44 protein-coding genes, 1 tRNA gene and 1 pseudogene (1 of these 46 cut by a window edge) are annotated in these 57,671 nt (G+C 68.0%); 21 read left to right on the top strand and 25 right to left on the bottom strand.

Annotation, left to right across the window (positions count from 1 at the left end; genetic code table 11):
• The 5 genes and pseudogenes from AB0M88_RS06180 to AB0M88_RS06160 all read left to right on the top strand — a co-directional run.
• Positions 1–582, top strand: partial view of a protein kinase gene (locus tag AB0M88_RS06180; protein WP_364096139.1) — the 3' portion only. The gene continues 708 nt to the left of window position 1, outside the view; 582 of the gene's 1,290 nt are visible here — the last part of the coding sequence; its start codon lies beyond the left edge, outside the window; it ends in the stop codon at positions 580–582.
• Positions 579–1,196, top strand: a pseudogene (locus AB0M88_RS06175) (4Fe-4S single cluster domain-containing protein). Before AB0M88_RS06180 ends, AB0M88_RS06175 begins: the two are co-directional and overlap by 4 nt.
• Complete coding sequence (locus tag AB0M88_RS06170) at positions 1,193–2,398, top strand: hypothetical protein (RefSeq protein WP_364096136.1); 1,206 nt, start codon at positions 1,193–1,195, stop codon at positions 2,396–2,398. Before AB0M88_RS06175 ends, AB0M88_RS06170 begins: the two are co-directional and overlap by 4 nt.
• Positions 2,392–4,323 (top strand): AAA family ATPase, encoded by a 1,932-nt coding sequence (locus AB0M88_RS06165; RefSeq protein ID WP_364096133.1) that lies wholly within the window; start codon positions 2,392–2,394, stop codon positions 4,321–4,323. Before AB0M88_RS06170 ends, AB0M88_RS06165 begins: the two co-directional genes overlap by 7 nt.
• Positions 4,320–5,867, top strand: a complete 1,548-nt coding sequence (locus tag AB0M88_RS06160) for a hypothetical protein (RefSeq protein ID WP_364096130.1) — start codon at positions 4,320–4,322, stop codon at positions 5,865–5,867. Before AB0M88_RS06165 ends, AB0M88_RS06160 begins: the two co-directional genes overlap by 4 nt.
• Positions 5,868–5,871: 4 nt before the next feature.
• On the opposite strand, the gene AB0M88_RS06155 is transcribed toward AB0M88_RS06160, so the two are convergent.
• Both AB0M88_RS06155 and AB0M88_RS06150 read right to left on the bottom strand, forming a co-directional pair.
• Positions 5,872–6,012, bottom strand: a complete 141-nt coding sequence (locus AB0M88_RS06155; protein WP_364096166.1) for a diguanylate cyclase — start codon at positions 6,010–6,012, stop codon at positions 5,872–5,874.
• 360 nt (positions 6,013–6,372) lie between these two features.
• Positions 6,373–8,268: a fibronectin type III domain-containing protein gene (locus AB0M88_RS06150; RefSeq protein ID WP_364096127.1), complete on the bottom strand. Its 1,896-nt coding sequence runs from the start codon at positions 8,266–8,268 to the stop codon at positions 6,373–6,375.
• Between the two features lie 94 nt (positions 8,269–8,362).
• Between AB0M88_RS06150 and AB0M88_RS06145 the strand changes: the two genes are divergently transcribed.
• On the top strand, positions 8,363–9,256 hold the full coding sequence (locus tag AB0M88_RS06145; RefSeq protein WP_364096124.1) for a hypothetical protein: 894 nt from the start codon (positions 8,363–8,365) through the stop codon (positions 9,254–9,256).
• A 28-nt stretch (positions 9,257–9,284) separates the two neighbouring features.
• Here the strand turns inward: AB0M88_RS06145 and AB0M88_RS06140 are convergent, their stop codons facing one another.
• From AB0M88_RS06140 to AB0M88_RS06125, 4 genes are all read right to left on the bottom strand, one after another.
• Positions 9,285–9,470: a DUF4236 domain-containing protein gene (locus tag AB0M88_RS06140; RefSeq protein ID WP_364096121.1), complete on the bottom strand. Its 186-nt coding sequence runs from the start codon at positions 9,468–9,470 to the stop codon at positions 9,285–9,287.
• 73 nt (positions 9,471–9,543) lie between these two features.
• Entirely contained in the window at positions 9,544–9,999 is a 456-nt protein-coding gene (locus AB0M88_RS06135; protein ID WP_203727839.1) for an Rrf2 family transcriptional regulator, read from the bottom strand.
• Positions 10,000–10,064: 65 nt separating this feature from the next.
• A complete protein-coding gene (locus tag AB0M88_RS06130; protein ID WP_364096117.1) occupies positions 10,065–10,928 on the bottom strand; it encodes an AraC family transcriptional regulator in 864 nt (287 codons plus the stop codon).
• 209 nt (positions 10,929–11,137) lie between these two features.
• Entirely contained in the window at positions 11,138–11,569 is a 432-nt protein-coding gene (locus AB0M88_RS06125) for an SsgA family sporulation/cell division regulator (protein ID WP_020514863.1), read from the bottom strand.
• Between the two features lie 276 nt (positions 11,570–11,845).
• On the opposite strand from AB0M88_RS06125, the gene AB0M88_RS06120 reads away from it, so the two are divergent.
• The 3 genes from AB0M88_RS06120 (at position 11,846) to AB0M88_RS06110 (ending at position 13,350) form a co-directional block, all read left to right on the top strand.
• Positions 11,846–12,253: a TIGR02611 family protein gene (locus AB0M88_RS06120; protein WP_364096114.1), complete on the top strand. Its 408-nt coding sequence runs from the start codon at positions 11,846–11,848 to the stop codon at positions 12,251–12,253.
• A gap of 51 nt (positions 12,254–12,304) precedes the next feature.
• Positions 12,305–12,376, top strand: a tRNA-Val gene (locus AB0M88_RS06115).
• Between the two features lie 482 nt (positions 12,377–12,858).
• Positions 12,859–13,350 (top strand): transposase, encoded by a 492-nt coding sequence (locus AB0M88_RS06110; protein ID WP_364096111.1) that lies wholly within the window; start codon positions 12,859–12,861, stop codon positions 13,348–13,350.
• 204 nt (positions 13,351–13,554) lie between these two features.
• On the opposite strand, the gene AB0M88_RS06105 is transcribed toward AB0M88_RS06110, so the two are convergent.
• From AB0M88_RS06105 to AB0M88_RS06090, 4 genes are all read right to left on the bottom strand, one after another.
• Entirely contained in the window at positions 13,555–14,037 is a 483-nt protein-coding gene (locus AB0M88_RS06105) for a hypothetical protein (RefSeq protein WP_364096107.1), read from the bottom strand.
• Between the two features lie 276 nt (positions 14,038–14,313).
• Positions 14,314–14,721, bottom strand: coding sequence for a hypothetical protein (locus AB0M88_RS06100; protein ID WP_364096104.1), 408 nt, complete (start codon positions 14,719–14,721; stop codon positions 14,314–14,316).
• A 47-nt stretch (positions 14,722–14,768) separates the two neighbouring features.
• On the bottom strand, positions 14,769–21,071 hold the full coding sequence (locus AB0M88_RS06095; protein ID WP_364096101.1) for an RHS repeat-associated core domain-containing protein: 6,303 nt from the start codon (positions 21,069–21,071) through the stop codon (positions 14,769–14,771).
• A gap of 79 nt (positions 21,072–21,150) precedes the next feature.
• On the bottom strand, positions 21,151–24,348 hold the full coding sequence (locus AB0M88_RS06090) for a LamG-like jellyroll fold domain-containing protein (RefSeq protein ID WP_364096098.1): 3,198 nt from the start codon (positions 24,346–24,348) through the stop codon (positions 21,151–21,153).
• A gap of 1,444 nt (positions 24,349–25,792) precedes the next feature.
• Here AB0M88_RS06090 and AB0M88_RS06085 point away from each other — a divergent pair.
• The 4 genes from AB0M88_RS06085 to AB0M88_RS06070 all read left to right on the top strand — a co-directional run bounded on the left by AB0M88_RS06085 (position 25,793) and on the right by AB0M88_RS06070 (position 29,058).
• Positions 25,793–26,509 carry a hypothetical protein gene (locus tag AB0M88_RS06085; protein WP_364096095.1) on the top strand — a complete coding sequence of 239 codons (717 nt, stop codon included), beginning with the start codon at positions 25,793–25,795 and terminating at the stop codon, positions 26,507–26,509.
• Between the two features lie 742 nt (positions 26,510–27,251).
• A complete protein-coding gene (locus AB0M88_RS06080) occupies positions 27,252–27,443 on the top strand; it encodes a hypothetical protein (protein WP_364096093.1) in 192 nt (63 codons plus the stop codon).
• A 718-nt stretch (positions 27,444–28,161) separates the two neighbouring features.
• Positions 28,162–28,443: a hypothetical protein gene (locus AB0M88_RS06075; RefSeq protein WP_364096090.1), complete on the top strand. Its 282-nt coding sequence runs from the start codon at positions 28,162–28,164 to the stop codon at positions 28,441–28,443.
• A gap of 234 nt (positions 28,444–28,677) precedes the next feature.
• A complete protein-coding gene (locus AB0M88_RS06070; RefSeq protein ID WP_364096088.1) occupies positions 28,678–29,058 on the top strand; it encodes an ester cyclase in 381 nt (126 codons plus the stop codon).
• A 362-nt stretch (positions 29,059–29,420) separates the two neighbouring features.
• On the opposite strand, the gene AB0M88_RS06065 is transcribed toward AB0M88_RS06070, so the two are convergent.
• From AB0M88_RS06065 to AB0M88_RS06055, 3 genes are all read right to left on the bottom strand, one after another.
• The gene (locus tag AB0M88_RS06065; protein ID WP_364096085.1) at positions 29,421–30,839 is read right to left on the bottom strand and encodes an aldehyde dehydrogenase family protein; all 1,419 of its coding nucleotides are present in this window, start codon (positions 30,837–30,839) and stop codon (positions 29,421–29,423) included.
• Complete coding sequence (locus AB0M88_RS06060; protein WP_364096083.1) at positions 30,817–31,350, bottom strand: nitroreductase family deazaflavin-dependent oxidoreductase; 534 nt, start codon at positions 31,348–31,350, stop codon at positions 30,817–30,819. The genes AB0M88_RS06065 and AB0M88_RS06060 overlap by 23 nt, the downstream gene beginning before the upstream one ends.
• 135 nt (positions 31,351–31,485) lie before the next feature.
• A complete protein-coding gene (locus tag AB0M88_RS06055; RefSeq protein ID WP_364096080.1) occupies positions 31,486–32,391 on the bottom strand; it encodes an AraC family transcriptional regulator in 906 nt (301 codons plus the stop codon).
• Positions 32,392–32,594: 203 nt separating this feature from the next.
• On the opposite strand from AB0M88_RS06055, the gene AB0M88_RS06050 reads away from it, so the two are divergent.
• On the top strand, positions 32,595–34,061 hold the full coding sequence (locus AB0M88_RS06050; RefSeq protein ID WP_364096163.1) for an aldehyde dehydrogenase family protein: 1,467 nt from the start codon (positions 32,595–32,597) through the stop codon (positions 34,059–34,061).
• Between the two features lie 576 nt (positions 34,062–34,637).
• Here the strand turns inward: AB0M88_RS06050 and AB0M88_RS06045 are convergent.
• The 7 genes from AB0M88_RS06045 to AB0M88_RS06015 form a co-directional block, all read right to left on the bottom strand.
• Positions 34,638–36,167: a hypothetical protein gene (locus AB0M88_RS06045; protein ID WP_364096077.1), complete on the bottom strand. Its 1,530-nt coding sequence runs from the start codon at positions 36,165–36,167 to the stop codon at positions 34,638–34,640.
• A 537-nt stretch (positions 36,168–36,704) separates the two neighbouring features.
• Positions 36,705–37,298, bottom strand: coding sequence for a class I SAM-dependent methyltransferase (locus AB0M88_RS06040; protein WP_364096074.1), 594 nt, complete (start codon positions 37,296–37,298; stop codon positions 36,705–36,707).
• 237 nt (positions 37,299–37,535) lie between these two features.
• Positions 37,536–38,495 carry a formate/nitrite transporter family protein gene (locus AB0M88_RS06035; RefSeq protein WP_364096070.1) on the bottom strand — a complete coding sequence of 320 codons (960 nt, stop codon included), beginning with the start codon at positions 38,493–38,495 and terminating at the stop codon, positions 37,536–37,538.
• 36 nt (positions 38,496–38,531) lie between these two features.
• Complete coding sequence (locus AB0M88_RS06030; protein ID WP_364096067.1) at positions 38,532–39,170, bottom strand: response regulator transcription factor; 639 nt, start codon at positions 39,168–39,170, stop codon at positions 38,532–38,534.
• Positions 39,167–41,128 carry a GAF domain-containing sensor histidine kinase gene (locus tag AB0M88_RS06025; protein ID WP_364096064.1) on the bottom strand — a complete coding sequence of 654 codons (1,962 nt, stop codon included), beginning with the start codon at positions 41,126–41,128 and terminating at the stop codon, positions 39,167–39,169. The genes AB0M88_RS06030 and AB0M88_RS06025 overlap by 4 nt, the downstream gene beginning before the upstream one ends.
• Before the next feature lie 18 nt (positions 41,129–41,146).
• On the bottom strand, positions 41,147–41,806 hold the full coding sequence (locus AB0M88_RS06020; protein WP_364096061.1) for a hypothetical protein: 660 nt from the start codon (positions 41,804–41,806) through the stop codon (positions 41,147–41,149).
• Between the two features lie 413 nt (positions 41,807–42,219).
• Entirely contained in the window at positions 42,220–43,083 is an 864-nt protein-coding gene (locus AB0M88_RS06015; RefSeq protein ID WP_364096058.1) for a DUF1996 domain-containing protein, read from the bottom strand.
• 267 nt (positions 43,084–43,350) lie between these two features.
• On the opposite strand from AB0M88_RS06015, the gene AB0M88_RS06010 reads away from it, so the two are divergent.
• Entirely contained in the window at positions 43,351–45,519 is a 2,169-nt protein-coding gene (locus AB0M88_RS06010) for a discoidin domain-containing protein (RefSeq protein ID WP_364096055.1), read from the top strand.
• Positions 45,520–46,028: 509 nt separating this feature from the next.
• Positions 46,029–46,265: a zinc ribbon domain-containing protein gene (locus AB0M88_RS06005; protein ID WP_364096053.1), complete on the top strand. Its 237-nt coding sequence runs from the start codon at positions 46,029–46,031 to the stop codon at positions 46,263–46,265.
• A 357-nt stretch (positions 46,266–46,622) separates the two neighbouring features.
• Here AB0M88_RS06005 and AB0M88_RS06000 read toward each other — a convergent pair whose 3' ends face one another.
• Positions 46,623–46,817, bottom strand: a complete 195-nt coding sequence (locus tag AB0M88_RS06000) for a hypothetical protein (protein ID WP_364096050.1) — start codon at positions 46,815–46,817, stop codon at positions 46,623–46,625.
• Positions 46,818–47,197: 380 nt separating this feature from the next.
• Between AB0M88_RS06000 and AB0M88_RS05995 the strand changes: the two genes are divergently transcribed.
• Entirely contained in the window at positions 47,198–47,503 is a 306-nt protein-coding gene (locus AB0M88_RS05995) for a hypothetical protein (RefSeq protein WP_364096047.1), read from the top strand.
• Positions 47,504–48,343: 840 nt separating this feature from the next.
• Positions 48,344–48,874 carry a hypothetical protein gene (locus AB0M88_RS05990; RefSeq protein ID WP_364096044.1) on the top strand — a complete coding sequence of 177 codons (531 nt, stop codon included), beginning with the start codon at positions 48,344–48,346 and terminating at the stop codon, positions 48,872–48,874.
• Positions 48,875–48,895: 21 nt separating this feature from the next.
• Here AB0M88_RS05990 and AB0M88_RS05985 read toward each other — a convergent pair whose 3' ends face one another.
• Entirely contained in the window at positions 48,896–49,213 is a 318-nt protein-coding gene (locus tag AB0M88_RS05985) for a hypothetical protein (RefSeq protein ID WP_364096169.1), read from the bottom strand.
• Between AB0M88_RS05985 and AB0M88_RS05980 the strand changes: the two genes are divergently transcribed.
• Positions 49,155–50,864, top strand: a complete 1,710-nt coding sequence (locus AB0M88_RS05980; RefSeq protein WP_364096041.1) for an alkaline phosphatase family protein — start codon at positions 49,155–49,157, stop codon at positions 50,862–50,864. The genes AB0M88_RS05985 and AB0M88_RS05980 overlap by 59 nt on opposite strands.
• 76 nt (positions 50,865–50,940) lie before the next feature.
• Here AB0M88_RS05980 and AB0M88_RS05975 read toward each other — a convergent pair whose 3' ends face one another.
• The 3 genes from AB0M88_RS05975 to AB0M88_RS05965 all read right to left on the bottom strand — a co-directional run bounded on the left by AB0M88_RS05975 (position 50,941) and on the right by AB0M88_RS05965 (position 55,474).
• Positions 50,941–51,729 carry an SDR family oxidoreductase gene (locus AB0M88_RS05975; RefSeq protein ID WP_364096038.1) on the bottom strand — a complete coding sequence of 263 codons (789 nt, stop codon included), beginning with the start codon at positions 51,727–51,729 and terminating at the stop codon, positions 50,941–50,943.
• 94 nt (positions 51,730–51,823) lie between these two features.
• Positions 51,824–52,615, bottom strand: coding sequence for an alpha/beta hydrolase (locus AB0M88_RS05970; protein ID WP_364096036.1), 792 nt, complete (start codon positions 52,613–52,615; stop codon positions 51,824–51,826).
• Between the two features lie 117 nt (positions 52,616–52,732).
• The gene (locus tag AB0M88_RS05965) at positions 52,733–55,474 is read right to left on the bottom strand and encodes an AAA family ATPase (protein WP_364096033.1); all 2,742 of its coding nucleotides are present in this window, start codon (positions 55,472–55,474) and stop codon (positions 52,733–52,735) included.
• A gap of 223 nt (positions 55,475–55,697) precedes the next feature.
• Between AB0M88_RS05965 and AB0M88_RS05960 the strand changes: the two genes are divergently transcribed.
• Both AB0M88_RS05960 and AB0M88_RS05955 read left to right on the top strand, forming a co-directional pair.
• Positions 55,698–57,128 carry a GGDEF domain-containing protein gene (locus AB0M88_RS05960; protein ID WP_364096030.1) on the top strand — a complete coding sequence of 477 codons (1,431 nt, stop codon included), beginning with the start codon at positions 55,698–55,700 and terminating at the stop codon, positions 57,126–57,128.
• Between the two features lie 226 nt (positions 57,129–57,354).
• A complete protein-coding gene (locus AB0M88_RS05955; protein WP_364096028.1) occupies positions 57,355–57,627 on the top strand; it encodes a hypothetical protein in 273 nt (90 codons plus the stop codon).
• Positions 57,628–57,671 lie beyond the last annotated feature (44 nt).

Raw genomic sequence — 57,671 nt, 5'->3', positions numbered from 1 at the left:
ACCAGCGTCGAACAGAACATCAAGGAGCGCAACAACCGGCTGACCCGGCCGGACCGGCTGGTGCCGACCGCGGACAGCATGTCGGCCGAGATCCTGCCCGCGCGGATACGCGACCTGATCCGGCAGTGCTTCGAGGACGGGGCGGCCGACCCGTCCCCGCGGCCGACCGGGCGGGTCTGGGCGCACGATCTGGAGCAGGCCGGCTACGAGCTGATGGGCTGCCGGTACAACCCGCGGCATGCGTACCACCGGTCGGCGCCGGAGTGTGTCTGGTGCGCCCGGATCCGCAACGGGCTCGGCGACCACTTCCCGCCCCCGGCCGGGTGGGTGCCGCCGCCCGACGCGCCGGTTCCCCAGCGGGTCCCGGCGATGGCCGGCGCCGTGCCCCGGCCGCGGCCCCCGCTCGCCTACCCGCCGCCGCCACCGGCCCCGTACGCCGACCCCTCGCCCGGTCCGGTGCCGGTTCCGGCCGCTCCCGGGACCGCGGACGCCGCCCCGCGCATCTCCACCCGGACCCTCGTCCTGATCGCGGTCGTCAGCGTCGTCGTGCTGCTCATCTGCATCGGAGCCCTGAACTCATGAGCGGTCCGACGCTCGCGGTCGCCGAGACCCATCCGGCGTGCACGGTGCTGGGTCCGGGCACCCGGTTCGCGCTCTGGGTGCAGGGCTGCCCGCTGAATTGCGCCGGTTGCGTCAGTCCGTAGTGGATTCCGCCGCACGGCGGCCGCGACGTGCCGGTCGCCGACCTGGCCGCACGCATCGCCGAGCAGGCCGCCGACGGGCTGACCGTCTCCGGGGGCGAACCGTTCGCCCAGGCCGGACCGCTCGCCCTACTCATCGATCTCGTCCGCGCGCGCCGGGACCTGTCGGTGCTGGCCTACACCGGTTTCACCCTCGAGCACCTGCGCCGGCGCGGCACCGACGACCAGCGCCGGCTACTCGGCCGGCTCGACCTGCTGATCGACGGGCCCTACCTCGCGCACCGGCACGCCGACCTGCGCTGGCGGGGCTCGGCCAACCAGCGGATCCACCGGCTGACCGGACGCCACGACGACGTCGGCGACGGCACCGAGCCGGGCGTCGGGCTGCAGTTCGAGGTGAGCGCGGCCGGCCACCTGCAGTGGCTGGGCGTGCCGCCGGTGCCGGGCTTCCGGAGCCGCCTGGAAGAGGCTCTCGGGATCGGCGGCACCCGATGAGCGGATCCCCGAAGTACAGCTTCGCGCAACTGGGCCAGCAGTTGCGCGACCGGCTCCAGCGCGACCGGGACACCCGCCGCAAGCGCCGCGAGGACACCGAGAAGCAGACCCGGCGGACCGCGCTGTCCGGCGAGCGGGCCGGCCTGCTGAGCCGCCGGGACGCCCTGCGCTCCGCGCTCGCCGCCCTCGCCGCCGAGGCGCCGCCGGCCAGCCTGTCCACCACGACCCTGACCCTCGACCAGGCCGAAGCGCTGGCCACGACGGCCGGCACGCTCGACGAGATCACCGCCGCCGGCGCCGCCCTCGACCGCGCCGAGCGCAGCATCGGCCGGCTGCGCACCCGGATCGCCGAGCAGAGCCGGCAGACCAGCGCCCACCGGATCGCCGTGCTGAAGGCCGCGATCGAGGACTTCGGGCGCGCCGACCGCCTCCGGTACGACCCGGCCGGCACCACCGACATCGACGCGCGGCTGCGCGACACCGCCACCGCCGACCTCGACGACCTGACCGACCGGGTGCAGCGGCACCTCGACCGGGCGGCCGTCGCCCGCGCCGACCACCAGTCCCGGAGTCGCCTGGCGGCCGCCCGGATCGAGCAGCTCGACGCCCGGCTGGCCGAGCTGCGGCAGGACGGCCGGGCCGCGCAGGTGAGGCTGCCCGAGGCGGACCGCGCGGCCGAGGCCGTGGGCATGCTGCGCACCCAACTGACCGCCGGCCAGGTCGACGACGTCGTACGCCTCGCGGCCGGGCTGGAGCGCCGGATCGACGGCATCGAACGCCAGCTCGACGCCCTCATCGACGAGCTGGCCGAACGGCGGGCGATCCTGACCTCGCTGGTCCGGGCCCTGCCCGAGGTCGGCTTCTCGGTCGATCCGGGCAGCCTGACCGAGAGCTCGGACGGCGCGATCGGCCTGCGGGCGGTGCGGTCGAGCGGCGAGACCGTCGCGGTGATCGTCGAGCCGGACACCGACGACAGCCACCGCGTGCTCTACACCTCGGACGTCCTGCAGCGCGAGCAGCGGCTCGGCCGCGGCGACGCCGCCTGCGCGAGCCTCCTCGACCTCATCAACCTGCTGCAGAGGTCGGCCGGCCAGGACGGGGTGGTGCTGAGCACGGTCGGCTGGGAGGGCGGAGGCCAGGCGCGGCGACTTCCCCTCCCCCGACCGGGCGCCGCCCAGGCCCGGGAGAACCGGCCATGGTGACGCTGGCGGCACCGCGCGGCGCGCCATGGCTCGTGCGCGCGTACCACGAGCTGCAGCGGCGGCGGCACCTCGTGCTGTACGGCAACGTCGACGACCTGGTCCGGTGGAACGACCGCTACCAGCCGTTCGGGGTGGCGCTCAAGGAGTTCCTGGCGGTCGCCGGCTTCACCGTGATCGTCCGGTACAACCTGGTCGAAGGGCTGACGTACCACGACGACGCGAGCCGCGCCTTCGTGCAGCGCTACCTCGGCGACCCGGCCGCCGCCCGGCCGCCCGCGCGCCCGCCGGCCGAACCGGCCAACGGCGACGGCACCCGCCGCAACCGGCTGGTCACCTCGGCCGACGTGCTCGAGCAGCAGTTGCTGGCCGGGCGCGCGGCGGCGCCCCGGACCGCGATCGACGTGCTGGCGGTCGCGTTGCGGCTGATGAACCAGGTCGAGCGGCCGTGCGTCTTCATCGTCGAGTCGGCCGACCTGCTCGTCGGCACCGCGTCCCAGCTCAGCAGCGACCACGTGACCCAGGTGGCGTACGTGCGGCGGCTGCTCGGCGCCGACTCGGCGCCGGCCGGGGAACGCCCGCAGCACCACAACACGATGATCCTGGTCGCCCGCGACCTGTCCGCCCTGCCGGCCTGGCTGCACCGGGACAATCCGAACGTGGCGGCCGTCCTCGCCGACCGGCCGGCCATCGCGGAACGCGCCGCGTTCCTGCGGGGCGACGTGGCCGGTTACTACGGCGGCGACGAGATGACCGCCGACCAGCTGACCGAGGCGGCCGGCACGCTGGCCAGCCTCACCGACGGCATGACGATCGTCGACATCGGCGCGCTCAACGTCACCTCGCAGGTCGCCCGGATCCCGCCGTCGATGCCCCGGCGGCTGGTCGCCCGGCACCGGTTCGGCCTGCGCGACGACCCGTGGGAACAGCTCGACATCGGCAAGATCAAACAGGCCGAGCAGCTGCTGTCGCGGCGGGTGATCGGCCAGCCGGCCGCGGTCCGGGCGGTCACCGACGTGCTGGTCAACGCCCGGGTCGGGCTGGACTTCGTATCGGCCGGGCAGCAGACCGGCACCCGGCCGAAGGGCGTCTTCTTCTTCGTCGGCCCGACCGGGGTGGGCAAGACCGAGCTCGCCAAGGCGCTGGCCGAGCTGGTCTTCGACGACGAGTCGGCGCTGCGCCGGTTCGACATGAGCGAGTACAGCCAGGAGCACAACGCCGAACGGCTGACCGGCGCGCCGCCCGGCTACGTCGGCCATGAGCACGGCGGGACGCTCACCAACTGGGTGCTCGAACGGCCGTTCAGCGTGCTGCTGTTCGACGAGATCGAGAAGGCCCACGAGAAGATCATGGACAAGTTCCTGCAGATCATCGACGACGGCCGGCTCACCGACGGGCAGGGCCGGACCGCGCACTTCTCGCACTCGATCGTGATCTTCACGTCCAACATCGGCTCCGGCGACCTGCGCCGCACGTTCACCGATCCGGCGATGTCCTACGAAGCCGTCCAGCAGCACTTCAACCAGGCGGTGGCCGACCATTTCGCCACCCGGCTGCGCCGTCCGGAGATCCTCGGCCGGCTCGGCAGCGGCATCGTGGTCTTCGACCTGCTCCGGGAAAACGTGATCATGGGGATCTGCGACAAGTTCCTCGAGCAGATCGCCGCCGCCGCTCAGGCCCGGGGTTACGACCTCGTCTTCGACCGGGCGGCGATCGGGCGCGCGGTGGTCGACGAGATCGTCCGCGGCGGCGCCGCCCTCGGCGCCCGGCAGATTCGCAGCCCGCTGCTCGAGCAGTGGGTCCGGATCCCGCTCAACCGCTGGCTCCTGGAGCATCAGCCGGCCCCGGGCACCCGCATTCTCGTGCACCGCAGCGGCGACGGCTCACCGCCGTTCGCGGTCGACGCGCTGGGCGAGGCGACCGGATGACCGCGCCCAACCCGATGCCGCCGTCGATGTCGAAACTGGACGACGTCCCCAGCCTGATGGACGAGGTCGGCTACTACGAGAAGCTGCCCGAGCTGCGGGTCGACGAGTTCGACCGGTACGTCCGGGCCGAGTCCGCGCTCGAAGACATGATCCTGGCCGAGGCCACCCGGCAGCAGAAGGAGTTCGGCTACGCCGCGGCCGACGAGCTGTTCGGCCGGTTCCTGCGGCTCAACGACACCCAGCGGGAGATCTGCGACCGCGAGCACCAGCGGCTCGACGGCGAGCCGGACTACGTCCGCCGGCTGGTGAGCATCCGCGACGTCGCCGCCGGCAACGTGATCCTGGCCGAGGGCCTGCAGTTCACCTGCCGGGCCGAGGAGCGCCGGCTGGCCAACGACTTCGACGGGGCCGAGAGCAACCTCAACGCCGCCATGAGCTGCTTCGCCCAGCTCGCCGACAGCGACCTGCCGTTGCAGCCGGTCGGCGCGCTGCGGCACACCCTGGCCGCCGCCACCAGCCAGATGATGGCCGGGCTGGCGCACATGGGCAACGGCGACTTCAAGGGCGCCTACCAGGCCTTCGACAACACCCACGTGGCCTTCGACGAGCTGCTCAACCAGGCCGACGACGGGGGCGCCCCGGAGAACGGGCCGGCCCGCGCGCAATACGAGGAGCTGCGCCGCGACCTCGGCGACGGGATCCGCTACATCCAGGCGGTGCAGAGTTTCGTGGAGACGCTGCGGGAGGCGCAGAACGGCAACTACGGGGACGCCGTGCTCTCCGGCCAGGAGGCGGCCGAGCACTACGAACGGATCCTCAACGAGGCGGTGGCCCGGCAGGTGCCGCGCAACGCCCGCTCGCTGTACGAGATGGAACTGGCCCGGGTCAACGGATGGGTGAGCTGGGCCTCGGCCGAGCTGGCGGTCGACGAGTGCCGGTGGGCGGACTGCCGCGACATGATCCGCCGGGCCCGGAACCAGTGGAACCTCGCGGCGCACGTGGCCGCCCGCAACGTCTTCAACGGGATCATCTCGCAGCGGCCGGCGACCGGCGACACCGACATGCTGCTGCAGAACACGCTGCGCCGGTGCGAACGCGAGCTGACCTTCCGCAAGGAGATCGACGTGCTGAACGTCAAGCTCGACAACGCCAACAAGATCGTGATGCAGATCCAGGCCAATGGAGGCAACGCCGTGGCACCAGGCGACAACATCTTCAACGCCCCGGTCAGCGCCGGGTTCATCGGCAACCAGAACCGGGTCGACAACGTGACCGCGAATCAGACCACCAACACCGGCGCCGACCTCAAGGAGCTCGCCGGCCAGCTGGGCGAGCTGCGCGAACTGCTCGCGGCGGCCGCCCGTACGGCATCCGAGCGCGACTCGGTCGCCGCGGTCGAGGCCGCCCAGGACGCGGCCAAGCGAGGCGACGAGTCCGCGGTCCGCCGCCACCTCGCCGCCGCCGGCCGCTGGTCGCTCGGTGTCGGCGAGCAGATCGGCCTGGCCGTCGCCACCACCGCCATCAAGGCGGCACTGGGCGGATAGACCACTAAGCGGGATCGGCGACCACGCGGTCGCGGCCGGCCCGCTTGGCGGCGTACAGATTGCGGTCGGCCTGGGAGAGGACGGCCGCGACGGCCGGGCCGGCCCCGGTCACCGTCGTGACGCCGATGCTGGTGGTGACCGGCAGACGGCCGGTGATCGGTCCCCAGGCGTACGCGCGGACCCGCCGCCGCAGCCGCTCGCAGCGCTCGGCCGCTCATCATGTCGAACCCGGGGATCGTGTCGAGTTCGTTGGCGGGCCAGCGGCTCGCCGGTGCTGGCCGAGACCTCCCGCATCTGGTCGGTCAGGGCGCGGGCCAGCAGAAACGGGTGCTCGTGCTGCTCGGCCCAGGCGCGCACCCGCTGGGCGATCTGGCCGCCCTCGCCGATGCGGCCCTCCCGCAGCGCCGCCGTGGCGATCAGCAGCAGCGTCGGGGAGGATGCCGTGACGGGTCACGGTCCGGGCGCGCGGGTGCGGAACGGGACCAGAACGGTTGCGGCGAGGTTGCTACCTCTTCGTGCACACCGGCTGCGAGTCTGCGATGTGGTTGGTCGCGTAGGCGACGGCGATCGTGAAGCAGTAGTTCTGCGCGTCGTTGAGCCCGTAGACGACGTAGTTGTCGGTGCCGGCCGGCAGCTGCTGGAACGCCCGCTGCGGCTGCCCGGACCGGCCGCCCGAGATCAGCACCGGGCCCTCGGCGCCCTTCGGGTAGTGCCAGCTCAGCATCACGCTGTCACGGTTGTCGCGCAGCTTGACCGCGGTCGGCGCGCCCGGGTCGGCGGGTGGGACCGGGCTGGTGGCACTGGCCGCGGGCGCCGGGGAGGTCGTCGCCGCCGAGGCCGGCGGGGTGGTCACGGGCGCGCTCGGACCCACGGCACCGTCCGCGTCGGGCAGGGTCAGCAACACCACGGCCGCCGCCGCGGCCACCCCGCCGACCAGGACGGCGGCCAGGATGAAGGGCTGACGGCTGCGCGACGGGTCGGGCTTCTCTTTCCGTACGGGAAGGAGCCGCTCCGAATTGGGCGGGAGTGTGCGGGTGCCGGTCGCCGCGGTGCCGACCGGTTGGGGCCGGCCATCGGGGCCGTACTCGGGGGCCCGCTGACCCGGCAGTGGCGGCGGCGTGTCGGCGCGGGCGTGGCGGCCGGTCAGGTCGCCCGGGACCTGGTGCACGTCGGCCAGATAGAGCGGCTGCTGATAGATCGAGCCGTTGGGGTCGGTGGGCCGGTTGTCGGGCGCGCCGCCGGGGTCGTCGGGCGGGAACTCGTCGGGGCCGGGCACGGTCGGGCGGCGCGGGAACGGCTGCTGTTGCACGGTCGGCGCATCTTGCGACCCGGCACTCGGACGGCGCCCGAACGGCCGCCGGCGCCCGGCCGGCCGGTCTTGCGCCTGTTCCGGGTGCGGCCCTGTCCGCGCAGTCGCCGGTCCTTGCGGCTGGCCCGGATAGGGTCCTGTTTGCGCGGTCGCCGGGTCTTGCAGCGGGCCGGGGAACGGCCCTTGCCGGGCGGCCGGCGACTCCTGCGGCTCGCCCGGGATCGGGCGCGTGGTCGTCGGGTCGTGCGGCTGAGCGCGGAACGGTTGCGTGGTCGTCGGGTCGTGCGGCTGAGCGCGGAACGGTTGCGTGCCCGGCGGGTCGTGCGGCTGGGCACGGGACGGTCGCTGCTGCGTGGCGGACCGGTCTTGCGGGCCGGCGGACTGGGCGACCCGGCCGCATGTGTGCCGCCCGGACGGTGGCGCGGTGGCGAGCCGGGTGACCTGGGCGACCAGCGGATGGTCGGCCGGCAGGTAGCGCGCGCACAGTTCCTGGGCCATCGCGAAGTGCTCGCCCGACTCCCTGAGCCGGCCGCACTCCCTCTCCATCGAGCCCAGCCGGGCCAGCATCTTGATGCCGGCCGGGGCGGCGTCGCCGAACGCCGCCCGGTGCCGCCGCCACGCCGCGGCCAGCCGGGAGCGGGCGGCCGAGCAGTGCCCGGCCGAGTGCTCGGCGGTTGCCAGGTCGGCCTCGGCGGCCAGCACCCGGGGCGAGTCGGGACCCTCCACCTCGGTCAGGTCGCCGAGCAGTTGGTGATAGACCTGGACGGCCCGGCCGTAGTGCCCGACCCGCTGGAGCACCGCGGCGTGGGTCGCGGCCGCCGCCATCGTGCGCTCGTCGTGCGGGCCGTGCAGCCGTTCCTCCGCCGCGTGGGCGTAACCGGCCCACATGCGGGCGGCGTGCGGGTCGCCGAGGGCGATCAGGATGCGGGCGTGCAGGGCGGCGGCGAGCGCGAGATCGGGGGTGGCCCGGCCCGGATCGGGGGCCGGCTCGGAGTGCAGAACGGTCGCCAGCACCCGCCGTGCGCCCGCGAGATCACCCGCGGACGTCAGGGTCTGCGCCTGCGCGGTGAGTTCGGCGAGTGGAGGGGCCACAAGCCCATAGTGCTCACACGAATACGTTAGGTACAAGTCCGCAGCCGCTAAACCCGAACTGGCCTGCGGCTTCCGAACACGGTAGAAAGCGGGTATGTCCGTTGCCGCAGTCAAGCGTGAGCTGCTCGTTCGTCATCTGGAAGCGTGGGCCCCGGCCGCGCTGCACCGCGGGCGGCGGGTCGCCTACGCACACGGTTACGCCGACGCCGACGGCGGGGCGGCGGCCGAGGAGGCGGTACGCGTCCTGGCCGACCAGCGCGACCTCGCGCGCGGGCGGGAACTGTCCATGGTGGTGATCGGGACTGATCTCGCTCCGGTCGAGGAGCGGCTCAAACGGGCCCAGCAGGAAGCGGGCGCGGCGGCCGGGTTCGCCGTGCACACGATCACCGGCCGCACCGACGAGCGGCTCGAGGTCGGGCTGAAGGCGCTCGGTGCTCACCGCGTACCCCTGTTGGGTTATCTCGACGCGAGCGCGAGCGAGCCCCCGGCCGCGACCACCGTGGCCGCCCTGGCCGGTGGAAAGCCGGCGGAGGTCCTCCTGGTCCTGCCGGCCGGGGCGTCGGCCGGGGCCTACCGGGCCGGGTGGCCGCTGTTCACCGAGGTCGAGATGGCGACCGGGGAGGAACCCGGGCAGGTGCTCGCGTTCGGCACCACCTCGGGCAAGAGCCTCGAGGGGTTCAAGGACGCGCTGTGGGCGGTCGACGAATACGCGGGCGTCCGCTACCGCGACCCGGGCGACCCCGACCGGCATCTGATCGACATCTCGCTGACGCCGCATCCGGGGCCGCTGCGCCGCGAGGTGCTGGCCCACCTGGCCGCGAGCGGCCCGGCGACCGTCACCGAACTGAAGACGTACGCGCTGACCGAGACGATCTATCGCGCGGCGGACGCCGTGCGGCTGCTGCACACGCTGATCGACTCGGGGGCGGTGACGCGCAGCCCCGAGCACGGGCGGCTCGGGGGCGACGTCGTGATCGAGGCAGCCTGACTCCGGGGCACTTTCGCCCCGGAGCTGGTCAGCTCCGGCTGCGCGACTTGTTCTGGCGCCAGGAGAGCGGGCCGGGCAGGTCGACGCGGTTGGCGCGGGTGCGTGAGTTCCACGACCAGCGGCCGATCTTGATGCTCCATGAGGAGAAGCCGTGCTCGGTGAAGTTCAGGATGAGCGGCCCGAACTTCTTGCGACTTCGGAACAAAAGGGCCATCGGTCGTCCCTCCCAAGTGGTTCGTCGGATGGGCGACCGGTTCCCGTTCTGCGAGTTTTACAAACCGCTCGGTTCAGCGGGGCTGCCAGGCGTCGGGGCGCGTGGTCAGCTTGCGGACGTGAGCCGGCATGCGGCCGCTGATCAGCTCGGCCAGGCTCACCTCGTCGACCACCTCGCGGACCGCGGCGCGCACCGCCACCCACAGGTTGGGCAGGTTTTCCGCCGCTCCCTCATAGCGCGTCTCTTCCGGCCGCAGACCGCGTACGCCCGCGAGCGGCCCGTCGACCGCCCGGAGGATCTGACCGATCGTCACGTCACGCGGCGGCTGCGACAGTGTGTAACCACCCTCGGCGCCGCGCTGAGCCCGCACCACCCCGGCGCGCCGCAGATCGGCGAGGACCGCCTCCAGGAACTTGCGGGGCATGTCCTGATCTTGAGCGATGGCCTGGGCCGACATCAGCGACGGGTAGGCCTGCGCCAAACTGAGGGCGGCCCGGACCGCATAGTCGCCCCGCGCGGAGATCTGCACTCACCCATCATGCTCCTTCGGGTGATCGACGACGCACATACCCCACGGATTTGTGGGAATTACCGTCAGTCAGGCGATCGTCGCTGCGCGGGCACCGTCGCCCGCCCGTTGGAGACCGCCTCGGAGCGGAACTGGCCCGGGCTCGTGCCGACCTCGCGGTGGAAGAAGCGGCCGAAGTTGGTCGGCTCCGGAAAGCCCAGGTGGCGGCCGACCTCGGCGACCGACAGCGGCGTGCAGGCGAGCAGTCGCCGGGCCTGCAGGGAGACCCGGTCGTCGACGACCTGCTTCGCCGTACGCCCGGTGACCGCGAGGCACGCGCGGGTGAGTGTCCGCACCGAGCAGCCGAGATCGGCCGCATAGTCCTCGACCCGGCGGCTGTTGGGATGGCCCTCCTCCAGCAGCCGGGAGAAGTGCGCGTAGGTGCGCGTCTCCGGCCCGGACGCTCCGGCGCCGTCGTGCTCGGACAGCAGCGCGATCCGCAGCTGGAGCACGGTCAGCTGGTGATGGAGGAGAGCGGCCGCCAGGGGCCCCGGGCTATGTCGCTCGCAGTCGACCGCCAGCTGGGAGAAGTCGCTGATCACCGCGTCTTCGTCCTCGCCCTCGAGCTGCCAGTGCCGGACGCCGTCCGGCTCGGGCTGGCGGGCCAGCCGCGGCTCGAAGGTCACGAACGAGGCGTCGAGACCCGGGGTGGGAAGACGGAGGGCCTGGCCGGCATGCGCCCACAGCAGGGTGCCCGGCCGGCAGTTCAGTGTCGTGAAGTCGACCTCGACCAGGCCGTGCCCGGCGGTGGTCAACATCAGCACGTGGTGAGAGAGCAGCCGCGGCCCGAAGGTGCCGTCGGCGTCGAGCGCGCAGGTACCGACGCCCGCCCAGCCGGGCGGGACGATCGTCGGCGCGGTTATGTCCGCGATCTCGTCAACAGAGGACATCGGGCCGACCGTAACCGGCGCTGACAAGGGGCGCACCATGTGTTCGCCCCTCGTTTGCCCTGGGAAACGTGGGCCGGGTGAATAGTTGCCCGAATATCCAGCGTTTCTTCCCGCGGATTCCGCTATTCGCCCTAGTGTCGGATTCATGCATGGAAAGGGCGACCCGTCCGGACCGGCAGTGTCCGAGCGGATCGCCCTCGGCGATTTCCTTAACGCCCGGCGAGAAGCCGGTTCACCGCCGCATCGACGTCCAGATGCTCCGATTCCCGTCCGCGGGGCACCACCACATAGGTGCGCCGCAGGAATCGGACCAGGACACTTCGCGGCACCTCGAACAGCGCGTTGCCGTCAGGCGACGACAGCGCCAAGGCGACGAAATCCCCCCGAGGCGTGGCCCACGGCCACACCCGGACGTCGCCGATACCCGCCGGCTCATCGAGCCCGGTCACGAGCAGTTCCCGCGCAAAGGACCAGCTCACGGCTTCCCCACCGGCTGATTCTGCGTGGAACAACACGTGGACCGCGTACGGGTCCGCCGGGTCGTAGCGGAGACTGGCGCGCACGGGCAGAGCCGTGGCATCAGGCGCTACGAGCCGCAGCGAGGTCTCGACCTCGACGGTCGTTGGACGAATGGTACTCATGGACGAACTCCCCCCGGCACCGCTGCGAGGCTGGTGAACCCCGCGTTTCCCATACTCAGGTGATCCCTGTCATTACGCTCCGCCATACGCTGATCTCACCCAGTAGTGGGAAGACGATCCCGAAAAGCTCTTCGCACAAGATGAAAAGCGATATCTTGTCCAGTTCTGCCCGTGTACTCGGTTCCGCCCGGCGTCGGGTGGTCCAGCAGTTGACTTACTCCGGTAACGTCCATTCCTCCCGGGTAGTGACGGGGCCCGGGAACACTGGGGGATGAAATGGGCACAGAAGCGGACGAAGATCGTTCGCCGGGACGCATCCTCAACAAGATCCGGGCCAACCCGACCGGCCGCCTCGCCCTGCGCATCGGCGTCGGAGTTCTGGGCGCTCTGGTCATCGCCCTCGGCATCATCCTGATCCCGTTCCCCGGCCCCGGCTGGGCGATCGTGATTGTCGGCCTGGCCATCTGGGCCATCGAGTTCACCTGGGCCAAAAAACTCCTCGACTTCACCAAACGCCAGGTCCAAAGCTGGACCCGATGGGTCGGCCGGCGGTCCTGGCCCGCACGAGCCGTGATCGGCGCCGTCGGGCTGCTCTTCGTCGGCGCCGTCGTCTGGGGCTCGGTCCGCCTGAGCTTCGGCGTCGACCTGATCGCCGAAAGCCGAGACTGGCTGGCGAGTCACTGACCCCTGATTCGCCGCGCGGGCGCCACGTCTAGTAGAGTCTGGTCCCGTTGAGGGCGATTAGCTCAGCGGGAGAGCGCTCCGTTCACACCGGAGAGGTCACTGGTTCGATCCCAGTATCGCCCACAAGAGTTTGCGCAGGTCACATGCCTGTTGCCGTAAAATCGGTAACGGGCTGTTTGCGTCTTGCTCCTTACAATGGGAGCGAATTGGGAGCACAAGATCGTTTGCCTTCCGCTGGCCCCGGTTGACCCCGACGGCTTTGCAGCCGGTAGAAGGTGGGGGTGGCTGCTTCCGCGGACCCGTCATAGGCGCGGACGGGAGAAGGCCCGGGCCACTGGGCGGTCCGGGCCTTCTCGGTTTGGTCATGGTGGGTAGGTGGCTTTCGTCGTTCGCCGGTCAGCCGGCAGGGTTGTGTTCAGGCGGCGTACAGATGTCGTCGCGGGGCGTGGGCCTGGGCGGCGTGCCATCGGGTTTCGAGGCTGTTGGTGACGTTGCCGTCGAACTCGATCTTCGTATTCCTTCACGAAAATCGTGACCGGTTGTTTCCTGATGGCCTGTTCAGCGATCTGTTCGCCCAGGTCGGCCGCCCGTAGGTGCCGCCGTCCGTGGTCGCGGTGGTGATGGTCCTGCAGCGTCTGGAAGGGCTGTCAGACCGCGAGGCGGTCGACCGGTTCACCTTCGACGCCCGCTGGCGGTATGCGGCCGGGGCTGGTGGCTGGGATGTCGGCCGGGCCGGGTTCGCGCACACCGTGCTGGTCGATATGCGGGAACGGCTGCGCCGCTCGGATCGCCCGGACCGGATCTTCGAGGTCGCGTTCGCCGCGGCGCGGGAGGCCGGGTTGCTGGGCCGGCGGCAGGTGCTGGATTCCACGCCGTTGTATGACGCGGTCGCGACGATGGACACCGTCACGCTGATCCGCTCGGCGATCCGCGGTCTACTCAAAACGGCCGGGCCGGACCTGAGCCGGTTGCTGCGGGCGGCGCTGAGCTGCGCCGACGACTACGCCAGCGCGGCGAAACCCGTCGTAGATTGGGACGACCCGGCCACCCGGGAGGCGTTGGTCGATTCCCGGGCCGTGACGGATACGCCTTGCTGAGGGCCCTGGCTGGGCGTGAGGACTTGGCCGAGCCGATCTCACAGGCGATGCAGCTGCTGGCAACCGTCCTCAGCGGCTCTCACTGTTAAGTGACTTCAACCTCTTCATTGCCTCGGCGCGATCCGCCTCCATGTGCGCAGCGCAGCCCGTACCGCCTGACGCGCCCTGGCTGCAACTGTGTCGGTGGCACCCTGAGCCACGAAGTTACATCGCCAGCGTAGGAAAGGCCACTACGGTCATCGCCCGGGCGACTCCCATTGTGGACGCGTCCAGGCTGGCATTGCGCGCCAACAGGCATAGCCCTGGAGTGCGGCCTGGTCCTCCGAGCCCCGGGCGAAGATCGAGGGCGGCCGCACGGAATAGACGCCGTCGTCCTTGCGGAAGTTGCCGGGGAGGAGGAACGATCCCACGAACCACCCGTTCGGGGTCGGCCGCTCGCCGACCTGGAGCGTCGACCGCGCGGCGAATCCGTTGTCCACGCGCCGGAAGAAGGGCGTGGTGTTCAGTGCCCATCGGGGTGTCGGCCATCGACGAGTACAACAGGACGTCGACCGGCGTCGACTCGTCGAGGTAGAGGTACGCGATCGCGGGGTCCTGGTTCGTGTTGACCTGCGCCGTGACCGTGATCTGGGCATCGCTCCGGTCGGCCAGCACGCCCACCGTCCATGGCACCGGCAGCGTCGCCACGGCCGACCGTTGAACTGGTGTCGCGTATTCGGATAGACGGTCGCCAGCTTAGACGTCTTGGAAGCGCGGCCGTCCTCGTGGCGCCGGCTGCGCTGAACGAAGCCTTGAAAATCGCCGCTGGATATTACGATCGGCTGAACCGAGTCTAGACACCTTTTGCGATCAAGGTCCGGACCAGCCGAGCGCAACTTCACCGCTTCCTGCAGCCCTTCGGCTAGCCGGTAAACGACGAAGCTCCGGCCGATCGGCCGGAGCTTCGCCTGTTTGGTTCACACGTCAGCGGTCGAGCCAGACGCCATACCTTTGCTGGACCATGGTGACCAGTTCGGGATCAACCTCCCTCATGGCCGCCGCCGCCGGTGCGTCGTCGATCAGGTAGAGCAGATGCATTTCGATGGCGTAGTCGAACGCGAACTTCTGCTCCCCCTCGACGGCCATCGCTGCCCGGAGGAACTGGGCAAATCGCTCGAGAAGGTCCCGGTCGAGCGGCACATGACCAAGCCGATCCTTGAACATCGGCCCCACCACCTGCGTTACATATTCGGAGTACAGGGGCTGCTGAGGAGGATCGTCGAACTCGGTCTCGCCCCACACGGCGAGACGAATCAACTCGACGATCGGCTCTCTAGCCTCCCAGAAATGCCTCCATACTAGCTCACCGAAGTCGCCAAGAATTCCCGCCATGGCACCTTCCTCTACGCCTGCCGCTTCAGGACCCACCGAACTTGCGATCACGCCGCAGGGGTCACGTGAACGTTACCTTGATTGTCCCGGGTGTAGACATTTCCCGCATTGTCCGTGCCGATCGGCCCGGCGCACGGAATGCCCATGCTGCATTCGAACTCCGGGATGGCGTTGGGGTCGTCCGAGGAGAGCGCCTTACCGAACTGATGGGCCATATCGATGTCACCGACGACGCTGAGAGCGCCGGCCACGCCCGAGAACTTCGCGCCGGAAGTCTGCGACATCCCTTTGATTTCACCGTCACGAATTCTCGGTTCGTAGGTGGCGCCGGTGATCTCCGCATTTGCGGGATTATTTTCGGTCGCCAGCTTCAGAATACGCTTTCCGGTTTCCAGCGACGCCTTGCCGGACTCCGTCTCAGACATCCTTGCGGTAAATCCGCTGTTTCCCTCGTCGGTATTCAAGGCGTCCCACAGCTCTTTTGCTTCGCTGAGTGCGATTTCTCGCTCGGCATCGGTCAGGAGCCCAGATCCTCCGTTTAAACTCGCTTTCCGGTCACCATTCAGTAGTTTACTGAGCGCTTGAAATTCCTCCGCTCCCTTCTGGTAGTGCCATCTGATTTTGTCGCTGTCGGTGCCGCCACCGCCCCGGACCATCCGACCACCCGTGATCTCGGCCCGGATCGCCGTGCCCAGCTTTCCGTCGCCTGCCAGACCTTCGGCCCTCGTCTGGGACCGGGCATAGATGCCGTCCAGAATGTTGCCCAGGCGGGGGTTGTGTACCGTGGGCGGAACCGCCTTGCCCTGGTAACCGGCACCGCCGTCCGCGGGATACATGGTCCCGCTGGGGTCGGTGTTGAGAATCGGGTTGTTGCCCGCGTAGGCGTAGCCGTTCCACTGCTGCGGATCGCTGAGGTCCTGGAGCGGATCGACCGAGACGAACCGGCCCAACGCCGGGTCGTACTCGCGGGCGCCCTCGTGGATCAGCCCGGTCGTGTCCTGGTCACCGCCGACGAAGGTCTTCGTGCCGGTCCATGCGACCGCAGGCCCGACCGCGTTGCCGTAGGGATCCTGGTACCGCTTGGTCACGGCCTCGGCGGCGGTGTCGGCGATGGCCACGGAGCTGGTGCCGTGCGCGTCGCCGGTCAAGAACTGCAAACCCGCAGCGTTGCGTTGCGCGACGGTCTGGCCGTTGAAGCTGTAATACCGTACGGCCGTCTTGGCGCCGTCGGACGTATGCAGCCGCAGCTCGGCCCCATCCAGGTAAGCGGTCGTGCCGGTGGAGTCGTGCTCCATCAGACGGTCGCCGTCGGCGTCGTAGATGTACGTGGAGGTGCCGGAGGCATCCGTCACCGAGGCGAGGTGGCCGTGCCGGTCCCAGGTGAGGGTCTGCTGGCCGGTGGTGCCGGGGCGGCTGGTGGTGTTGCCGTCGGGGTCGTAGGCGAAGCTGCCGGTCGCGGCACCGTTGGTGGTCGTCGCCGTGACTGCGTGCGGATGCGCGGGGTCGCTGTAAGCGGAAGCGACGACGGTGTCGCCTCCGGTGGTATGGGTGGTCTCGGACAGCCGGTTGCCGGTGCTGTTGTCCACACCGGTGCCGTCGAAGGTCCAGGACTTCCAGTACGGCGCGGCCCCGCCGAGCATGGTGGCACTGGGCGTGGCCGAGCAGTCGTCGGTACCGGGCGTCCAGGCCTGGGTCAGCCGGCGGAGGCTGTCGTAGGTGAAGCACTGGATCTCGGAGGTGCCGGCGCCCGGGGTGTCGGCCAGTTCGGTGATGTTGCCGGCCGGGTCGTAGGTCGAGTGGACGTCGGCCACAGTGGAGGCGCCGACCGAGTGCAGCGTCTTGTTCTCGACGAGACGGCGAGTCCCCGGTTCGTAAGTCAGAACCTGCTGAGCCCACGGCGACGTCATGCTGTCGCTGAAGGTGGTGATCGCCTGTTCGCCGTAGCTGGTGTACTGGGTGCCGTAGACGATTTGTTTGGTGGTGGTGCCGAAGTCGGTCTTCAGGCTGTACGCATGCCCGTCGGCCTGGTTGTAGGAGTAGTTGAGGTTCTCCGAGGGCAGGTCGCCGGTGGCTGGCAGGCTGATGCTGTTGACGGACCCGTCGACGTCGTAGGTCGAGCTGACCGTGTATGAGCCGGCGAGGCTGCCCTCGGACGGCGGCAGCGTGACGGTTGTGCCGGCCGCCTTGTACAGCGGCGTGTAGCCGATGATGGCGGATTTGTACTCGTTGCCGTTGACGAACGAGCTCGAAGAGCCGAGCTGCCCCTGGGAAACGGTGTCATAGGTCCAGTTGGCCAGCTTGGTGCCGGTCTTGGAACCGAGGTATTCGCCGATCTTCCGGCCCAGCGCGTCGTAGTCGTAGACCAGGACGGGATTGTGGCTGGGATCGGCCGTGTTGTTGGCGTCCGCGGTGGTCAGTACGTCGCCGGCGTCGCTGTAGGTGGAGGTCGTGTCGCCCGAGTCGGGGTCGGTCTGCTGGATCGTGCGACCGAGCAGGTCGTATGTGAAGGTCCAGCGGTTGCCCACGTCGTCGGTGGCGGCCGAACGCCGGCCCTTGGCGTTATACGTGGTCTTCGACGAGTTGTAGACGCTGCCGGTGGGCGTCGTCGCGGGGTACTCCCGGGTCTCGACGGTGCGGCCCAGCGCGTCGGTGATCGTCGAGGTGGGGGTGCCACCGGCTGGCGGGGTGACGTCGGTGTGGTCGCCGCCGTAGTACGTCGTCGTCGACCACTTGGTGAAGTTGTTCACCAAGGTGGACTCGGCGACCACACGACCGGCTCCGTCGTAGGTGTCAGTGGTCGCGGAATCGACCGAGGTCTCGTTGACCGGCCGCGCCACCAGCGCCGCCGACGCGCTGACGTTGCCGTTGAAGTACGGCCCGTCGGTGCGCACCTTCTCGCCGAGCGAGTTGTAGAGCGTGTCGGTGATGACCGTGCCCGCGGCCGAGTCCTTCGACGGGGCGATGCCGGCCTTCTGCTGCTGGCGATCGCGCAGCAGGCCGTCGTAGAGGGCGTACGTGGTGTTGTAGTTGCCGGTCGCGTTGATCACCTTGGTGGTGACGACGGTCGGCACGTTGTCGGCCTGGCTGACCTGGTAGCTGAACGTCGCGCTGGCCGACTGGCTCGCCGGTGCCGCCTTGGTCCGGTTGGCCAGCCAGACGCCGGTCTTCCGGCCCAGGCCGTCGTAGGTGACATCGTTGCGCTTGTGGTTCAGGTCGACGGTGTCCGTCGGCAGACCCCAGGCCGGATTGATGTCGGTGGTCGTGACCCAGTTGTTCGGCCCAGCCGTCTTCGTCGTCTGCGTTACCGGCCCGCCGGAGGCCGGGGTGTACACGGTAACCGTGTGGTTGCCCCGCACATCGGCGTTGTCGTTCTCGCGGCCGTACGCGTCGAAGGCCGACGTGCTGACCGTGATCCAGGTGATGTTGGTCGGACTGGTCCAGGCCTTGGCCTTCTGCACCTTGCTGATGTCGCCGAAGGTGGGGGCAGCGCCGAACCCGAGGCCGTCGAAGCTGTCCTCCTCGTCGGAGATGACGCCGCTCTCGCTGGCCGGGGTGGCGCAGGACGAGGTGAACTTCTGGATCCGCTCGACGGTGTCCAAAATGTTCAGGCCGGTGTTGCGGTCGTACGTGTTGACCGTGCAGATGTCGTCGTCGGTGCGGCTGGTGTCGCCCTTGTCGAGGATCTGGGTCGGCTGCCCGTACGTGTCGTCGAACGTGGTGTCGGTCTCAGTGCGCTGGTAGCCGCGGCCGCCGTCGAGCGCGGCCCGGTTGTACGTGGCCGAGATGCCGGTGTGGTAGGCCGACTTGGTGTAGCCGGCGATCTTGCGGGTGGCCGTCGGCTTCGCGGACTTCCACATGTCGTTGATGACGCCCGACAACTCGTCACCGCCGGCCCCGTTGTAGATGATCTGCTCACGGACCTGCCCGGCGAAGGGGTCGTCGTCGGGAACCGCCTTCTTGGCCGAGTCGACGACATTGACCGTACGGGTTCCGGTCGACGTCTTGTCGCCGTTCATACCCTGGAAGAAGAGGGTTTTGGTCTGCGTCTGCGGGTCGCCGGCGTCACCGACGGTCGTCGTGACCGTCGAGTAGCCGCGCCACTGGCCCCAGGTCTTCTGGGCGTCCTTAACTAGGCCGTTGTCGTCGTCGTAGTGCCACATCGGGCCGGTCGAGTCGTACTTGTACTCGGTGTAGACGCGTGGTCCACCACCGGTCTGGTCGTTCTCGGAGATGCTGGTGACGACGTATTTGTTGAACCAGTCGATGCTCGGGTTCATGTTGCCCGGTCTGGTCCACCACACCGGATAGCAGCGTGTGCTGTTGTTGTCCGGGGCGGGTGTCGAGCCGACCGCGCAGTCCTTGGCGGAGTAGGTGACCCCGATCAGTTCGCCGGTCTCGGTGAGGATGGACGAGATCCGCCACCAGTTCATCTTCGCCAGGTTGTCGTTCTGGGTGTCGACGCGGTTCTGCAGCTGGATGCCGGTGAACTGGACGTCGGGCATGGTGGTGTTCGCGCCGCCGTAGATGCCGGCGTGCGAGATCGAGTCCAGCCAGAGGCCGGCCCGGGTACGGTCACCGGGGTCGGGGTAGCTCTGGTGCAGCGTCCACTTCTCGACCGGGTCCCAGCCCGTCTTACCGGAGTTGAGCACATATGTGGTGACCGTGTCGAGCCGCTTCTGGGTGAAGAACGTCGGGGAGAAGTCCTTGCACGAGGTGCTCGACGTGCAGTTCTGGTCCCACGGCACGTCCGGCCAGCTCGCCGGATGCGCGAGGTCGCAGACGGCGTCCTTGAGGCACCGGTCGGCCGCGCCGAACACGACCTTCATCGGGGCCTTGCCGGTGAGGTCGCTGTCGGTCTTGGTGGTGCGCTGGTCGGTGCCGTAGTCGATTTCGGTCAGGTAGCTGCCGCGGACGTACTGCGAGACCGTCGACGAGGTGTTGTCGCGCGCGTAGTAGTTCTTCTCCGGCGTGTACCAGAGCGACTCGGTGTTACCGCGCGGGTCGACGACGTAGTCGAGGTTCCACTGCCACGCCTGGTCGCAGAACGCCTTGGAGAAGGTGGGGTCGTAGCACGCTTCACCGGAGTTGTTGCCGTACACCGGCACGGTGTTGACCGAGTTGGTGACCGGCTTGCCGCTCGTCCAGCCCTGAAGGTGGTTGAGGCCGAAGTAGTACTTCGTCCCGTCCGTGGTGGTGACCAGCCAGTACTCGCCGTCCTTGTCGCCGTTGGCGAGGCTGGTGTCGTTCAGCTTCTGAATCTTGGTGTTGTCGTCGCTCTTCAGATGCCAGCCGGCGCCGCTGTCGTCCTTGATCAACTCACCGGAGTGCCCGCTGAGCGAGAGGGTCGCGTTGTCGGTCCCCCAGCACAGGTCGCCGGTCTTGGTGGTGTTGGTCGCGCCGCCGCCCATGTCGGCGGCGCACGGCTTGTACGTACGCGAGATCGAGCCGGGGTCGTACGAGAAACCCTCGCCGATCTGGCCCGGCTGGTTGTTGGTGGCGCCCAGTTCACCGTCCACCGACTGCGACGAGTAGCCGAGCTCGACGTCCGGGGCGGGCCCGTTCAGCGCCGGAGGCACGCGCATCGGATAGGACCAGCTGAAGTCGCCGGACTGGCCGCCGGCGCTCCAGGTCGAGGACGCCTTGAGCGGCGTCGCCGTGAAGTCACCGGCGTCACCGCTCGGACCCGAGGTCAACGTCAGCGTGGTCATGGCAGCCGCCGGAGCGAGGGCCACATCGGCCGTGACGGTTCCGGTGGCCGGGTGATTGGCCGACGGGACGGGAACCGGCTGGCAGGCGGCGGCGGCCGGAGTCGTCTGCGCGCATGCGGGTACGGTCGCCAGCCGCAGCCGGGAAGCGTAGTCCGCACCGTAGGCCTGGGCGACCGCGTCGTACGAGACCGCGACGTCCACCGTGCCGCCGGCCGTTCCGCCGTCGGCCCGGGAGAGCTGGAACCCAAGCGGCGAACCGAACTTCTCCGAAGCCGCGTGGTCCAGCGTGCGTACGCGTACGGTCGACGGCGCCGACGCCGACCCGGTGACCGCGATCGGCGTCGCCGGTGAGGCTGCTTTGCCGGCCACCTTGACCACGCGGTCGCTCGCGGCGGGCCAGGCGACCGGACCCGGCGCGGTCAGGCGCGCCGCCACGACCGGATTGGCCGGCCTTTTCTTGATCTTCGCTCGAGGGCCGGCCGGTACCGACTTCTCGGTCTGCATCTGTGCTTTTCGCGCCTTGGGGGCGGCGTTCGCGGCCGCCGGAACGCTGACGACACCGACGGTCACCGCGAGGGTCAGGCCGGCGATTCCGGCCGTACGTCGCAGGCGCCGGGCCCACGTCGGGATGTGCAAAGACAACGAGGTCTCCACTAATGAAAGAGGGCTGGACTGGCCGCCGGGCCGTGTCATGGGCGGCACGACCCGGCGCGGTGGTGACTCAGGACTCGACGAAGAAGGGGTCGTTGAGGGTGTAGAGGTTGTCGATCTGGGTCGCGGTCAGGGCGCCGTTGAACGTGGCGACGCTGTCGACGCCGCCGTCCCACAGGTAGCCGATGGCGGCCTGCCACTGCCCGGAGCCGACCGACAGCGGGCCGCTGGCGTTCCACTGGGTGGAGGCGAAGGTCACGGTGCCGGCTTGGACGCCGTTGACGTACAGCTTCAGGACCTTGGTCGAGGCGTCGAAGGTGCCGATCAGGTTGACCCACTGCCCGGCCGTCGCGGTGGTGGCCGAGGACGCCACGCTCAGGCCGGGACTGGTGACGTCGGCCGCGTGCATCCAGAACGTGTAGCGGTTGCTCGCGTCCAGGCCGAGGCCGAAGTTGGACGTGACCGCGCTGTTCTGCGACACCGCGTTGCGGTAGACGTTGGTCGCGGCCGCGGGATTGATCCAGGCCGACACGGTAAACGAACCGTCGGTACGCACCGACGGGCCGCTCGACAGCGCGTAGTCCGGTGTGGCCGACGACAGGGTGAGCGCCGGGGTGCCGCTGACGTTCATGTCGTCGAACGCCGGCTGCGGACTGCCGTACCAGGTGAGCGGGTGCGTCCCCTTGCTGTCCATGCCGGCGGTGTCGTTGAGCAGCCACTGGTCGGCCCAGGTCGCCGGGGACAGGGCGTCGATGTCGCGCTGGTAGGCGACCCGGTCCCAGATCTGCACGTCGGCGATGTCGCCGCTCCAGTAGCCGGTGGACACGTCAGAGAACTTCTCCCGGCCGATCGTGAACGCGCCGGTGGCCGACCACAACTTCCCCGCCACCGTGCCGTTCAACGGAACGCTGCCCTGCAGAACCCCGTTGACGTACAAGCTGACTTTGCCTGCTGACATGTCGTAGACGCCGACGAGGTTCGACCAAAGATTCAACGGCGCGGCAGCAATCGAGTACACCCGCGTCGCCGACACCGTCGTGCTGTCCTGGCCGATGACGTTGAACTGGAACTTGTTGTTGAAGCAGCCGAGGTAGAAGCCACTGGTGTGGGCGCCGTCCTCGCTGACCGCGGTATGCGAGGCCGCACACGAGGCGTTCGGGCGCACCCAGGCCGACACCGCGAACGACGTGTCCGTGGCGACCAGGCCGCTCGGGCCGGTGATCACCGAACTGGTCCCGTTGAAATGGGCCACGCTCGAGCCGATGGTCCGGCCGTCCGCCGTCCACGTGAGGCTCGCCGGCGTCAGAGTGTTACCGGCCGCCGTAATGTCGGTGGTGTCGCCGTTGAGAGCCCAATGGCCGGTGGCCAGGTCGGCGTTGTCGACCAGGAACGCGACCGAGCCGACCGCCGAGGGCGTGCCGACGGCGTTGTAGGCGATCACCTGGATGGAGTTGTCGCCCTCGTCGGCCGGCGTGAACGAGACGTCGACCGGGGCACCGTTGGTGGTGGTGACCGTGTTCGACGGATCGGCCGGGGTCGGCCCCCACACGTATTTCACGATGCCGGCGGCGCCGGTGATCGTGAACGTGCCCGACTTGCCGACACCACCGTGAGCGGCACCGTCGTCGGGGTACACGCCGTCCTTGTTCACGACGGTCGGCGGGGCCGGGATCGTGTTGTCGATCTTGAAGTAGCAGTTCGCTGTCGTCGAACTGTCCGTGCCGTCGCTGACCGTGACCCGCCAGTAGTAGACGGTCGACCCGGACGGGATGTTCGCCGCCGGAATGCCGCCCGTGAGTTGCACCGTCGCCCCGCTGGTCACATTGGGAACCGCGGTCGTGGTGATGCCGCCACCCGCCTTCGGGTAGGTGAACGTCACCGTCGACTTGTCACCCTCGGCATCCTTGACCGTCACCTTCGGCACCGGGTTGTGCGCCGGCAAACCCAGCGTCGACAGCACCGCGGGGCTCGTGCTCGAGGTCTTGCAGGCGGTGCCGTCCAGCAGCAGGTTGCTGGGGGCCGGGGCGGTGTTGTAGGTGACCGACAGCTTCGCGCCGTACGCGTCGGCGGTCTCGTCGAACTTCTTCCAGCCGTTGTCGGCGTTGACCTCGTCGGAGGCCCGCAGCCCGATCACGATCGTGGCCGCCGACGCCTTGCCCGCGACCGCCGAGGTCAGCGCCGAGGACGCCCATTCGGTGTCCACGCCCGACGCCTCGTGGCAGTTCTGATTCGACGCCGTGTCCAGCGACGATCCCCAGGTCGAATTGTTCGACGACCACGTCGTGCCGGAGCCGATCGTCGCCGACGCCGATACGTGGATCTCAGTGCTGGTGTTCGTGCATGCCCACGAGTACTCGAGGCCGTCGTGGAACTCGACCCCGGTGACATGCTTGCCCTTCCACGTCGAGGTCGAGAACTGGAACAGCGACCGGTACATGTTGGTGCCGTCGCCCGCGTTGCCGACTTTCGCGTGGTTGGCCCGGTCATAGGCCCAGTACGACTGCGAGGGGTGACCGCTGTCGATCATCGTCCAGTACGAACGCAGCGGCGCGCTCGACTTCGGGTCGATGAACACCGGGAACGTCGTCTTCGGCGACGCCAGCATGGCCGCGTCCGGGACCAGGACCAGGCTGTTGCCGACCATCCGGGTCGGGACGGCCGACTGCTGCGCGCCGAAGCCCGGGCCGCCGGTGTCGCTGACCGTCGCATCCTGCACGGCCGCTGCCGGTGCGTCGGCCGGCATCGGCTTCGCCGGCAGCGTCGAATCCCACATGTACGCCGGGCCGATGTTGAAGGCCGGGTCGACCGCCGCGTCAGCACTCGACGCCGTCCCGGCCACCCCCGCACCCGTCAACGCAGAGCCCGACAGCGGGAACCCGATCTGCGTGAGCGCCGGATTCGTCGCGGCGGCCGCGTTCTTGACCACCAAAACCTCGGAAAAGCCGCTCTCATCGACACGCACTACCAAATCAACACCGGACAACACGTCGGGATACGTAGCCGTCGATCCGGAAAGCTTCGGCTTCGGCAGATTGCCGGCGGGCCACGACCAGACCAACTCCTTGCCGTTACTGACCTGCTTGGCCAGGAAGCCCGCACCGCCGCCCGACAACACGACAACATTCGACGACGCCACCGGTGAGATCGACCCGTCGGAATTGGCATGCAGAGTCATGTCAATGGTGTGCCACGCGCCGTCGGCCTCGTGCACATAGTGCGGTGTCGCCCATTCGGTGCTCGTGAAGGAGCCGTCCGGGTTCGCCGTCACCGTCTGTGTCTCCGTGCGGTCGCTTTCAACCGTGACTGCCTTTTTGCAGCTGATCGCCAGCTTCTGGGCCGCTCCTTCGTCAGCGCGGTTCAGCGTTCCACAGTCGGCCGACGCCGAAGCCGGCAACAGCCCGCCACCGACCAACAATCCACTCAGCAGCGTCCCCGCCGACACGGCTGACCAGGCCGCCCGGCGAGCCGGTAACCACCTGCGATGAGAATGACTCATGAATTCCGAATTCCATCCCTTTATGGGCGCGACTCAGCCCCACCGCACCCATAGAGCAGGCACGGAGGAAGGGATGGAGTCGACAGCCGCTACTTAACGAAAAAATTGCGCCGGATTCCGCAGTACTCATCACAGCGCCAGCCTGAGGCCGCCCTGACGTATTTCTCCCCCGTGCGCGTTGTTCGGCCGCCGAGATGCGGCCGCATCGTCAACCTAAGCACTAGATCGACTAAATTCAAGCTTTGAATAATTCGCAAAGCGGACACCCGGGCCGCTATCGAATTGGTTCGATCAAATTCGAAGCAGCGCCTGCGTTATTGGAGCACCGAATCGAGAAGAGTTCGAAGGTAGTTTGCCGATTCGCCACCAGCAATTTAGCTTTTCGTGAGCTGCTTGCTACCAGCCTCCTATATAGAGACATCAGCATGCCGATTGATGAGCCGCCGCCGGCGCGGGAGCACCTTTCGACGCCGGAGCGCGGCTGCGCCAACGGCGCCGACCAGCACACACGCCAATGCGCAGATTGATCGTGTTTTAAGATCAAGCTGTCGCCGCCGGTGACGAGCGGTTGCTACGTGCGGCGGTCGCCGCGTACCTGGGCCGGTACCGACGCGAGTCTCGGATTCACACCGGCTCTGATGTCAAAGTGTTCCTGGCCTGATGTTCAGGCCAGGGTCTCGATCCGCTGGCACTGCGGCGGGGCCCGACCTCGAGCTCGACTCGCTCGACGCCGATCAGCGGCGCTTGCTCGACCTACTGCTGGCCGGCCTCGACGAGCACTGGTCACTGGAAGGGCTGACCACACTGGGCGACGGCGTACCCAAGCAGATGCTCGGCCTCCCGCCGAAGGTGAAGCAGACGCCCGCACTCAAGGCAATGCAGCGGACGTTCTTCGTCCTGCTCTACCGCCTGCTCGTCGGCAAGGAGACCGGTCCACGGCTGCCCACGCTGCTGCTGGCGTCGGGTGCCGACCGGGTCCGCACGCTGCTCAGCGCCCGCCGACGAAACGGCTTCGGCTTGGCCCGGCACTGCCGGGGCAAGCCCTTCGTGACCGCCGGCTGGGCCCTCGACCGCTGCGGTCTCCGAGCCGGAATACCGCCGCGTTTGTCCACCACGGCCTGCCCAAAAGTCCGCTCACCGAAGGGCTGCCGGCTGTTTAGGCTCGGTCGCTGCCGGCTGAAGTCGTCCGGCGTGATCACCATCGAGCGGAGCGGCAATGGGATCCTGGTGGAGAACCGCAGGGGCGACCGAGAGGTGGACGGTCCTCGGAGGCATCGCTGCCGTCGTCGGCACCATCGTGGCCCTGCTGGCGTGGCTCCTACCGCAGAGCGCGGCTCCCGCGGCGATCGCGGCGCCGTCGACTCCCGCAGTGGTGACTACGGGTCCCACCGATGCCGTGTTCGAGCCCGAGGCACCCCCGTCCGACGAGACGCCCTCGACCGATCCGGCGTCGGAGGAGACGCCGTCGTCCTCGGGCGGCACCCCGGTTACGCACGGCCCGGTCACCTATTCGACCGTCGATCTGCGCCCCCTCTGCGACAGCGGTGACTGCGGTGGGACGCAGCAGGTGGGCACCACGATCTTCGCCTACACGGACGAGGCGGAGGCGTGCACGATGCCCAAGTACTGCGAGCACAAGGCGTTCCAGCAGGGGGCGACGACCTGCCGTTCGCTGGACGTGCAGTTCGCCGGTGACCAATGGGCCCAGGAGGACGGCCATCCCACGGTCGACCACCTGAAGATCATCCAACAATCGCTGGCCCCGATATACGCCACGGTGAAAGTGGGCAAGATCGGCAAGGTTCATATTCCGCTGGACGGCGGCCCTCTCATCATCAACGCCGCGGTGGAGAACGATCCCGGTGTCCACAACAGTTATGTGCTGCTCAGGGTGACCGGGTCCTGCTCTACGCCCGACGGTCTGCCGGCCTGACCGCCGGGGTCTACGCTGTCGATGGCGGGGCGTGCAGCGGCACGGTGGCGGCGGGGGTGGGAGCAGAATGGGAGCAGCAGGGTGCTCGGAACGGCGTTGAGCCGCGCTGAACGGGCGTCAACGGCTCTCATCGGCGTCACCGATATGCAGGTCAAGGACGAAGTCACTGGTCAGCGACTTGCGCGGACCCCGTTCACACCGGAGAGGTCACTGGTTCGATCCCAGTATCGCCCACGAACGTTTGCGCAGTTCATAAGCCCGTTGCCGGGAAATCGGTAACGGGCTTTTGGTGTTTGCTCCTTACGGTGGGAGCGGATTGGGAGCACAAGATCATTTCCTTCCGCCGGCCCGCGGTTGCCACAAGCTGAGCCCGGACGGCCTTCCAGCCGGACGGCGGTGCGTGGCTGCTTCCACGGACCGTCAGGGGCGCGGACGGGAGAAGGCCCGGACAACTGTGCGGCCCGGCCTTCTCGTTTGGTCAGGTCGGGGTGGGCGGCCTGCGTCGTTCGCCAGTCCGCCCGTGGGGTTGGGCTCAGGCGGCGTGCAGATGTCGTCGCGGGGCGTGGGGCCTGGGCGGGTTTCGAGGCTGTTGGTGATGCGGGCGACATGGCTGGCGTGACGTGGCTGTAGACGCCGCGTACCCCGGGTAGGCGGTGTCCGAGGCAGGCGGGCTGGAGCGAGTTCGGGGATGTCGTCTTCGATCATCCAGGTCTTGTGCGTATGACGGGTGTCGTGAAAATGCATGCCTTCGAGAACGGGCGCGGTGTGGGTTTTGTCGTCGCCGTCCACGGCGGGCCGCCAGATGCGTCGCGACATGTTGAAACGCACCGCGGCCACCGCAGAAGATGATCTCGTGATCGTGGCTGTCGATGACTTCGCGGAGCAGGTCGATGAGAAACGGGGGCAGGTGGATGTCACGAACGGCGGCCGGTGACTTGGGCGGGCCGAGGTAGAGCTGTCCCCCGACCTCGTGCAGGGCACCCTCGTCGGGATGGATCTTGATGAGACCGTCGCCGAGGTGGGTGTTGGACTTGGCGAGGCCGGTCGATGCGTTCAACCATGCGATTGATCTGCTACGCGGTCGCGGGCGCTCGTTCGACACGCTGTCCAGTACTCACTCGAACTCAGGACCCACGCCCCCGACGGACACGGCTGGCGGGCTCACGAGGGTCGAACGTCTTTGGCCCAAAGGCGACGTCAGCGGCCTCCAAACACCTCGTATCCGAACACGGCGCAAAGAATGCGACAACGACCGTGTTCGTAGGCCCGGTCAGCGATGGTCTCCGCCACCAGCAGCGGGCACGGGGACATATGTCACTGGTTCGGGCCGGTCGAATCGCCCCGACCAGCGTGCCGGCAACGGCTGCGGCCAGGGATGCGTGCCGGCAGGCCCGATCGGGACGGCGAGTTCGGCGACCTCTTGCCGCTGCGGTGTGGTGAGTGGCCTCGATTCTTGGGTGCGAGGATCGGGACAGTAGCTGTGCAGTCACGTCAACCTGTCACGACCCCACACAGGCAAAGAAGTAACCGATGTGAGTGCGTGCATTTGCGCACGTTCACAAGGGTGCCCCCTCGTCGCGGGGCTTTGAATCCCTCCGGGCCATTCCAATGATGACGTGCAGTACGATCAAGATCGCTGAGGAGGTTTCGCAGTGTCGGCAGATCTCGAGTTTGGCGTCCTCGGTCTTCTTTTGCTGTTGGGAGGGACACTGCTTGCGGCTGACTTTCGCGGCTTCACCTCATGGTATTCGAGGTTCACGGCGGAGCTTGGCGGCGCCTTCTCTGTCCGTCGTAACGAAACTTCTCAAAGGCGGCGGGAACGTCTACGCTTTGCCTATACCGTCGTTCGTATCGTCGGCGGAATCTTCGGAGCTTTTGGCGCCCTCATGATCCTTGCTGTGATCGAGGGACTTATTTCGTCATTCAGAAAATGACGACTGTAGAGTCGTCTTCATCGCACGCCTACGCCGACACGCCACTACTGGTTAAGACGGACGAACTCAGCTCCGGGACCTGCTTGCCGGCACGAGCCATCACTGAGCGTAGCCGCTATCCTGCTTGGCGGGCGGCGACGCGCAGCCCACGCGCCTTATGTGCGGCGGCAGAGTACGTCGATGGTGCGATTCGTGCAGTTCGGTCTCGGGACCGTGCGGTGGTACATATGGACAATGAACGACGACGCGATCCTTGAGATGTACATTGCCTATCTTGCCGCGTGCAATGACCGGGATTGGGGATCCATTGCCGGATTCGTGCACTCCTCCGTGCTGGTGAATGGCGTACAGCGAACGAGGAAGCAGTACGTGGATGACATCAGGAAGACGGTCGCCGTGTTCCCTGACTATGCTTGGGAATTGCGGCACGTGGTGCAGCAGGCACCGTGGCTCGCGGTCCACTTGCATGACACCGGCACACGGCATCAGATGTTCCTTGGTGTCCCCGGCGATTTGTCGCCGGTGGAGACGCATGAGTTCGCCATGTATCGGATCGCCGACCGGCGTATCACCGAGCTATGGGGTACGGCGGACAACGCGCGACTTCGTCTTTGAGCGATGAGAAGCCCTGGGCCGGCGGTCGGCCGACAGCACACCGGTCTGCGCTGCGAGTGACGGCAACCGCGACGGCAACCCCGACACGCGATGGCCGACTTCGAGAGCAAACGACTACTGAGCGCTATTTCCTGAGAAAGTCGGTATGGTTACGTCGACGTCTGGCGCTGGACCCATCGGGCAGGGACTTCTTCGATGCTTATGGCCGCCAATCCGTACATGGTCGTCAGATAGGAAAGATCACCGACCCGTTCCTGCGACGGTCATCGCGCCGGCCTGGCACCCGAGAGTTCGGTCGCGGGCCAGGCAGTTGCCGTGCGTTTCGACGCGCACGCACAGCAGCCGCGGGGTTCGAGTGCCTATCACAGCATTACCGATCTAGGCTCCAGGAAGCCTTCAAGTCCAAAGCTGCCGTATTCCCTTCCGAGGCCGGACTGCTTGAAACCTCCGAACGGGGCGAGTTGTTCGAAACCGCCGTTGACTGACACTCGGCCCGCCAGCAGGCTGGACGCGATACGGCGTGCTCGGGCGGGGTCGCCGGAAAAGATGTAGGCGTGCAGGCCGTAGGTGGTGTCGTTGGCGATCTCGACGGCGTGGTCCTCGTCGCGGTAGGTGATGACCGTCAGGACGGGTCCGAAGATTTCCTCGCGGGCGATCGTCATGTCGTTGCTGACGTCGGCGAACACCGTCGGCCGCACGTAGTAGCCGTCGGGAAGCTCGTCGGGGCGACCGGGTCCGCCGACGACGATTCGGGCGCCGTCCTCGATACCGCGGTGAATGTAGGACTGGACGCGTTCCCACTGGTGCAGGCTCACCATCGGGCCGATGGCGGTTGCCGGGTCGCGCGGATCGCCGACGGGGTAGTCGGTTCCCACCTTCTTGGTGATGAGCGCGAGGACGTCGTCGAGTTGGTTCTCCTGGACGAGGATGCGGGTGCCGGCGACGCACGCCTGCCCGTTGTTGACGAAACCGGCCCGCAGCGCGCCGGTCACCGCCTCCTCAAGGTCGGCGTCATCGAGAATGATCGACGGAGACTTGCCCCCGAGTTCGAGCGTCAGGCTCTTCAACGTGTCGGATGCCTCCCGCATGATCATCTTGCCGACTTCGGTGGAGCCGGTGAAGGAAATCTTGGCGATGTCCGGGTGACGGTTGATCGTGGTCCCGACGACGTCGCCGCGGCCGGTCACGATGTTGAACACCCCGTGGGGCAATCCGGCCGCGTGCAGTGCCTCGGCCAGGACCTGGGTCTGGGTCGCGCTCATTTCGCTCGGCTTGATAACGGCGGTGCAGCCGGCGGCCAATGCGGTCGCGAGCTTGTCGGAGATGAAGAACGCGTCGGAGTTCCACGGCATGATCAGGCCGGCAACGCCGATCGGCGCCATCTCGACGATCGCGTTGCCGATCTGCCGGGTGAACTCGAAGCCTTCCAATGTCTTGATCATGTCGGTGAAAGCGCCGGCGATCGAATCGACCAGGTACGCGTTGCGTACGGGGCCGCCGTACTCCACCACGACGGCTTCCTTGAGGTCCTCCAGTCGCGCTGCGACCGCGTCACGAAGCCGGCGCAGCGCGTCGATCCGCTCTTCTCGCGAGGTCGCCGACCACGCCGGTAGCGCACGCTTCGCCGCCGCGACAGCCAGCCCGGCATCCACCTCGTCGGCGAGCTGGACCCGTCCCATCACCTGTCCGGTTGCGGGACTGTGCAGATCAAAGAGCTCCGTGCCGTGCGGGGTGACGAACTGACCGTCGATGTAGATCCTATTGATCAAGTTTTGGTGCATGGCTGTTCATCTCCTGATTTTCGTTCAGCGGCCGAATTCGCAACTGCTCGTCGTCGAATACGACCTCCACCAGCGGGCTGCGCGCGAACCACTCGTCGAAGGTTTGGCGTCGGCCGACCCGGGCCGCGACGTCGGGCCGGTTCTGCAGCTCGAGGACAGCGGTGATCACCAGACGGCGTGTCTGCTCGTCGACCGGCTCCGCGGTGGCGGGCAGGTCCACTCTGACTCCTTGTTTCAGGTGAACCACGAATCGCGGATTGGCGCGCAGGTTGGCGTACCAGCTCCGGGGAACGGGCATCCCGGTCAGGTACCAACGCCCGTCGACCCGGTGCAACCAGACCTCGACGCGACGCGGAATCCCGCTGCGCCGCCCTATTGTCGTGATTTCTATCGTGCGTTCCGCCGGGGAAGAGTCCGGGCCGATAGCAAGGGCGCGAATAACGGCGTCGCCGAAGGACGCCCGGCCGTCCGGTTGGCGAGAGTTCGGCGATCGATCAGCGGCTTTCATCATCGCCTCTTTCCTCGTGGGCACCTCGGAATCCGCAGCGCGCGCTCGGACACCTCCAATACAAGCAACGCCGCGATGAAAGGGGCTAGCGCGATGGTCTCGCGTGATTGCACAATCCTCTTCCGCGCCGGCGACGGCTCAGGGGAGCGCCGCAGCAGTCGTGAGGGCGCCATCGCGGATACGCGCCGCGTCCACGCTGGGCGGAACGCCGAACTGACGCCGGTACTCCCGGCTGAACTGGGACGGGTTGTCGTATCCGACACGCTGGCCGACGCCAGTGACGTCGTTCGGGCTGTTCGCCAACAGCAACCTCGCCGCCTGCAGCCGCAGGTGCTTCTGAAACTGGATCGGAGACATCGCCGTCACTGCCTGGAAGTTCTTGTGGAAGGCGGAGACGCTCATCCCCGAGAGTTGCGCTACCTCCTCGACCCGGAACGGTCGGCGGTAGTTCTCCCGGATCCACTGCACAGCACGTCTGACATGGGCCAGGCTGCTATCGGCCAGGCCGAGCTGACGGACGACATCACCCTGTTCTCCGGTCATCAACAGCCAGAGAATCTCGCGCTTGACCAGCGGGACCAGGATCCTTCGGTCCCTCGGCCGGTCCAGCAGACGAAGAAGCCGCACGATGGCACCGAGCAGTTCGTCCGGGGCCTCAGTCACCGCGATTCCCGGCCGTACGACGCCCGGAGACCTCGGTAGATCACCCGGCCCGGCCTGCAGCAGCAACTGCGCGATGAGGGCCGGTTCCAGGGTCATCCCGAAGCCGAGCGCCGGGTGGCCCGGGACGGCATCGACGTACTGTCCCGTCACGGGCAGGTCCACCGAGGCGATGAGGTACTGACCGGCGCCGTATTCGTAGATGTGGTCCCCCACCGCCAGACGCTTGCGGCCCTGAGCGACAACCGCCAGGACCGTGCCGGACATCGAGGAGCCCGGCGAAACGGTGTGGTCGGCCGCGCAGACGCGGACACCGTCGATCGCGGTGGTCAAATCCGGACGGGCATGCCGTTGCAGCAATTCACGAAGCTCGTCCGCAGGCACCTCGCCAGTACAGCACAGAACGCACGCCGGCTATCAGCTGGCGAAAGGATCGTGCAAGGGCCGGAGCCGCGTTTCGGCGGGGAGCGGATTGTGCAAGAAGTAGCGCCAATTGTGCTAGTTGGCCACGGACTCGAGAGTTTGGATGGGTAGAGCGCGCCTTGGCTGCGCCATGTCGTACTTCCAACCGATCCGAAGAAGGCACAATGCTCACTCATCCCATCGACACAACCCGCCCTCCGGTCCATCTCCGCATCGGCGCCACCGCTCGGCCGACCGGCTCCGGTGGTACCTACGACCACATCGACCCGACCAGCGGAAGGATCGACGCGACCATCCCGATGGCCGGCCGGACCGAGGTGGACGAGGCAGTCGCCGCCGCGGACGAAGCTTTCCACGAATGGAGAAATACCCGCCCCGCGCAGCGCGCCCGGCTGTTGTTGCGGCTCGCTGATCTGATCGAGGAGCACCATGACGAGCTCATTCGTCGCGCGGTGCTGGACAACGGCACCCCGGTTCGCACCGCCGAGCTGTCGTTCCAGCTGGTGCCCGAGTGGATCCGCTACTACGCCGGCTTCGCCGACAAGATCGAAGGCCGTGTCGCCACGGCGTTCGGGCCCGATGGCGAGTTCGGATACACGCTGGCCCAGCCGTACGGCGTCATCGGAGCCATCACCACCTGGAACGCGCCATTGGCGTCGATCGCGATGAAGGTCCCGGCGGCGCTGGCGGCCGGCAATACCGTCATCATCAAGCCGTCCGAATTCACGCCCTTCGCGCCCGAACTCTTCGGCGAGCTCGCCGACATCGCGGGCTTTCCCAGCGGCGTCATCAACGTCGTGCCCGGCTCCGTCGAGGCGTCGTCGCGGCTGGTCGAGCACCCCAAAGTCCAGAAGATCACGTTCACGGGCGGCCCGGCCACGGCGCGCGCAATCCTGCGCACCTGCGCCGAGCACATCAAGCCCGTGGTCATGGAGCTCGGCGGCAAATCGGCGAACCTCATCTTCGCCGACGCCGACCTCGAAAGCGCGATCAAGTACGGCACCCTACGGGTCCTTGGCTTGCAGGCCGGGCAGGGCTGCGGGTTCCCCACCCGCATGCTCGTGCAACGCTCGGTGTACGACGAGGTCCTCAGCGGCGTCGTCAAGACCGCGGAGGCGATCAAGGTCGGCGATCCCTGGGACCCCACGACCGACATCGGGCCGGTCATCAACGCCGCCGCAATCGACCGCATCCTCGGCATGATCGAGCGCGCCAAGCGCGACGGGGCCAAGCTCGTCACCGGCGGCGGACGAGTCGACGTCGACGGCCTTGGGGGCGGCTACTTCCTGCAGCCGACGGTTCTCGCCGACGTCGATCCGCACTCCGAGCTCGCGCAGACCGAGGTATTCGGGCCGGTGCTCGCGGTCATGCCGTTCCACGACGAGAAGGAGGCTATCGAGATCGCTAACTCCACGCAGTACGGCCTCACCTCGTACGTGCAGACCAACGACCTGCGCCGCGCGCACCGCGTCGCCGAGCAGCTCGTCGCCGGCGGCACGATGATCGGGGGTGCCCCCAACGTCCACCCGCAGCGCCCGTTCGGCGGCCTCGGCATCAGCGGGTTCGGCAAGGAAGGCGGCCCCGAGGGCATCGCCGAGTTCCTGCGGGTGAAGGCGGTCGCCATCGTCTGACCCACACCACGGCGAACACAAGCAGTTCATGGCCGGCCAGCAGGTACGGCCGGCTTTCGGCCAGCAGGCCGATTCTGCCCGGCCTGCACTTTCACGACCTGCGCCATACTCACCGCACCTGGCTCGACGAAGACAACGCCCCGGAAGCGGCTCAAGCCCACCACCTCGGCCACGCCACCCCCGGTATCCGCGGCAGCTACGCCCACACCACACCCGTCATGACCGCCCGCCTACTCGACCACCTGCAACAGCGATGGCTCGACAACGGCGGCCACTGGTAACCAAATGAGCCGTCCGCCCGCGCCCGCAACCCGGTCGGCAACAGAGCCGATGCCGTCACGCAAGAGTCGTCGGATACACATGGCAACGTGCGGTGACCCTGAAGCATCCGGATTTGCCGAATTGAGTGCGCCATCAAACCCACCTCTCGGTAAGGCGCGATCTACAGGAGAGCATTTTTATGCAGACTTCGTCACCCGCAATTCGCAATGGCTGACATTGCCGAAAATGGCAGTTCGTGACTTAACAAATTTAATGAATCGTTCGGCTGCAACCACCGCCGAGGGCGAGAGATTGCTAACCGACTTCAGCGACTTTATAAAGCCACCTCCGCCACTCCCCGCGATCGTCCGGCCGTTCCCGTTGCAAAGCATCGTGCATCGATACATGACAAGGTAAAAGCGTGGCGCTACCCTTGGAGCCTGCTTCTTCGGCGGCACTCAACACTGCCGCACCTTGTGGATTGAGATGAATGATTAGCATGTCACACTCGTCCGCAACGTTCACGCGTGACGCCTGCAGCCGATAGCGTTGATCTATGTATCGAGAAAGTTCATCAATGTTTCTCATACTTTGCACTACGATTATTAGTTGATGGAGCGGGATAATTCCTAATCCCGGTCTAACGGCTTCCGCCGCAGCAAGAGTGTCGGCGTTCCACACGGCAGTAGCGTATGAATGTAGAGGTATGCCTAGGGCAATTATGTTGGACCTGCAGTAAATGCCGACTGGTTTGCCGTTCGACGTTAGCGCGTTTCCTTCATCGATCGCCTTGACGCGCGTATCTAACTGCTCTGCCGCCTTTTTCATATCCTCCTCGAAGGCATTGACGACACTGTAACTGTGTGTTGCGACGTAGTATGCTTTACATTCACCAAGCACCAGCCGGTCACTCTGGGAAGAGAAGGCTAAGTCGACTTCTCGAGGGTTCTTTGATCCAGGCACGGGAACTCTCAGCGGCTGCTTCAGCTCGACCAGGTCCTGGGGACCGACCGCTTGGATGCAGCGGGATGCAACACGCTCGAATAAGTCTCCACGAGTCTTACTGTCCGCAACGCACCGCTTTACTAGCTCGAAGTAGGATTGCTCCAAGGCGCAGTTCGATTCTCTGAAGGCAAGCGGTCGGCAACCAGTGTCGAATTGAACATAGGGAAACCTCTCGGGGATTGTGCTCACGGCGAGATCGACGAAGGATCTATTCCTCAACGAACCTGCAGCGCAAGCGACTTTCCGAACAAACTTGTCGGCTCCGGATCCGAGTTTCTGAGTCGGTAGAGCAAAATCCTGCTGCCGTGCGGCTAAATCCGCGAAGACGTCGTTTACCACCGCTGACGTAAACCATGCCAGCTCATGGTACTTAATCGGATCCGATTCGATTTCGTCCGCGGCTCCCTGCAAAATTAGTTTAGACACCCAGCGGAACTGAATAGTTGTCGGAAATACTCGGCGAATATCCTCGAAATGCGCGTTAAGAAGGACATGGCTAGAAATTTCTTCCTGCTTCCTAGGGAGAGTAGCCGCGCAAAAGCGCCCAGCCATCCAGCGGCCGACCGAATCGAAGTATCTGATGAGGTCCCGCTTGCTATTCTGCGTTCCTGACGCTGAAGCGCCAGCAATCCAAATAAATCGATTCGCGCCGGTAATGCGTAGGGCGCCGGTGCGCGGATTGGCGCCCAGCGCTTGAGTCACGCGCTTGACGTCGAGGATTGCATCTGGGGATAGAGTTCGCAGGCATGCTTGAACTTCCGAAGCCGAGGCATCGGCGAACGCCATAAGCTGCTGTCGAAGAGCCTCGATCGCTGCGGAGTCTTCCGGACGATCGAGCATGCGGCGGAGCGGTGTTCGCAGAGCGCTTGGAAGCGCGACGCTGACGGCTGGCGAGTCACCCATGCTTACAGCTTGCCACCGGGACAGATTTCGCGAATCGAAATTACCACGATAGTGGCCGGGTGACACCAGATCTTGCGACGGGCTGCCACGGGCTGGGAAACGCGATGGGGAGGGCGTCGTCGCAAGCGCTTGGAACGGAGAGGCACGGATACTGCCGAACTTTTGGAGCCTGTCCAGGACGCGTTCATCTGCCTCGAATATCGCTCCGTATGCCGAGGTAATCCGGGTGCGCGGCGTGCATCGTTGCGGTGATAGTTCGACGGCCCGGTGGCAGAACCGGGTTATCGCAGCGCGGGCGAGTTGGCAGCCGGGTACGCACGGCGACTTGGAAGCGCGTTGGGGCCACTGGCGTGCCATGCCCCACCAGGGGTTCAAATCCCCTTCGGCCCGCAACGCACTGTCATGCCGCGATTCGCGGGCGGGGCACGCCGCAGTGCCGTTTTGACGACTCCCACCGCTGTGGACGCGCCCTGGTCAGCGACGACTTACGAGAAGGTAACGCTCGTCGGTGATCGCCTTGCCCCACAGCGCAGGATCATCGAGCAAACGTAGTTCCAGTTCCTTCCGGTGGCGGCGGACCAGCGCGCTGCAGGTAGCCGCCGGGATACCCGCACCCGTCATCCAGCGTCCCTCGATGAGTACCAGCCGGCCGGCCGGGCGTAGTAGACCGATCCAGCTTGCAAGTGCGGCGGACGGGTCGGGCATGGCCCACAGCACGTGCCGGGTGAGGACCACGTCGAAGCCGCCGTCGACCACTGGTGGGCGAACCGCGTCGCCCAGATGCCAGGTGACCGAGACCGCACGCTGCCGTGCCTTGCGGCGGCCTTCCTCGAGCATCCGGGGTGAAATGTCCACCGCGTGGACGTGATGGCCGGCCTCGGCCAGCAATATCGACAGACTGCCCGTTCCGCAGCCCAGATCCACCACCGATATCCCCGGCTCGGGCAGGACCTCAGTCAGCAGGCTCGCCCACGCCTGCCGGACCAGCGGGTTTCGCAAGCCGTGATCCGGTTCGTCGTCGAATGTCGTCGCGTGCCGATCCCATAACTCCGCCGTTTCAGCGTTCACGGCAGCCACCATGCCACGAGCCGGCAAAACGGCGATGACGCAGGCGACCGCTCGGACACCTCAAAACACGTTCCGTCGGAAGTCCGAGCCATCCGGACATGCCGCTGTACGCACATCGGCCGTATTACTGGTCGTGGCTTCCGGCATGTCGAACGTGAGCGCATGTAGTAGCCGATGGCGGCGACAGCCATCGCCGGGGCGCCGCCAACGATGTGGCCGGTGGCCCGGCACGAACCGTCAATCGGTGCGGCGACGTTCCTGGGCGATGCGGTGCGGCACCCGCGCCAGCCGGAGAAACGCCACGAGGCCTACGCCGCCCACCATGTTGCCGAGAATGGAGAACACCAGAGCGCCGAGCCAGTCCAGGAAGCCGAACGGCGCTCCGGCGATCAGCGCGGCGAACATGAGGATCGAATCCAGTACGCAGTGGAACAGCTGCCCGCCGGCCAGCAGCGCCCCGAACAGCAACGCCGGTACCAGCTGCACTCCAAGGCTCTCGGTCGAGTGCTGCATCCGGGTCATCAGCGTGATCACCATGCCCGCGAGCACGGCGAGACAGAACGAGCGCAGGTTGATGCCGAGATGGGCGTAGTGCGTGCCGGCCTCGATCGCGGTGGAGTGCAGCGCCGGCAACGCCTCTATGATCAGCCAGGAGATCACCCAGCCGCCGGCGAGGTTGGCCAGCAGCGTGACCGTCCAGAGCCGGGCCAGCCCGCCGATCGAACCGTGCCGTGCCGCGACGGCGGCAACCGGCACCAGGAAGTTTTCCGTGAACAGCTCGCTGCGGGCCAGCAGCAGCGCGACGAAGCCGATGCTGAAGGCGATGCCGGCCAGCACCGTCGACCCCGTGGCCTGGTGCACGATCAAGTACGCGAGGACGCCGGTGCCGACGTCGATACCGCCCAGCAGCCCGGTCACCGCAAGAGTCGACAGCGGACGGGCCAGGCGGGCCGAGCCTTCCTCGACGAGCCGGTCGAAGGCTTCCTCGAGTTCCGGTTCAGGCTCGACGGGCGGTTGGCCGAAGCCAGGTGCCTGTCGTCCGCCGTGCTTGCTGAACAACGCCATCCGGGCTGGCTTCCCCACCGTGAGCCGCTCTACACCTACTGCATTGCCTGGCCGGGGCGGCGCCCAACAATGATCTCCAAGATGAGGTGTGATCATCTGGTCGAGAACCGCGCATGGCGACCCGTCGTGCACAGTGCGACGGGCTTTGGGGCAAGACCTCCGCCGACGCTACCCGAGACCCGCGTCACGAGCGCGGATGATGGCGGCTGGACGGTCGGCGACCTGGAGTTTCGTGAAGATGGCGGAGACGTTGTTGCGAACCGTCTTCTCGCTCAGCGCGAGCCGCCGCGCGATCTCGGCGTTGCCGCAACCCGCCGCGATCAGATGCAGAACGTCGTGTTCACGGGGCGACAGACTGGGAAACGCGGGCGCCGGGGTTCGCGGGCCGGCGCGGAAGAACGCCATCACCCGGGTCGCCATCGCCGCGCCGACGATCAGCTCGCCGCGGTGCACCGCGACGATCGCGCGGACGATCTCGTCCGGTCCGGCGCCCTTCAGCAGGTAGCCGCGGGCGCCGGCGCGCATGGCCGCGAACACCGACGTGTCGTCCTCGAGCATGGTCAGCACCAGCACGCCGACCTCTGGACGGGCGGCGAGGATCTGGCGGGTGGCGTCGATGCCGCTGACGCCGGGCATGCGGATGTCCATCAGCACCACGTCCGGTTCGGCTGTCCGGCACACCTCGACCGCCTCGGCGCCCCCGGCTGCCTCTCCGGCGTACTTCAGGAGGTCACTGTCCTCGACCAGAGTGCGCAGCCCGGAGCGGAAGACCGGGTGGTCGTCGGCCACGACGACGCGGATGGTCATCGCGGTTCCAGCGGCAGTACGGCCCGGACCCGCGTACCCGACCGCTCCCCCGGCTCGATGGCGCAAGTGCCGCCGAGCTCGGTGGCGCGCTCGCGCATTGACGCGATGCCCACCCCAGCCCGGAATCCGGCGGGCAGGCCGACGCCGTCGTCCACCACCTCCAGTTCCAGCGCGCCGTTCACGCTGAGCGTCACCGAGGCGATCTGTGCGCGGGCGTGTCGCACGACGTTGGTCATGGCCTCCATCGCGATGCGGTACGCGGCCACCTCCACCGCCGCGGGCCACGCCGGCTCGACCGCCGGGCCGGTGACGGTGATCCCGCCGAGGGTGCGGGCCTGTTCGTCGAGCGCGCCGACCAGTCCGAGCTCGTCCAGTGCGGGCGGCCGGAGGTCGTAGACCAGGCGGCGGACCTCGGCGATCGCGGTCCGGGTCTGCTCGGTGAGCTGGTCCAGCTGGGCGGCGACATCGGCGTCGGCGGTACGGCCGTGGATGCGTTGCAGGCCCAGCACCACGCCGGCCAGGGTAGGGCCCAGGCCGTCGTGCAGGTCCCGGCGGATCCGGCGGCGTTCCTCGGCGGTGGCGGTGACCAGGCGCTCGCGGGACCGGCGCAGGTCGCGGCTCAGCGTCACGGCATGCCCGGCGGCGGCGATCTGCTGGGCGACGTCGGTCAGCACCCGGCGTTCCCCGGCGCCGAAGGGCCGCCCGGGCTCGCGCCGGGCGGCGGTCAGCGTGCCGATCCGCTCGCCCGCGAAGACCAACGGGAACTGCTCGGCATCGGCAAAAACGACCGGGCCGGTGGTGACGGCCTCGGCGCCGATCTCGATCCGCACGCCGGGCAGGCGCAGCGCCGACCGGACCGAGTCGGCCACCCCCGGCAGCACGTCGTCGGCGGCCGCGGCCCCGCGCAGACGCGCGCCGAGATAGGCGAGAGCGCCCGACGGGTCGTCGGAGTACCCGTACACGATGCGGTTCGCGAGCCGGCGCAGCCAGCCGTGCAACGGGATCGCGACGAGGACCGCAGCCACCAGCGCGACCGTCCGCCCGGCGGCCGCCGACACGATCAGCCCGACCACCGCCGCAGCGAGGAGGTACACCGCGACGACGAGCACGCTCAGCGCCGCGTAGACCAGCGCCCGGTGCAGTACCTGCCGTCCGTCGAACATGCCGTACCGGCGGACCGCCACCCAGGCGGTGGCCGCGATCGCCAGGAGCCCGGCAATCTCGGCCGCGAGAGCCTTGTCGCTGTCGGCCCACACCGAGACGACCAGCATGCAAGACCACCACGACAACGCGGCGAGGACCGCGGCGGGCAGAATCAGGCGCAACGCCGCCCGGTCCGGCCCGCCACGCGGTGCCCGGCGGAAGCGTACGAAGACGGCCACCGCTGACACGGTCGCCAGCGGCGCGACCAGTCCGATGGTCAGCCCGAGCGCGTCGGCAAAAGCGCCGTACGCGCCCGGCAGCGCCGTCGGGTTCGCCCGGTCGGGGAAGTCGAGCAGGGCCGGGGCGAACCACGCGTACAGCAATTGGGCGATGTTCACCGCCCACCCCAGCCACAATGCCGGCGCCCACCGGCGCGACGGCAGCCGCCCGTCGGGGAAGAGCAGCAGGCCCACGGTGGGCAGGACGGTCAGTGCCGGCGTCCAGGGCCAGGCGTCCAGCCAGCCGGCCCAGGGCGAGAAGGCGGTGTGCGCAATCGCGTACGCGGTCAGCCCGAGCGGCAGCGACACCCCCGCTGCCAGCAGCATCCAGCCGACCTGGTTGCGCGGCTGGGCCCGGACGGCGGCCGAGCCGACCAACGGAATCGGAAGAACGGCGACGGCGATCAGGACCAGGCCGGCGCCGATCCAGTCCAGCCGGTACCGCAGGACCGCCACCACGACCGCCAGCGTGAGCAGCGCAGCTGCGATCACGGCGGCTCGTGCGGCCGCCGCCACCATCCGTCCGGTGTTCATCATGTCTGATACTGCTCTGGATCAGCGGCGGGCGGACTCGGGTGACCGCACGATCCCGGGTAGCCCGGATGCGGCCGGTGCGAGGGCCCTCAGGGCGGCGACGCACGCGACCACCAGCAGGGCGTCGCCGAGTCCGCCGACGGCCTTGAGGCCGGCCGCCGTGCCGCCCATCTCCAGCAGCGGCCACGCGATCAGCGACACCGCGGCCCAGCGCGGCAGGGTCTGGTTGCGCCAGGCCGCGATGCCCAGCAGGAGGAATCCGACCACGTGCCCGGCCAGGTAGAACACGGCGATGCCGGAGATGACCCCCGAGTTGAAGTACGCCTCGGCCACCGCCGCTCCGCCGGGATGCTGGGCCGCGGCCCAGACGACAACGTCGCCGGCCAGCAGGTAGCCGCCGCCGAGGACCGTTGCCACGGTGAGCAGCGTGCCGACCCCGGCCAGCCGGGAGGTGCCGTAGCCGGCGGCCAGGCCGAGGAAAATGACGGCCGGGACGATCAGCAGGATGGGCAGGTCGAGGACGAGGGCGGCGCGCATGAGCGCCGGATGGGCGGCGGCCGCGGTGACCGAGGTGGCGGCCGGATCGCCGGGGTTGATCGGACTGATCAGGTACTGGGCCAGTTGGCCGACGGAGGCTCCGAGCAGGCTGACGGCTGAGATCCAAAATGGCGTTGTCTTCATGCCGGTCAGCCTCGTCGCGGAGCCTGTCCCGGAACTAGGGTCCGGCGTCCCGGACAGCCGGGCACGGGGAGTTGAACTGTTCCGAGATCAGGTCAGTAAGCAACTGCGCGATCTGGCGCGCGAGAGGCCCGCGGTATATCCGGCCGGTGAGTCTGCGCCGCGCACGCCGGCATCCTGATTTGCCGAATACCGTGCACATGATCTTGTAGCGATGCCGGCGCCACGTTGCCGACGACGTGCAGGCCGCGTGGGCAGCTCGGCCGGCGGTCGCGTACGCGGAGGCGTTGCGCGAGCGCCGGTCGAGGCGGCGGCGGATCTGTGGAGCATTACCCCCGACCGTTACGGTGGCAGCGCAAGTAGCCGGAGGCGGCCGCCGCCGGCTCCAACTACTTGCGGTGTATTGGGCCGTGGGATCAGGGATTCTTCGGGTCTTCGCCGAATCCGTTGCACTGGCGTCCGCCGTTGATGCAATAGGACACCAGATATGCCTGCCGGGCCGGATCCCAGCCGTTCATGAAGTCGTAGTGGAATGAATAGCTGGCGCCGGAGGAGTAGGCCAGGCCGGCGGTGCTGCCATTGTCGAGCGGGTAGGGCAGCTTTATCTCGAGCATCGGCAACGGCACCGGATGGTCGGCCGGGCAGACGCCGCTGACCGGGAACGCCATGTGCGACTTGTGGTCGGTCGTGTCCAGGTGCACCCCGTCCCAGCAGCTCGGCGCGGTCAACCGCACCACCAGCGAGGAACCGCTCGGGCAGGACGCCGGGATGTCGTTGCCCTTGAATCCGGGGCACTGCCAGTTGCCCAGGAAGTGCGCGGCGTCGGGCGTGTGCACGTCGCCGACCAGCAGCTTGAAGCCGGCCGGGAACGGCTTGACCGTGCGGTAGTCCTTGACACCGGACTTGTAGTAGACGGTGGGGGCGTCGGGGATGACCGGCACGCCGCTCCGCAGAAGCGTCGGGAACCAGTAGCCGGACGCGTCCAGCGTGTCCTCGCACGAGGTGGCGCCGCCGACGAGCGACGCCGGGGTGGAGTTGGCGTTCGTCGTCGGATTGCCGATGAAGGTGTGGTTGTGGGAGGCACCGGCCAGTCCGGGGAAGACGATCGGGTCGTCGCTCAGGCGGTGGTTGACCTCACAGTTGGCGTGCATCTCGTGGTATTGGGCGCGAGGCGGATCGTCGGCCGCCCGGGCCGTGCCTATTCCGCCCAGCACGACGATTAAGGACACCGCGGCAACGGTGGCGAATCGGAATCTGGGCAGGCTTGGTCTGATGCTCATGAGGGATCTCCTTGCCGGATTGATATTGAGCACCGCCGATGATGGGAACGGACGCTAACAGCCCGCCGAGAATGGCAGCAATCATTTGCCAAAGTTTGCCAACACGTTAATAGATCATTTCATTCAAGTCTGGCAAAAACTTGGCAAACGATTGCCGGGCTCGCCGCGCTGCGCTTACCTTCCGGGCATCGCCAGTGGCGCACGTTCCCGCCCCGGCGGTGCCCCGGCCGGCCACCGGTGGCACCCCACCGACCCATCGGAGATCCCATGAAAGGCACAGCTAGGGTCCTCGCGGTCCTGACGGTGCTGGCCGCATCGGCCCTCACCCCGCTGCTCGCGCCCCCCGGCGCCGAGGCGGCCGACTGCGGCACCACCAACGTGGCCCTCAACCATCCGGCGACCACGTCGTCCGTCGAGGCCAGCCGGCTCTCGGCCGGCAACGCGGTCGACGGCGACGCGACCACCCGCTGGTCCAGTGGCTTCAGCGACCCGCAATGGCTGCAGATCGACCTCGGCAGCACCACCGCCGTCTGCGAGGTGGACCTGACCTGGCAGACGTCGTACGCCAAGGCCTTCCAGATCCAGGTGTCACCCAGCGGCACCGGCGACTGGACGACGATCTACTCGACCACCACCGGCAGCGGCGGCACCCAGAGCATCCCGGTCACCGGCTCCGGCCGGTTCATCCGCATGTACGGGAGCACCCGCGCCACGACGTACGGCTACTCCCTCTACGAATTCGCCGTGCACAGCGGTTCCGGCGGCACCACCACGCCCCCGCCGGCGGGCGGCGGCGGTGACCTCGGCCCCAACGTGATCGTCTTCGACCCGTCGATGTCGTCGTCGAGCATCCAGTCCCGGCTCGACCAGGTCTTCGCCACCCAGGAGAAGAACCAGTTCGGCACCCAGCGGTACGCGCTGCTGTTCAAGCCCGGCTCCTACCAGGGCCTCAACGCCCAACTCGGCTTCTATACCTCGGTCGCCGGACTCGGCCAGAACCCCGACGACGTGGCCCTGCACGGCGACATCACCGTCGACGCCGGCTGGAACTCCGGGAACGCCACCCTCAACTTCTGGCGTTCGGCCGAGAACATGGAGCTCTACCCGGTCTCCGGCACCGACCGGTGGGCGGTCGCCCAGGCGGCCCCGTTCCGCCGGATGGACGTGCACGGCGGGATGACGCTCGCCTCGCCCAACTGCGGGTGGGCGAGCGGCGGCTACATCGCCGACAGCCGGATCAGCGGTACGGTCAGCCCCTGCTCGCAGCAGCAGTGGTACACCCGTGACAGCCAGGTCGGCGGCTGGAACGGCGGGGTGTGGAACATGGTCTTCTCCGGCGTGAACGGCGCGCCGGCAAACAGCTTCCCCAAGCCGCCTTACACCGTGGTTCCCCGCACCCCGGTGACCCGGGAGAAGCCCTACCTCTACACCGACTCGGCCGGCGCCTACCGGGTCTTCGTGCCGTCGCTGCGCACCAACAGCACCGGCACCACCTGGGCCGGTGGCAACACCCCGGGCACGTCCCTGCCGCTCAGCCAGTTCTACGTCGCGCACCCCGGTGACTCCGCGGCGACCATCAACGCGGCACTGGCCGGCGGCCTGAACCTGCTGTTCACCCCCGGCGTCTACCACGTCAGCCAGACGATCAACGTGACCCGTGCCGACACCGTGGTGCTCGGCTTGGGCTACGCGACCCTGACCGCCGACAACGGCGCGACCGCGATGAGCGTCGCCGACGTCGACGGGGTCAAGATCGCCGGGCTGCTGTTCGACGCGGGCGCCACCCGATCGGCGGCCCTGCTGCAGATCGGACCAGCCGGCGCGAGCGCGAGCCACGCCGCCGACCCGACCTCGTTGCAGGACGTCTTCCTGCGCGTCGGCGGTGCCGGGCCGGCCGCGGTCACCAACGCGCTCGTGGTGAACAGCAACAACACGATCATCGACCACATCTGGTCGTGGCGGGCCGACCACGGCAGCGGGGCCGGCTGGACCAGCAATCCGGCCGACACCGGCCTGCTCGTCAACGGGGCGAACGTCATGGCGTACGGCCTGTTCGTCGAGCACTTCCAGAAGTACAACGTGGTCTGGAACGGCAACGGCGGCAAGACCATCTTCTTCCAGAACGAGCTGCCGTACGACCCGCCCAGCGCGGCCGCCTGGTCGCACGACGGCATCACCGGTTATGCGGCGTACAAGGTCGGCAATGGCGTGACCAGTCACGAGGCCTGGGGCCTGGGCAGCTACTGCGTCTTCACGGCCGATCCCTCGATCGCGGCCTACCACTCCTTCGAGGCGCCGGTGAACTCGAACGTCAAGTTCCACGACGTGCTGACCGTCTCCCTCGGCAAGGGTTCAATCACCCACGTCATCAACGACACGGGCGACCCGGCCCTGCCGTCGGCGGTCACCCCCCACAACGTGATCAGCTATCCCTGACGTACGGCCGGCCCGGCGGGGTCATCCCCGCCGGGCTTCGCCCTCCGGACCGTAGCTCGATGACGTGGCCGGAGAGCTTGTCACCCTCGATGGCCGCCGCCCACTGCCGGCCACAGCCCGGTTCACCGACGCGCCGACGTGCGCGGTCACCATCGGCCCGGCCGGTCCCGGCAGGGGAGACCTCGTCGTGCACGTCGCCGATGCCCGCATGCTGCTCTACTCTCACGACCTCATCGCAAGCCCGAAAGGCTCCGCCGCAGCGGTCCAAGGCGCGCGAACCGATCTGCAGCCGACAGCACCGAACAGTCCAACGCGAGCGGCCGAAGTCGGGATGACTCAGGTCCTTCCCGGTTGCCGAACCTGATCGCGGCTGGCCGCAGGATGCGGATCGGGGCCGCCGACATGTCGCTGTGCGGTTGAGTTGCTTGACGTGGGGAATCCCGTGGACATGCCAAGTGGGGACATACTCCAGCGACGTGATCCGTGCCGCTTCGCGACGGGAGCCTGACGTGATTTTTCTGCTGTTCGGCTTCCGGACTCGTGACAAGGTTGCCTCTCGCCGGTGGATGGTGTGCGAGGCGTGCGGCGTCCATGCCCCTCAAACTGTGGTCAAGCGGTCGACGAAGTTCACGCTGTTCTTCATTCCGCTCTTCCCCGTCAAGCCGGGCACCTACTACATGCAATGCGACAACTGCGGCACCCTCCGGCGGGTCGATCGCCGAGCGGTCACCTCCCTCGCGGCGTGAGGCGGATCGGCGGCGCTTCCGGAGATGCCAGCGGCAGTCGCTGTTCCAGCGGCCGGTCCTAGCGGATGAAGTAGGCCGGCGATGTCCAGGACAGCGACGGTGCGTGCGCGTCCGCCTCGCTCATCGCGGACTCTCTGTCGTACAGGGTCTCGGCCCGCTCCGCCGTCGGCAGTACACCCGCAGAAACCATCTGCTGCCGTACTGCGTTCCTGGCCTGCAGGAGTGAACCAGTGAGTACTCCTGTCAAGGTGCCGCACACGCCGATAAGCCAGGTCAATCGCGCCTTCGGTAGGCCATTCTGCTATCCCGGGAGCAAGGCCGCGCCGTGCGCGACCCGGGAATGGCTACACTTTGCACTCATCTGCGCGCTCCGCGCGCTATTGGGCGTAGGTCGATCACGCTTTGTGCGAGCGCCAGACCTGGGTGGCCGAGGACGGAACCTTCGAGCGCGGCCACTCTAGCCGTCTCCGCCTCCAGGCCAGGTACACGCAGATCCAGATGCAGCCGGTTCTTGACGACCTCGCTCCGCTGCCTGTTGTAGCAGCAGCTCAACGTCGAACCTCCAGTGTCCGCGCATGCCCGGTTCAACTCCGGATCGCGCTGCGGGCAAGGGTGTGCCTTGGCCGGCGAGCCTTCGCCCTCCGGAGCAGTCAGTGTCGCTGCGTATGGCCAGGATCAACAACGAGGTGAAAGAGCCGACCGCGTAGGCGCCAAGGGCACGGCGGCTCCCAGGCGCCCACATGGCCGGCGTCCAGCCGCCTAGCACCGACCGACCGCGCCCCTTAGCTCCGGTGCCACACGTCGGCACCTGGACGAGCAAGAAAAACTCCAACTGAACGTTTGATGGGAAGTGGCTGTGGTAATCCGCCCCGCGAAACGGTAGCGGCCCCCCATACGGGGGCAAACATGTTCATACAGCCCGAGGAGCAACAGTGACCACCTCTGACACCGGCCTTGGCCGAACCAGTCGCGAAGTCCGCGTCCGACGAGGCGGCGAGGAGACGAAGCCCTCGTTCAAGACCACTGAACTGATCGTTTACGTCCTGGCCGTCATCGGCGTGCTGATCGCCTCCGCAGTGACCGGTGACGCAGGCACGGACAACGGCGGCGACATTTTCGCCGCGGACAAGGCGTGGTGGTTCATCACGCTCCTGACCATCGGCTACATGGTGAGCCGGGGACTGGCCAAGTCCGGCGTCCGGACCCACGACACGGACCCGCGAACCGACAGCCACTGAGGTCGTCAGTTCCGCCCCAGCCCTCGTCGATCCGGCCGCCCGGCCGTCGAAGGATCGACGAGGGCTCGCGGCCTTCGTCCTGAACAAAACAATGCGACGAGGCGGGAAGTGACTGGGCAGCGAACCTCGAAATCAGGCTCGCCCCCACCTCCACAGATTGATGTGCCCCGGCCGGCACCATGCCTACCCGCACACCGGAGGCGGAGGCAGCCGGACCGCACCCGGGCGGCGATCGAGTTACATCCCGCCATCGAGAATGCCCGCACCGCAACGGCACGGCGCAACCCGTGATAGAGCCCGGCCGACGTTGAGACCGCGCTACCGTACGACCTCGCACCAAGGGGCCCATAGACCGCCATGGCAGCTCCCTTGTGGCCCGGAGCGACGCCGCCACAACGGACCTGATCCAGTCTCATCGCAAACTGATCCGGCCGATACTGGATCTCCGCATGTCGGCGAGCGAGGTGGCGTCTGACCGCGCACACGAGCCAGTACGCCGCCTCTATCGAGATCCGGAGGTGCGGCGGCCAGCTGATGGCTGAACCGAAGCCAACACCAGATCGACTACTGAGTCACTTCCAGCGACATCCTTGACGGAAGTCCTGTGCTTCTTCTGGAATCCTTAAATCGACTTGGATGCTCGGCCGGTCGATCTCGGGTGCTGCCCGACGTAGGTGCCCCGGCGATCCCTGCCAGGGCCGGCCAAGACCCAGACCAGATGAGGAACGCCGAGGAACGCGATCACACGAGTCCTGAGGGGTGCGGAGGTCCGCCGGCCAGTCTGCCGGTGGGCGCATCGGCGGTGGCTTGCAGCCGCCGGGCGAGAGTGCCGCACAGGCGGTGGAACCGGATCCGCGCCGTCAGCAGGCCCACCGCCTTTCCCGTGATGGCGGCCGCGGCAAGCAGCGGGATGATCGCCAAGCCGCGCAACGCGATCCATACGAGGTCGTGACCCGGCGCGGCCAGCGCGAGAAGCATCACCGCGAAGACCGCCGCGCAGACGACCGTCGCGGCTCCTTCCGCACAGCCGCACGCCGTCAGCCGCGCGTTCATCCGATCCTGCAGGCGGCGGGCCTCACCGGTGTCGAGCCGAGCGACATGAAGAGTGACGCCGGAGATCCGACGACGGCCGACGAGCGGCACAGCAAGGCGGGCGCGTTGTACGTCGGGCAGAGCCTCGACAATCATCAGAACGACCTCCTCTCATTTTCTTATCGTTCGCGTTATCCCGGTGACATCGGCCGAACAGGTCGGTTCCGCGCCGGCGAAGTCGCATGGCGGACAGCCGGCGTCCGGACGTACATGAAACGCTTACGCTCCGGCAATGTCCACCTGTACGAAATGGATCACCAGGGTGGTGATCTCGTGTAAAAACTGGTCGTCGCGCACGGACTACATCTGCACATCCTGGGCCGACGAGGGCTCCTCCGCCTGCTCCCGATGGGCCGATGAGGGCTCGAACCAATGCACGTCCTGGGACGAGTGCCACTGGTACACGCCGTGGAACTGCATTGCGGGTTTCTTCTGCCGCGCGTGGTACTGGGTCGCGAAATGGATCTGCAAAGCCTGGTGCTGGATCGCGAAATGGGTCTGCAAAGCATTCGCCTGGTTCGTCACCGCGATATGTGTCGTCTTCTCGTGGTTCGTCAGCATGGCCTGTATCGCCTGGGACGTGGTGCGCTGCGCGATACTGAGCGTGCTGCGGTTCATCCGCCAGGGTCGTGGACGTGACGAACCCTCCCGGCCACCGATCGACCATGTGTTCGTTCTGATGCTCGAGAACCGATCGTTCGACCATATGTTCGGCTTCAGCGGCTTGCGCGGCGTCGGTATCGACGGCGAGCCGACCTCGGTCATCGGCGCGGTCCCGGCCCGGGATACGAACGTCGACCCGGTCACCGGCGCGGTGGTGCCGGTGAGCACGCCGGCTGACTTCGCGCTCAAGAACATCGACACGGATCCGGACCACGAGTTCGCCGGCACCCTGGTGGCTTTGGCCGGCGAAGGCGCCGCCTACGGCCCCACGCCGGGTGGGTATCCGGCGATCACGAACTCCGGATTCGTCGCCAACTACCGGGACGGCGGGTCGGCCACTCCGGAGCGGATCATGCATTGCTACACGCCGGACCAGTTGCCTGTGTTGCACCGGCTGGCCGAGGAGTTCGCGATCTGCGACCGGTGGTTCTCGTCGATGCCCGGACCGACCTGGCCGAACAGGTTCTTCCTGCTGGCGTCCTCGTCCGGCGGCCTGGACGACAGCCCGACCCCGCTCGAGGTGGTGGACGCTACGACGGTGGACGGCTACCGCTTCGCCAACGGATCGCTCTTCGGCCTCCTGGACGAGTACTGCATCCCGTGGAAGATCTTCGAGGGCGATGAGTTCCCGGTCAGCTTCGCCATGAACGGCATGAACCTCAACGCACTGCAGGGCCGGTTCACCGATTTCGATGAGTTCCGGTCAGAGGTGAACGGCGACGGTTTCGCGTCCCGGTTCGTGTTCATCGAGCCGAAGTATGGGGCGCACGACTTCGACGTGACCGGACCGGGCGACTTCACGTGCGGCAACTCCATGCACCCGTTGGACGACGTCACACGCGGGGAACGGCTCGTGAAGTCGGTCTACGAGTCGATCCGCAGTTCGCCTCTCTGGGAGCGGAGCATGCTGCTGGTCCTCTTCGATGAGCACGGCGGCTTCTACGATCACGTGGCTCCGCCACCCGCGGTGCCGCCCGGCGACACCATCACCCAGTCGTACGTCAAGAACGGTTTCCTTTTCGACCAGCTCGGTGTACGGGTTCCCGCACTGGTGATTTCCCCGTACGTACGCCGCGGCACGATCGACCATACCGACTACGACCACACGTCGATGCCGGCCACCGTCGAGCGGTTGTTCGGCATGACCTCGCTGACCGAACGGGACAAGGCGGCGAATGACGTTCTGCACCTGCTCTCTCTCGGCACTCCGCGGCAGGACACGCCGCATCAACTGCCGGAGCCCGCGGTCAATCCTGATCCGCTGAGCTGCGACGACGAGTCCGAGGACGCGTTGATCGTGCGCCGCTCCGAGCTTCGAACGGCGCAGCGCGACCGGGTTTTCCGCGAGCGGAGGACCGACACGATGCCGATGACACCGTCCCAGATCGGGTTTGCCCACATCGCACTGATCCGCGTACTTCAGACCGCGGAGTATCCCGAACGGCAGAAGTGGATCGAGCAGTACGCCGCGATGACCAACGCCGTCGACGCGGCTCTGCTGATGACCGAGGCGACGCTCAAGCTGCGCCACGGCATCGACTTCAAGCGATTCGAGCGGCTTGACAACCCCGACGGTCCCCTGCAGCGACGGCTCCGACCACGCTGAGAGGAAGATCGAACCACGCCCGGACGTCCCCTTTGGACGGCTGCCGGTGGTCCGGCCACGTGCAGCCTTTTCGTGGTCATAGCGTGGTGGTCAGGCCGCCGTCGATGGTGAAGTCGGCGCCGGTGACGTTGGCGGTGAGCCTGCTGGCCAGCAGGAGGGCCAGGTCGGCGACTTCTTCGGGCATCGTGAACCGGCCGGTGACGGAGCCGGCCGCGGCGTCGGCGGCGACGCCCTGCGGGGAACCGCCGTTCGCCCGGCTGACCGCGGCGGCGACGCCGTTCTCGCCGAGCCACAGAGCGGTGCTGACCGGTCCGGGGCTGATGGTGTTGACCCGTACGCCGGCCGGGCCGACCTCTTTGGACAGTGCCTTGGAGAAGTTGGCCAGGGCTGCCTTGGCGGCACCGTAGTCGATGACGAGTGGGTCGGGCAGCGACGCGTTGACCGAGTTGACCGTGACGATCGATCCGCCGTCGCGCAACAGGTACGGCAGTGCGGCGCGGGTGACCCGGACCGCGGCGAGGAAGTTGATGGTCAGCGTTTCCAGCCAGTCGCTGTCCGAGACCGTCAGGAACCCGCCGGTGCGCGGGTGCACGGCGCCGACGTTGTTCACGAGGATGTCGAGCCGGCCACCGAGCAGGGCGGTCGCCGCGTCCACGGCCGAGCCCGGGCCGTCCGCGGTGCTCAGGTCGGCGGCGACGGGATGGACCCGGCCGGTCTCGGCGAGGGCGGCCAGTTCCGGTGTCGTGGTGCGGGCCGCGGCGACCACACGCACACCCTCGTCGGCGAAAGCCTGCACGATCGCGAGTCCGATACCGCGGCTGGCGCCGGTGACCAGGGCGGTCAGGCCGGTCAGATGAAGTTCCATGACTCGCCTACCGGAGGAAGTCCGCGGTCGTGACCCGCGGTGGCCGAGGGAATCGCGAGCGCGAGGACGACTGCGGGCAGTGCGGCGGGCTTCTTCACAGGCCCTGTTCCTTCAGCCAGCTCAGTGCGGTCTCGGCGACCTCGCGCCAGCCCGCGTCGATGGTCAGCGAGTGCGCCTTGTCCGGGAAGTCGACGATGTCGGTGACCGCGTGGGAGTGGCGGTACTGCTTGAGGGTCGCGCGCACCACTGTCTCGGGAACGGTGTGGTCCTTGCCGCCCGCCATCAGCAGCAGCGGGCCGCGGGACTCGTTGGCGGTGTCGACCTTGGCGGGCGAGTGCGGGTTGAAGTTGGCCGCGGCCGCCTCGAACAGCGGTTTGCCCGGCGCCGGGATCGACCACCGGTCGTACAGGTCGCGGGACTCCTGCTCGGTGAGGGCGTTGCCGAAGGCGTACCGGAATTGATCAGGGGTGAGGGAAACGGCCTTGCCCTTGTTCGCGGGGTTGCCCAGCACCGGGAAGCCGGACCGCAGCGCCGACAGAGGGAGCGGCAGTACGCCCTTGATCTGGGCGGCGTCAATGGCGACGGCGGCCACACCGAGGTCGAGGCCGAGCAGCTTCTGGGCGATCATCCCGCCGAAGGAGTGCCCGATCAGGATCGGCTTGGTAGCCAGGCCGTCGATGATGCGCGCGTAGTGGTCGACGACGTCGTCGATGCCGTGACCGGCGACCGCGTCCGGGTTGGCCCGGGTCTCCTCGACGGTCGCGGCGTCGCCCGGCCAGCCCGGTGCGACCGGCTCGTAACCCGCGTCGCGGAAGAGTTGAACCCAGTCGTCCCAGGAAGATGCGTGCAGCCAGAGTCCATGGATGAATAGCACAGGCGTTGCCACGGTGGTCTCCATTCGTCGCCGTTGCGTGGACGGTAGGCCGATGGAGATCACGAAGGCTTCGGTCGCGGGCATGCGTCATGCGCCGCGGGCCGGCGGTAGCCGGGGCCACCGCTAGCGTCAGGTGACTGAAGACAGCACCGAGGCCAGCTCGTTGCGTGAGGTGATGCCGAGTTTCGGGAACACGCGATAGAGATGCGAGCTGACCGTCCGATGGGACAGGAACAGGCGCTGGCCGATCTCACGGTTCGACAGGCCCTGGGCGGCGAGCTCGGCGATCTGGGCCTCCTGCGGCGACAGCCGCTCGCGCGGGCTTGAGCTCGGCTGCCAGCCGCGTTCGCCGGTCGCGCGCAGTTCGTGGTCGGCTCGCTGGGCCCAGGCGCGCGCGCCGACGGTGTCGAAGGCCGCCCGCGCTGCCCGCAGCGGCTCGCGGGATTCGATGACGCGTCGTTGCCGCCGCAACCACGAGCCGTACGCGAGTTCGACGCGCGCCCGGTGCCACGGCAGCCGGCGGCTCGCACCGTCGACCGCGGCCTGGAACAGCGACTCCGCGGAATCGTCGTCGGCCAGGACCGCGCGGGCGTATTCCAGGGGCAGGATCGAACCGGTCGCGGGGGAAGCGGCCGCGACCTGCTCGATGGTGCTCAACCGGGATCTCGCCTCGGCGTGCCGGCCGGTGCGCACCGCGGCGTCGGCCAGATAGCCGAACGTCCAAGTCTGCTGCACCCGGTGGAAAGCGGGATCATTCGGTTCGGACATACGGAGGAGCTCGCCGTACGCCTGGTCGTGGCGGCCGGCGCCCAGCTCGGCGAGACCGCGGGCCAGATGCACGGCATTGAGCAGCGACGACGAGGCGTTCGGTGTACGCAGCGCCACCCCCTCGGCCTCCGTCACCAGTCCGTCGCCGGCTTCCTGATCGCCGGTCACCGCTCCGATCACGGCCAGCGCGAGGCGCGCGGTGGCCGCCCACATGGTCTGACCCGTCTCGTCGGCGAGCCGCATCGCCTCGTCGGCCGATCTCGCCGGGTCGAGGACACCGAGGTAGATCTCGGCCCACGAACGAATCGCCAGCGCTTCGGCGAGAAGGCTCATGCGGCCCTGCGCGCGCAGCTCCTGGACGGGAGTGGAGAGGAAGGCCACCGCGTTGGGGAAGTCGCCGGTGGCGAACGCCGCGATGCCCAGCAGCCCGGCCTCGTCCGGCCGCCCGTTGGCGTCGGCGGGCCAGCGTGCGAGCTGCTCGACGACCATCGGCCCCAGCTCGGTGGACTCGGCCAGTCCACAGATGGCCAGCAACCGTGGGTCACCGGGCGGCAGACCGACCTGCTGAGCCGCCTGGACGATCTCGTGCCGCAGCGGCTTGCCGGGGTCGCGCCACCAGACCCGGCGGGCCGCGCCGAGCAGCAACTGCACCGTCAGCTCGGTGTCCCGTGCGGTCATCGCGTCGTGCGCGGAGCCGACCAGGTGACGCACCTCCGCGGCCTCGCCGGTGGAGCCGTCGTGGAAGACGCCTTCGAGCCACGCCAGCCTGGATCGGTCCCGTGGCCGCAGATCCAGCTCGGCAACCTGCGCCTTGAGTTGCTCGACCTGGCTGTGCCGGCCCAGTTGATAGGCGAGCTCGGCGGCGCTGAGCAGGCGGCCGGCCCGCGCCGATGGATCCGGGCTCAGCGCGGCCGCCCGCTCCAGCCAGGCGGTGGCGGAGGCGGTGGCTCCCCGGCGCTGGGCGTGGCCGGCGGCCTTTTCCAGCTCGGCCGCGATCTGCTCGTCCCGCCCGGAAACAGCAGCGGCCCGGTGCCACACCGCCCGATCCGGATGGGGGGCCAATACCTGCGCGAGTGCCGCATGCGCCCGCCGGCGTTCGGCCGGCGGCATCGCCTGGCGCAGGGCGGAACCGATCAGCGGGTGGCCGATGCGGTATCGGCCGCCGGCCTCGATCAGAAGACCGTTCTCGAACGCCGGCTCGGCCGCGGCCCGATCGAGCGGTGAGCCGTGCAGGCTCTGGGCGGCCGTGAGGACGTCGTCGAGGTCGTCGCCGTCGTCAATCGCGGCGACACGCAGCACCGTACGCGCGGCCTGGTCCAGACGTTCGGCCCGGGCGAGAAACGCACGCTCCAGCCGGGTTGTCATGGGCAGGTCGTCGTCGAACTCGGTCCAGGCGTGCCGGCCCGACTCCAGGGCGGCGGCGAACTCGAGTAGCGCCAGCGGGTTGCCACGGGCCTGCCCCAGCACCCGATCACGGACCGGCCCGGGCAGGCGCGGCGCTCGGCTCTCCAGCAACACGGCCGCCGCGGCTTCGTCGATGCCCCGCAGCTCCGTCCACTCGACCGTGTGGGCGTCGGCGAACGGTGAGTACCCCGGTCGCGCCGAGCACAGCACGACCACCCGCTCACTGCCGATCCGCCGGCAGACGAATGCCAGCACGTCGATGGACGGCCGGTCCCACCAGTGGACGTCGTCCACGCAGACCAGCACCGGCGACTGCCCCGTCGCATCGACCAGCAGCTCCAGGACCGCCAGGGAGGTGAAGAACGGATTGATCTCGGTGGCGACGGTCATGGCGAAGCAGGACAGCAGGGCGTCACGTTGCATGACCGGCAGTCGGCTGGCGCGCGGCAACAACGGTCGTAGCAGCTGGTGCAGGCCGGCGAACGGAAGGTGCGTCTCGGACTGGCTGCCCCGCGCGGTGAGCACGGTGAACCCCCGAGACTCCGCGTGCTCGAGCGTTGCCGCCTGGAGAGCGCTTTTACCTACTCCCGGCTCGCCGAGCAGACCGACCGCGAATCCGCGGGAACCGGCACCGGCCAGAAGTCCGAGAAGAGTTCGCAACTCCTCGTCGCGTCCGACAAGATGCCGACTGGTCGTCATGCTCACGAGTCGAGCATTCAGTGATCGACGCCCGAAGTCCACCCGGGCCCAACCGGCGCGCCGCCGACGGACTGCAGGTCAGCGCGTACCAGTCCACCTCAGGGTTCTTAGCGTCTGCTACCGATCTGCTCCCGTGCTTACACCGGTCGCGCAACCGGCGGCGGCTCCTATTACTCGTAGGAGCAATGAGCGGAGGCAACGGCTACCCATGGCAAGTCGGTTGATGCGCTTTCACGTGGCCGTCGCGGCGATCGCGGTGACCGCGTTCTTTGCGGTACCCGACGGCAGCACCCTGCAGCTCATCTGGCAGGTCGCTGTCGGCTGGTTCGCCGCCGCGATGATCGTTGCAGGAATCCGTCATCGGCGTCCCGCCATATCGGTGACGTGGTGGCTTTTCGCGCTCGGCGTCGCCGGTAATGCCGCCGGCATTCTCGTGGAGTACGTGCTGACGCACAGCGCGGTCGAGCCGGGCTTCCCCTCGTGGGCCGACGCCGCCTACCTCTCGCTCTACCCGGCCATCGCGGCCGGCCTGGTGCTGCTGATCCGGCGGCGTACCGCACACCGTGACTGGTCCAGCCTGGTCGACGCGACGACCCTGACGACCGGCATGGGCCTTCTGGCCTGGGTCTTCATGATCAAGCCGGCCGCGTCCGACCCCACCATCGGCCTTTTCGGTCACATCGTCAGCGTCGCGTACCCGGTCGGCGACCTCGTGCTGCTGGCCATGACCGTGCGCCTGATGCTCAGCGGCGGCGCCCGCAACACCTCGTTCCGCCTGGTCTGCGCCGCACTCGTCTGTTTCCTGGCCGGTGATGGCGCCTGGGCGGTGATCAACCAGATGGTGTGGGAGGCCGGCCCCTTGGCCGACAAGGCGCTGGCCGACGTCTACCTGGTGGGCTACCTGCTGTTCGGCGCCGCCGCCGTCCATCCCGAGGTCCGGACTCTGACCCGGGCGGTCGCGCCGCGTCCCGTCCGTATCGGACGGCCGCTGCTCGCCGCCCTGACCGTGGCGTCGCTGATCGGACCCGCGCTGCTGGTCATGCAGGCCCTGCGGCACCAGGTCACCGACGCGCTCGCCATCGCGCTGGGCTGCATCGCCCTGTTCCTGCTGGTCCTGACCCGCATGTCGCAACTGCTCACCCAACTCGACCTGCAGACCGAAAAGGTGCGCGAGCTGGCCGTCACCGACGAACTCACCGGCCTGCCGAACCGGCGTGCCTGGAACACCGAACTACCCCGCACCATCGAACGGATGCGGCGCACCGGCGACCCGCTCATCGTCGCGGTCATCGACCTCGACCACTTCAAAAACTTCAACGACGCGTACGGGCACCCGGCCGGCGACCGCCTCCTGAAAGAAGCGACGGCGGCGTGGCAGGACCAGCTCCGTTCAGCGGACCACCTCGCCCGCTACGGCGGCGAGGAATTCGTCCTGCTGCTGCCCGACGCCGGCCCCGCGCAAGCCCGCGAGGTCCTCGAACGCATGCGCCAGGCCACCCCGTTGGGCCAGACCTTCTCCGCCGGCATCGCCCAGTGGAACGGCGCTGAGACCTCCGACGACCTCACCGCCCGGGCCGATACCGCGCTCTACCAAGCCAAGAACGCCGGCCGCGACCAGATCGTCGAAGCAACACACCAACCCGCCCACCGGTAAGGCCCGAGCGGCCAGCCAACCGTCCTTGCCAGCGTCCGCCGGCGCCCGAGGTGCCCGATTGGATCAACGGCGAGTCAAACCTTCGGCCACCCCGGGCCACCCTCCTGGCGCCCGGGCCGCCTCGATCGGCCACATTCGGGTCTCCCGTGCATCTGCACGTGCATTTGCGATTGAAGTTGCGCGTGCGGCGAGGGAAGGTGAGTGCGTTGTCCAGGGGGTGAACAGAGTGCGGGAACGAGACGGCAGGCCGAATGCCGGCCCGGCCCGGCCGGTGCTGCATCTGGCCGAAGCGGATTACCGCTTCGGCTCCGGAACGCTGCATCTGGCCGTTACGCACGTACGGTGGTCCGCACCGCAAAATGAGGCCGGCGAACTCTGGTACGAGGTCGACGGGATAGAGATCGCCGACGACGGCCGCACCGTCGGCCCGCGTAGCACCCTGGTGCGTGGCAGTCGTTTGCGGACGTTGATGAACACCGGCCGCCACATGGGCTCCTGAGGTCGACCGGGCACGCCGCCCCGGGCCCCCGACCACGCCAGCCC

This window comes from Actinoplanes sp. NPDC051411, assembly GCF_040682075.1.
In the GTDB taxonomy this organism is placed as follows: Bacteria; Actinomycetota; Actinomycetes; order Mycobacteriales; family Micromonosporaceae; genus Actinoplanes.
Note: the sequence above shows the minus strand (reverse complement) of the source record. Positions and strands in the feature narration are given on the sequence as shown.

What these genes read in the sequence shown, in the direction of transcription:
- AB0M88_RS05960 (WP_364096030.1), top strand. Translation starts at nt 55,698, where the DNA reads ATGCGCTTTCACGTGGCCGTCGCGGCGATCGCGGTGACCGCGTTCTTT.
- AB0M88_RS05965 (WP_364096033.1), bottom strand. Translation starts at nt 55,474, where the DNA reads ATGACGACCAGTCGGCATCTTGTCGGACGCGACGAGGAGTTGCGAACT.
- AB0M88_RS06070 (WP_364096088.1), top strand. Translation starts at nt 28,678, where the DNA reads ATGAACGACGACGCGATCCTTGAGATGTACATTGCCTATCTTGCCGCG.
- AB0M88_RS06130 (WP_364096117.1), bottom strand. Translation starts at nt 10,928, where the DNA reads ATGTCCTCTGTTGACGAGATCGCGGACATAACCGCGCCGACGATCGTC.
- AB0M88_RS05985 (WP_364096169.1), bottom strand. Translation starts at nt 49,213, where the DNA reads ATGAACCGCAGCACGCTCAGTATCGCGCAGCGCACCACGTCCCAGGCG.
- AB0M88_RS06025 (WP_364096064.1), bottom strand. Translation starts at nt 41,128, where the DNA reads ATGATGAACACCGGACGGATGGTGGCGGCGGCCGCACGAGCCGCCGTG.
- AB0M88_RS06170 (WP_364096136.1), top strand. Translation starts at nt 1,193, where the DNA reads ATGAGCGGATCCCCGAAGTACAGCTTCGCGCAACTGGGCCAGCAGTTG.
- AB0M88_RS05975 (WP_364096038.1), bottom strand. Translation starts at nt 51,729, where the DNA reads ATGGAACTTCATCTGACCGGCCTGACCGCCCTGGTCACCGGCGCCAGC.
- AB0M88_RS06080 (WP_364096093.1), top strand. Translation starts at nt 27,252, where the DNA reads ATGCCTTCGAGAACGGGCGCGGTGTGGGTTTTGTCGTCGCCGTCCACG.
- AB0M88_RS06015 (WP_364096058.1), bottom strand. Translation starts at nt 43,083, where the DNA reads ATGAGCATCAGACCAAGCCTGCCCAGATTCCGATTCGCCACCGTTGCC.
- AB0M88_RS06125 (WP_020514863.1), bottom strand. Translation starts at nt 11,569, where the DNA reads ATGAGTACCATTCGTCCAACGACCGTCGAGGTCGAGACCTCGCTGCGG.
- AB0M88_RS06100 (WP_364096104.1), bottom strand. Translation starts at nt 14,721, where the DNA reads ATGGCGGGAATTCTTGGCGACTTCGGTGAGCTAGTATGGAGGCATTTC.
- AB0M88_RS05980 (WP_364096041.1), top strand. Translation starts at nt 49,155, where the DNA reads ATGGCCTGTATCGCCTGGGACGTGGTGCGCTGCGCGATACTGAGCGTG.
- AB0M88_RS06165 (WP_364096133.1), top strand. Translation starts at nt 2,392, where the DNA reads ATGGTGACGCTGGCGGCACCGCGCGGCGCGCCATGGCTCGTGCGCGCG.
- AB0M88_RS06120 (WP_364096114.1), top strand. Translation starts at nt 11,846, where the DNA reads ATGGGCACAGAAGCGGACGAAGATCGTTCGCCGGGACGCATCCTCAAC.
- AB0M88_RS06145 (WP_364096124.1), top strand. Translation starts at nt 8,363, where the DNA reads ATGTCCGTTGCCGCAGTCAAGCGTGAGCTGCTCGTTCGTCATCTGGAA.
- AB0M88_RS06060 (WP_364096083.1), bottom strand. Translation starts at nt 31,350, where the DNA reads ATGATGAAAGCCGCTGATCGATCGCCGAACTCTCGCCAACCGGACGGC.
- AB0M88_RS06085 (WP_364096095.1), top strand. Translation starts at nt 25,793, where the DNA reads ATGGGATCCTGGTGGAGAACCGCAGGGGCGACCGAGAGGTGGACGGTC.
- AB0M88_RS06045 (WP_364096077.1), bottom strand. Translation starts at nt 36,167, where the DNA reads ATGCTCGATCGTCCGGAAGACTCCGCAGCGATCGAGGCTCTTCGACAG.
- AB0M88_RS06065 (WP_364096085.1), bottom strand. Translation starts at nt 30,839, where the DNA reads ATGCACCAAAACTTGATCAATAGGATCTACATCGACGGTCAGTTCGTC.
- AB0M88_RS06050 (WP_364096163.1), top strand. Translation starts at nt 32,595, where the DNA reads ATGCTCACTCATCCCATCGACACAACCCGCCCTCCGGTCCATCTCCGC.
- AB0M88_RS06010 (WP_364096055.1), top strand. Translation starts at nt 43,351, where the DNA reads ATGAAAGGCACAGCTAGGGTCCTCGCGGTCCTGACGGTGCTGGCCGCA.
- AB0M88_RS06030 (WP_364096067.1), bottom strand. Translation starts at nt 39,170, where the DNA reads ATGACCATCCGCGTCGTCGTGGCCGACGACCACCCGGTCTTCCGCTCC.
- AB0M88_RS06160 (WP_364096130.1), top strand. Translation starts at nt 4,320, where the DNA reads ATGACCGCGCCCAACCCGATGCCGCCGTCGATGTCGAAACTGGACGAC.
- AB0M88_RS06020 (WP_364096061.1), bottom strand. Translation starts at nt 41,806, where the DNA reads ATGAAGACAACGCCATTTTGGATCTCAGCCGTCAGCCTGCTCGGAGCC.
- AB0M88_RS06140 (WP_364096121.1), bottom strand. Translation starts at nt 9,470, where the DNA reads ATGGCCCTTTTGTTCCGAAGTCGCAAGAAGTTCGGGCCGCTCATCCTG.